Here is a 55,583-nt window from a genome sequence, read left to right on the forward strand (position 1 = left end):
GATAGGACAGTCGCGTGACCGCCTGCCCCAGGGCGTTGAGATCGCCGACGACGATGTCGTCGCCGCCGCGCCCCTCGAACTCGCTCTGACCGGCGGCGACGCCAGGTAGACCGGTCGAGCCGGTAAACCCGGCCGCATTGAACGTGTCGGCATAGTTGCTGCCGAGGATGCCCTCGACATTCGTCAGCAGGTCCGTTCCGACGCCCGCTCCGCTGACCGAGCCTCCCGCGAGATTGGCGGTGATGCCGCCGGTCGTATCGCCGTAATCGGTGCGATCGAAGCCCTGGCCGCCGTCCAGCAGATCGTTGCCGCCAAGGCCTTGCAGGACGTCGTTGCCGCCGAGGCCACTCAGGCTGTCGGCATAGACCGTGCCGACCAGCGTGTTCGGATTGGCGTCGCCGATCAGGTGAACGCCCGGGGCGAAGATGAAGTCGGCAGCCGTGAGGTTCGACAAAGTCACGTTCTGCAGCGTCAGGCTGTCGCCATTGCCGAAATTGATGAACGTGTTCGACCCCTGCTGCGAGGCGATCGCCTGGACGTCGGCGAGGTTGTAGATGCCCGCGCCCGAAAGGTCGATCTTGTCAGCTTGCCCGTGCGAGAAGTCGCCGATGAAATCGGCGCCGCCGCCGCTCACATACACGAACGTGTCGGCACCGGCGTTGCCGAGCAGATTGTCGGCACCGCTGCCTCCCTTCAGCGTATCGTTGAAGCCCGATCCGGACACGCCGTTCACGCCACCGGTGATGGTGTCATGCCCGACCGAGGCATCCCCACTGACGGTGCCGCCGGCAAGATCGACAACAACGCCGCCGGTTGCGTTGGCGAACAGCAGCTGCGTGCTGCCGTTGCCGGTGATGAGGTCGTTGCCGGCAAGACCCTGGAAGGAATTGAAGCCGACGAAGCCGGTCGCGTCGTACGCGTCGGCGAAATTGCTGCCATAGACGCTGTTGACGCCCGTGAAGCTGTCATGCCCGACCGATACGTCACCCGTTGCCGAGCCGGCGTTCAGGCTGACGGTGACGCCGCCGGTGGCATTCGTGAAGAGCAGCCGTGTACTGCTGTTGCCGGTGATCTGGTCATCGCCGCCGAGGCCTTCGAACTGGTTGAAATTGCCGAACGAGCCGGCATTGGCGCTGGCGGCGTTGAAGCCCGTCGCCACATAGGTGTCGGCATAGCCGGTGCCCTGAATGCCCTCGATCGAGCGCAGCGTATCCGTGCCGATCGAAGCGTCGCCGGTTGCCGTGCCCGCGGCCATGTCGACGTTCACACCGCTCGTGACCGTGCTGAGGCTGTTGTAGATGGCAACGTCGAAGCCGCCGCGGCCGTCGATGTAGTCGTCGCCGCCGAGACCGGTGAAGTTGTTGTTGAAGCTGCTGCCCAGCAGCGTGTCGGAGAACGTCGAGCCCTGTACCGCGTTGACGCCGGTGAAGCTGTCGGTGCCTTCGGTCGCGCCCGTGGCGCTGCCGGCCACCGTGACTGCATTGGTCGTCCCGATGACGCTGGTCTCGAGGTCGACGCTGACGCTCGAGGCCGCGATCTGGTAGTTCAGACGGGTGGAGCCGTTGCCGATGATGGTGTCGTCGCCGCCGGCGCCGGCGAAGTCGTTGAAGGTGCCGGAGGAGCCAACATTGGTCGCGCCGATCTGGCCAAACCCGGTCGCATCGAACGTATCGTCGAAATTGGTGCCGCGGGCGGCCTCGACGTTGCGAATCGTATCCGTGCCGACCGTCGCGTCGCCGTTCACAATGCCCGCGGCCAGGTGAACATAGATACCCGACGTGGTCGTCGTGTCCGAATTGTAGGTGACCTGGTCGTAGCCGCCGCGGCCATCGATATAGTCGTCGCCGCCGCGCCCCTCATAAGTCTCGTAGGTGAAGGCGGCATTGTCGCTGCCGTAGAACGTGTCGTTGGAGGCAGAACCCCAGACCGTCGAGACGTTGGAGAAGGTGTCGTGGCCGACGGAGGCGTCGCCATCCGCGGTCCCCGCCCCGATATCGATCGTGACCGCGCTGGTTGCTCCCAGATAGGACAGTCGCGTGACCGCCTGCCCCAGGGCGTTGAGATCGCCGACGACGATGTCGTCGCCGCCGCGCCCCTCGAACTCGCTCTGACCGGCGGCGACGCCAGGTAGACTGGTCGAGCCGGTAAACCCGGCCGCATTGAACGTGTCGGCATAGTTGCTGCCGAGGATGCCCTCGATGTTGACGAGCGTGTCCGTCCCGACGCCGGGTCCCGAGGCGGTGCCGGCCGCGAGGTTTACGGCGATGCCGCCCGTCGCATCCGTGTAGATGGCGCGGTCGAAGCCCAGACCGCCATCCAGGAAATCGCTGCCGCCGAGGCCCTGGAGACGGTCGTTGCCGCCGAGGCCGCTGATGGATTCGGCATTCGCGGTTCCGACGAGATCGTTCGGGTTGTCGTCGCCGACGATCGGCGCCGCCGGCGTGCCGAACAGGAAATCGCTCGCCGTCAGACTGCTCAGATTGACGTTCTGAAGCGTGAGGCCCTCGCCCGAATTGAACGTGACGACGGTATTGGGGCCGATCTGCGCCGCATGCGATTGCAGATCGGCAAGGCTGAAGATGCCGTACACACCGGTCAGATCGATCTTGTCCTGGCCATGGACGAAGTCCTGGATGAAGTCGAATCCGCCACCGGTCGCGTAGACGAAAGTGTCCGTGCCGGCGCCGCCGCTGAGGAAGTCGTTGCCGGCGCGACCATCCAGAGTGTCGTTACCGACGCTGCCGGAGAGGCTGTCGTTGCTGGCGCTGCCGATGATGGTGTCGTTGAAATTCGACCCCAGAACGTTGAACACGGCACCGGTGATGGTGTCGTGGCCGACCGAGCTGTCGCCGTCGGCCGTGCCTGCAGTGAGATTGACATTCACACCGCCAGTCGCGTTGCCAAACTGGATCTGCGTGTTTCCGTTGCCGCTGATGACGTCGTCGCCACCCTGCCCCTGGAATGAGTTGAAGTTCGCGTTGGGGCCGGTGAAGCCCGTTGCGTCATAGACATCGTTGAAATTGCCGCCCATCGCGCTGTTGACACCCGTGAAGGTATCGTGACCGGTCGAGCCGTTGCCGGTGGCAGTGCCGCCCGCGAGGTTGATGGTCACCCCGCTGGTCGCGTTGGCGAAGATGAGGCGCGTATTGCCGTTGCCGGTGATGGCATCGTCACCGCCGAGGCCTTCGAACTGGTTGAACGTGCCGTTGTTGCCGACATTGGCCCCGGTCACGCCGTAACCGGTGGCGTCGTAGGTGTCAGCAAAGTTGGTGCCCTGAATGCCCTCGATCGAACGAAGCGTATCCGTGCCGTTCGACGCATCTCCGGTGACGATACCGGCCGCCATATTGACGGTGATGCTTCCCGTGGTGAAGAAGATGTTGTTGTAGGATGCCACGTCGAAGCCGCCGCGGCCGTCGATATCATCGTTGCCGGCAAGGCCGGTGAAGGTGTCGTTGGTCGCGCCGCCGAGCAGGGTGTCGTCGAACATCGACGCCTGGACGGCGTTGACGCCGGTAAAGTGATCGGTGCCGACGGATGAATCGCCGGCGGCAATGCCGGTGACGAGGTCGACCTGGACTCCGGCCGTCGCGTTGTTGAAACCGAGCCGGGTAAAGCCGTTGCCGGTAATGGTGTCGTCGCCGCCATTGCCGGTGAACTCATTGAAAGTCCCGTTCGAGCCGGCGTTGACGCTGCCCGAGCCGAAACCTGCGGCATTGTAGGTATCGGCGAAGTTGGTGCCGCGGATCGCCTCGATCCCGCGCAGCGTGTCCGTCCCGACGGTTGAATCGCCGGTCACAGATCCGGCGGCGAGATTGACGGTAATGCCCGTCGTGGTGTTGGGATCGATGTTGTAGTCCACCCGGTCGAAGCCGCCGCGACCGTCGATATAGTCGTTGCCCGCAAGACCCGCATACACCTCCGCGGTGAACATCGGATTGTTGCTACCCAGAATCGTATCGTTGTAGGCGGAGCCCCATACGCCGTTGAAGCCGGACCCGACGAGGGTGTCGTGGCCCACCGATGCATCACCCTGCGCATAACCGGCTGCGAGATCCACCGTCACCGCCCCAGTGGCGCTGACATAGGAGACGCGCGTCAGCTCCGCCCCCTGGCTGTTGGTGTTGCTGATGATGGTGTCGTCGCCGCCTTTGCCTTCGAACTCGTTGTAGCCGACGGGGCTCCCCGGAACATGGGCATCGCCGGTGAAGCCGGCTCCGTTGAACGTATCGGCAAAGTCGCTGCCGATAGCCGCTTCGATGTTGACGAGCGTGTCCGTCCCTATGCCTGCGCCGGACGCCGTCCCCATTGCGAGGTTGATCGTGACGCCGCCGGTTGCGTCGGTATAGACGGCGCGGTCGAAGCCCGGGCCGCCGTCGAGGATATCGTCGCCGGAACCGCCGCTGAGATAGTCCTTGCCGGCTCCGCCAAACAGGATGTCGTTTCCGTCACCGCCGCTGAGACGATCGTTGCCGTCCTGGCCATCGATCAGATCGTTGCCGTTTCCGCCCGAAAGCACGTCATCGCCAAGCGAGCCGAACAAGGCGTTACCGACCGGGGTCAGCACGGCATCCTGGACCTGCTGGTCGAGGTTGTCGACGTAGAGCGTCGTGAGCTCAGTCACCGAATCCGGGTCGGAGAAGTCCGTCGCGGCCAATTGGTCGGCGGCCTCGCCCTGGGCGACCTGACCGGCCTGCGCCAATTCAGTGACGTTCGTGGCCGATTGAATGCTGTCGTTCGCGGCAGCAACGACCTCGATAACCGTCGCGGCAGCTGCAGTGCTGACGCCGGAGAGCGTGACAACGCTTAGAACGGTATCGGAAGACGCCAGATTGAAGGTCGGCGCGTTGGGAACGGTCTGAGACGCGGTAATCGCGCCTGCAATGGCTGTAATGACCGCGTCCGGCTCCACGCCGACCGCTGACACCTGCGCGACCGTGCTTTGGACCTGGATGGCCGCGGCAAGCACTGCCGTCGCCGTCGCATTGCCGGTCACGGCAGCGGGCACCGGATCGTACGACAGCAGGTCAATGGGGTTTTGGGGATCAGCGGCGAGATCGACGTTGAAAGCGGCCGCAATGGCGCTGATGGCCTGGTCCACGGTGAGGGGGGTCGCACCGTTTGCCGTGCTGTCGACCAGCGCGACGATCAACGTCGTCAGCGGCGTGATGACGGTCGATCCCTCCGGCGCCCTGAGCACGCCGGCGACCTGCAATCCCGTCGAGATGTCGACACCGCCGATACTCACGAGCGGACCGGACCCGCCCGCCAACGTAAAACTGCCGTCAGCTCGCGTCGTCGTGAACGCCTCGCCTGCGTCGAGTATTCCGTTGTTGTTGGCGTCGGCAAAAACGGTTGCGCCGCCGATATAGCCGTCGATATCAAGCGCGTTGATCTCGTTGGCACCGGGCGTCACGGCCAGCGAGAGCTCGGCCGAGCTCACCGCCTGATGAACGCCGTCGTCGGAAATCGCGGTGATTTTCAGTGTGATCGGATCGGGGCTGCCGACGGCATGGTTCGGAACCAGGACGACGTTCTGAATTGAGTCGCCCGTCACCAGCCAGGTGCCCTCTCCGATCGCCGCGCCATTCTGGACCGTAAAGCTCGACGGCACCCCCTCGATCTTCACCGACAAGGCGCTGCTTTGGTCGATCTTACTCGCCGCGATATGGAGGGTGATGTTTTGATCGGCGGCGCCCGATGAGTCCTGAACGCTCAGATGAGGCGCGTCCTGCGCGCCATGGATGTCAAAGCTGATGTTCTTGGTCGTGCCATCGACGGCCTTGACCGTGAAGGTCTCCGTCTTGACCTCGTTGGCGCCGAGATACTGAATTGCGGTGTTGTCGACCGAATAGCTGTAATGGCCATCGGCCAGCAGCGTCACCGTGCCGAGGTTCCCGGGTGCCGTGATCTGGCCCGCCTGAAACACCGCCTGATTCTGGTCGGCATCGCTGATCGCGAGCTGGCCAGATGCGGTGAGCTGACCATCTTCCGTGACATCGTGCTGGGTGAGACCGCCGATATCGGCGGCATCGTTGACGCCGTGAATCGTGAACGCCACGTCCTTGGTGGTGCCGTCCAGAGCCCTGACGGTGAAGACCTCATCGCGGGTCTCGCCCTGGCCGAGATATTGCACGAGATTGTTGGCGACCGAATAGCTGTAGGCGCCATTGGTGCCGATCGTCAGCGCCCCGAGATTGCCGGCCGCGGGGGTGACGGCGGTTTGGAATGAATTCTGATTCTGGTCGACATCGTTGATTGACAGCGTGCTCGACGCCGTCAGGACGCCGTCCTCGGTGACGTCGTGCTGGGCGGGATTACCGATCACGGCTGCGTCGTTGGTACCCGTGATGTTCACCACGATATCGCGGGTAGCGGTACCGTCGGCCGAGGCAACCGTCAGGGTGTCGGTGACCTGCTGTCCTGCGGCGAGCGGATTCGATTTCACGGGATCTAGCGTATAGGTCCAGGCGCCGGTCGCCGGATTGAATGTGAAATTGCCATAGGTGCCGGCCAGCGAGGCCGGAGCTGCGAAATGGTTTTGGCCATTGTCGACATCGTGCACCGCAAGCTGGCCCGACGCGCTGGGATCGCCGGCCACGGTCCCGGCCTCGGTCACCGAGATATCCTGGCTCCCGGACACCGTAATCGTGGCCGAGTCGTTGCTCCCGGTGATGGCCACGGTGAGCGTCGACGAGCCCGTTCCTCCGTGGTTGTCGGCATTCGTGTAGGTGAACTGCTCCGTCACCTGCTGGCCTGCGGCGAGCGCTTGCACGGACGCGCTGGAATTGTTGAGCGTGTAGGTGTAGGCGCCGGTCGCCTTGGTGACCGCCAGCGTTCCATAGGTGCCGACCACGGTGATCGTGGTGCCGTTGTCCGTGCCTCCCGCCACGGCCGACACGGTGTGGGTGTCGCCGGCATCGGCGTCCGTGTCGTTTGCGAGCAGACTGCCGCTGGCAACGGCCGTCACGTCCTCCTTGAGGGAGGCGATATCCGCGACTGCAACCGGCGCGTGATTGGTCGGGCCCTCGATGACGACCTCGACCTTTTCGATCGAGACGACGGCCAGATCGAAGCTGCTGAACGCGTAGTTTGCGCTGCCATATCGAGCGATAAGTGCCTGGATTGCCGCAAGATCGGACCTGAACGAAGCCGAGTTCGCGAACTCTTGCGTGACGACCAGGCGGAGCGAGTCCTGGCCCTTGCCGCCGTCGTAGATATCGACAGAATCCACGTTCTCCGAAACGCGATAGATCAGGATGTCGTTGCCATTGCCGCCGCTGACGATATCGGTGCCGGCGCCGCCATCGATGATATCGTCGCCGTTTTCGCCGGCGATCAGATCGTTGCCCGCCCCACCGAGCAGCGTATCGTTGCCGTTGCCGCCGAGGATGATGTCGTTGCCCGCACCGGCATTTACGCTGTCGTTGCCATTGCCGCCCTGAATGAGGTCATTGCCTCCCCCGGCGCCGACGGTATCGTTGCCATTCCTTGCATTGATGATGTCAGCCGAGCCGGTGCCGGTGATTTGATCGTTTGCATTGGTGCCGTTAATGATCATGGAAATTCATCTTTCTCGATATGGCAACAGTCATTGCTCGCGAGCGCGCGAAAGCGGCTTGCGTTGTGCGGATGGAGAAATCTTCAATCGTCGAAAGCGGAACGCGATATCGACGCGACGCGTGACGTCGTGCGGTCGCTCATGGTGAGCCCCCTCCCGTAACCTTCCCGATTTTTCAGGTTCGCCGTCAGCCCAACGGCGCGAGTTTGAAATGACGTGGTCTTGTTATTGTGCGACGCCTTGCGCCGTTGCTAGCGTCGCCTGAATTCTCGAAGTCGAAATTTCCGACCGTCGAAAAAACTTTTCTGAGAATTGCAAATTGTTTCCATTGTTGCGCGACTGCGTCAAGACAGCACAGCTGCTAACCTTAAGCCGGGTGTGAACTAAACGGTGCAGCTGCGAAAGCGCATGTCCCCGATCTGCGATCGGGCGCGATTTCAGCAAGCCGGAGGGGCGGTGCTCTGCCGGACTGCAGCACAACAAGAGCTGGAACGAAGCGATCGCCCTTGCCATGAGGCTCGACCCGACGAGATCGCCCAGGCTGCCGAGCAGATGAGCTACCACCGCTGATAGCAGCAGTTCAGGATTTGAGATTCGTCGCGCTGGATTACGTGCGACACTTTGACGCACCCAGATCTCCCCGCGGATCGACCTCGGGAGGAGAAAGCCAACACCGAAACTCATCTGGCTCGTGTAGAGCAACGTCATCTCGATTCCCGGAAGGAAGACTATTCCTCGTCCATGGAATAGCGCCGGCACGTTTTGACGCATGACCCGAATGGGTCATCCGGGCCCAGCTAGCCCCCCTCCCTCCGCCGGGACCATGCCGCTAGACTTTGGTCGAGCGCCATTTTTCAGGAAAAATAGGCAAGGGGGGGGCTTGCGTCGCGCCGCCTGCTCGCGAAGCATCACGGTCAGGGAAACGCGTCGGAAAGCCCCTAATGTCAGGGGGTGTCTACATGGCAATCAGCGCAAAGCGCGTTGGCTTGCAGCGATGACCAGCTCAGCGGAGGGGGACCGCTCGTGAAGGCCAATCAAATCGACGGCGAGGAACTGTCGAAGGTCCTCAATCGACTTGGCGAGGCCGCCGTGAATCCGGAAGCATGGCGCGCCGTCATGGATGACATCTGCAAGGCGGTCGGAGCGTCAGCAGCCCTGCTCCTTCAGAGCGATATCAGGACCCCGGACGTTCCACGCACGGAATCGATCGCCGAAGCGACCGACTTTTACTTCAGGAACAACTGGCAATTGAGGGACCCGCGCGCCAAGGGCTTTCCGCGCATGATGGCTGGTGAAGTCGTGACCGACCTCGATGTGATGACCCCGGAGCAGATCCGCGCCGATCCCATGTACAACGAGGTGCTGTTTCCATTCGGATACCGGTGGTTTGCCGGCATCGGCTTCTGGGCTGACAGCGCAGCGTGGGCATTGACGATCCAACGCACCGGCCGCGAAGGCGCATTCGAGGCGCGCGACAAGCAACTGCTTGCCCAATTGGCGCCCCGCCTGACCGAGACCGCCACGCTCGCGACAGCGATTGGACGGGCCGCGCTGACCTCGATGACCGACGTCCTCGACCGGGTTCGACAACCGGCATTGGTCCTCAATCGGGACGGAATGGTCCTGCGCACGAACGCGGTCGCAGACCGTGGATTCGACGATGAGATTCGCATCAGGGACCGGCGTCTCGTTCTCCGCGACAAGCAGGCGATGACGAAACTCGATCAGCTGATCAGCATGATCCGATCGACCCCCGACGCCGCCGCCATCCCCGCCTCTCCAATCCTTATCCGCCGGACGACAAAGCCACCGGTGGTCTTGCGCACATTGCCGGTGGACGGCGCGGCGCGCTCGGTCTTCCTCGGCGCGCGCGCCATGCTGATCCTGTCCAACCTCGTCCCGCGCGTGGCGCCGGATCCAGTACTGATTGGCCAGGCCTTCGATCTCACCCCGGCGGAATCCCGACTGACCGCGCTGCTGGCAACCGGCGCATCGCTCGCCAGCGCCGCCGAACACCTGCGCATCTCCCGCGAAACCGCCCGCAACCATCTCAAGTCGATCTTCTCGAAGACAGGAGCGCACCGCCAGTCGGAGCTGGTCACGCTGGTTTCGCAGTTGGGGTGAGCATTTGGTTTGTGCTCGCCGGCGGTCCCAAATTTCGCCTGAGCGCGAAAGAACCTCGACGTTTTCGGCCCTTCAGCTGAAGGGTGCGGCCTTAGTGGTTCGCGCTCCACTTTCATTTTCGGCTCCGAGCCGCCACGGACACGTTCATCAGCAAGATAAACAACGCGCTGGTCGCCTCATACCTCGCCACCACGCGTTTCCTCGCTCTTCCTCGCATGATGGCTTTCCGGTCGCGGGAGCCTATGGTCCACTCCCAGCTCCGCGAACGTTTGCGAATCTCGAGCTCGAAGAACGAGAAGTCGTCCAAGCCCACGACATTGTCTCCCAACGAGTTTGACGCCATTTCGGTGCTTAACGACCTGCCGGCACCTTGTCCGACACGGGCGCAAGAACGCCGCCGTGCAATGGATGGTCGCGGAAAGCGATATGCCATCCCCCTTTGGGTGCGCCTCCCCCAAATGGGCTAGGCCAGGAAAAAACAGTGGCAGGGGTCGGATCTGGGGTTAACCAAGGGTGTCAACGACGCCGAGCCTCGGCCAGCCGAGGAGTCACAGGCGCTGCCTCCTCCCATGCCACCGACCCTGACCTTGCGGACGGGCCGTTAACTTCAATTCCCTGGTTACAGGGAATTTTGCAGGGAAAAGTATCTGCCGCAGGGACGCGACCGGGCATGAAATGGCGAAATGAGCGCTGGAATCGTGTGTTTGCAGCGCGATGCATTAGATTCGGAACAGGGAAATTCCGTTGATGATCAGGGAATGTGTTCGCGCCAAGCAGGCAACATAGCACCCAATTTTCTCGCCCACGTCTCCTGCAGTCTCGTAAAACGAAATGTAGTCTTACTCTCCGGTTACAATTTTAAGATGGGACACGGTTCGCGAACGCTCGTCTGGGCCAGGAGCGCTCAGAGACTGCTGGTCCGCCGCATCGACGTCGCCTGCGTGGGCGCCACGCCGCCATCTCCCGTCGAGAGACCCAGCGTCTTAGCACCGAGTCGCCAGACCCGTCCTTGCGGTCCGATCGATCGACCGCGCGATAGCGCCTGTCCAACCTGGGAGCGCTTATAGTCGTCCGTGAATCAGGTTGACGTCTTTGCATTCGACGCTTCCGGGCTCTCTGAGCCTACTACAGGCGTCCACTCATCGAGAGGTTCATCCTGATCTCGCGAAGCCTCAAGCAAATCCGGTGCGAACGTTTTGAGCGATCACGCCCGCTGAAACTAAGTCAGGTTGGTGGCGTTGGCTTGAACCGCCGGTCTCAAGGAATTGTCATGCCTCCGACGTCAGACTCTGTCGTTGCTAGCCGACAGGCGCTCCCTTGGATCGTACTGGCGCTGGTCGCCGTCCTTGCTATTGGTGGGTTCTTTTGGACGCAGCGAAAGGTCGAAGCACTCCAGACGATGGCTGCCGCGCACCAGGACTTCGATGCCCAAGAGGTTAAGCAGGCGCTCACCACACTTCAGCAGACCGTTCAAGAGGTGCAGTCCGATCAGCGGAAGATTAGCGAGCAAGTAGACGGCCTTCGCCGAAAGCTGGCGTCAGAAGGAGGTGAGCACAAGCTTCTGTCCGATCAGCTGGGAGCGTTGAGCGCACGCGCGGACGGGCTGGCCTCCGCGAATGCGAACAGCAGCATCACGGCTGCCCCACAAGCGCCGACGAATAAACATCGGAATGCACGCGATGGCGCAAGATGACGGGGGCACCGCGGCTGATCAAGGATGGCGTGGGCCGGCTTGCCTTGTAGGCTGCTTTACCTCATGAGACCGCTCAGGCCTGTGTGGCGCTGCCCGCCGCCGCTACCAGGCATCGCTCGCACCTCATTCCCACGGGCCGAAGATATTTTTCCTTCGGCTCCTGCGAGGCGGGAACGTGTGGCACCGACATCCGATCAGGTCGGCGAAGCAGAAGTTGGCATGCACCGACGTCGATCTCGACGCTGGCCGATTGACGCTCAAAAGACCCACATTTGGCGCTGGCTTGCTTGCAACGCCAGAAGCCAACCATACCAGCCCACAAGCACGACGATAATCGCGGCGGAGATCACAAGGTATGGCAACTTGCTTTGGTTCATCGGCAGCTCAGCACTCTAATCAGGCTCGTTTAGGTCGAATGCGGCAACGGCATGCACCGATCGGAATCGATACTTTACGGCGAAGACGTCCGCGCCGAGATCACCAAGATCGATCTCTCCGGCGGACTTCTCCCGAAACCTCTGAAAGAGAGGCTGAATAGCCGTTCCAGCCTGAATGGCGACTGAACCGTACGATTTCCGTTGCTGAGACATTCCGCCTCACGCTGCGAAGAAACGCGATCCTTCACCTCCCGGACTTGGACATGCCTATAACAAAAGCGGACTTCTTGCTCTCTCTCAGAGCGGCTCGAGGTCTGCCGGAACTTTTCCGTGCCGATGTGTCAATAGCCATATTCCGCGGCTGGAATGGTCGCGGTTGCATTCCTGGCCGCCATTGCTGCAGGCTTCGGCGACGCCGCGATGACATCCGCCTTCGGCCGTACTAATCCGTCTGCGAGGCCGAACACCTGGTACACCGGGTGGGATTGCCTATCCGCGAACCCGCAATTGATGACGGGATTCCGGCCGCCGGCCCATCCGAGCTCGCGCAGTCCTCGGCGAAACGCCTCCAAGGGGCGCCAGCCAACGGTGCCCCAGGCGTCCGGCTGGACGCCCACGCCCGCAGCCAGAGCAACAGTCGGCTGCAGCCTGGGCGTGATCTTGACCAAGTTCAGCAGCGTCGCTGCCACGATCATCATGAGGATCCCGCCAACGCTGAGCGTGATCTGCATCGCAAGCCCTTCCGATATGTCGAGCAGCGCCAGGAGGCTAGCGAGCGTCAGCAGGACGCCGAGACAGAAGATTGGCAACGAGTGCCTGCCACAGAGGATGGCGCCGCGCATCACCGCTGTCGTCAATGCTTGCCGATTGGACGGCACGAACCATACCGCCACAACCGCTAGAGCCAAGAAATGCAATAGACGCAACGGATCGAGATTGGATTTGTCTGGCGGGTAAGCCAATTTGCTCAGCCCCTGCGGGATGAACGCTTCCAACGGCTTGATTCTCCAGCTCAATGCGATGACGAGGCTGAAGATCAGATAGAGCGCGGCAGGCACGAGCACCGTGCGAGACGTGAGCCAGGGGCGCACTCTTTCGCCCTCGATTATCATCCACGCACCAAGAACCGCCAATAGCTGCCAGGCCAGTGGATTGAAAGCCCAATGGCCGCTCGGCCACGCCGGCATGGACCAGCCGAACATTTGCACCAGCGCATAAAGCGCCAGCGAGGCGCCAAGCGTCACGTTCGGCATTCGGAGCAGCAACCACAGCAACGGCGCGAAAAAGAGGTGGAGAAGCACGAAGATCGGCAATACGTCGGTATTGACCGGACGGTATTGCAGGATCGCTGCGTGGGCGAGCGCCGAGCCCGGCTGGTCCAACAGAATGCGCGTATTGCTCTCATCAGCAAGACGGTCCCCGCCTGCGAGGTGAACCAAGATGGCGCAGGCGAGCGTCAGCAGCAGAAATGCGACATAGATGTCCCAACTTCGCCGCAGGGTCCGGCGGATCACGCTGGTCCACCCCTCGCAACTCCGTACTTTGCCGTAGGCCAGCGCGCAGGTAACTCCCGAGACGAACATGAACACTTCCGCGGCATCGCTGAAGCCGTAGTTCCGTGGCGTCAGCCAGCTTCCAATGTTATTGGGGACATGATCAAGAAAGATGCACCAGAGCGCGATGCCGCGGCAGGCATCAATGCGAAGGTCGCGGCTGTTGATGTTGAGCTCCGGCAGAGCGCCCGCAAATTGCTTCGGGGATGCGGTCCGATCCTGCATTGGCTTGCCTCGTCCAGGGTACGCGCAGGCTTCGAGAGGAACGATCGAGAGGAACCGAATGTCACAAAAAGAACGCTGCGAGATTCTGACAGCGCCGCAGTCCAGAATTGCTTCACACCGCCCCGGCCACGACAGCGATTGCGCCAATGATGGTATGGCCGCGCTGCGCACAACCCTCTGGTGGAGAGGCTGACTGTCGCCATCATCGTGCAAGCGCCGCAGCCTGTAAATCGGCCGGAGGTCGGTCCAGAGAGGTGCCTAGGTCCTATGACCAAGGTACCGTCCTGCCGTGCATTTGGCCTCGGTCAGGTACATGATGAGCAATTCATCGCTCGCATGGACCAAGGGGCCAGCGAGCTCCGCGCTTCACGTAGTCCGCTCCCTTCTTACCTGACGGGGCACCGCTGGCCGGACCCGAGATGGAAGATGGACGATTTCGAAGGTGGGTGTATGATTCTCTATTGATCTCCGGACGGCCAGAAGACGGAGAGCTTTTTTATGAAGGTGCTTGTTGTTGACGATCACACATTGATTCGGGCCGCTCTGCACGCTGTCCTGAAGCAACTGAAGCGAGAAGCCGTCATATTCGAAGCTTCGAGCGGCCGAGAGGCCATGCACATCGTCGAGGAGCATCCCGACATCAGCCTCATTTTGCTTGATATCAATTTGCCTGATCGCGACGGCTTCTCTGTCCTTTGCGAACTGCGCGATCGCTATGCGAGGACTGCTGTCGTCATTCTCTCGTCCTCCGATGATCAAGACACGGTCAGGCGCGCTTTCAAACTCGGCGCGCTTGGTTTCATTCCGAAAACCACGGAACGCGAGGTGATGCTCAACGCCATTGAGTTGGTGTTCTCCGGCGGAGTTTACATCCCGATGGAGATACTGGAGAAGACAGCGGGCCCACGGCGTGCAAACGAGCCAGTGGCGCCCGACTCGCTCAAGGGGCTCGGGTTGACCGATCGGCAGATTGAAGTACTTGCGCTCCTGATGAAGGGAAAGAGCAACAAGGTCATTGCCGGGATGCTCAATATGGCAGTGCCTACAGTGAAAAACCACATCACGGTCGTTCTCAAGGCGCTCGGCGTAGCGACGCGCACCGAGGCCGTCATAAAGGTCGGAAAAATGGGCTGGGAGTGGCCGCCGAAATCTGGATCATGAAACGGCCCCAGCGTCTCTCCCACCATCGTGATCCCTAAACAGCTTGTGCATGACAGCACGGAGCTGCATTGGGTCGACCGGCTTATGCAGCAAAACGTATCCTCTATCCTTGGCGTCCCGCAGTGGTTCAGCTGCTGTATCGCCGCTGATGAGAATGGCAGGAATTGACGAGCCAAACGCCGCGTTGATTTGTTCAATTGCCCTGATTCCGGTCTTCCCGCGTGCGAGATGATAGTCCGAGATTATGAGGTCGGGGCGTTGTTCGCGCTCAGCAAGTCGGATCAGTCCGGCTTCGTCGGATCCGGCGGCAAGAACCGAACATCCCCATTTGCTGAGCAATCCGCCCGTTCCCTCCTGCACGATTGGAGTATCGGCAATAACAAGAATTGCCTTGCCGTCGACTGCAAAAGCACCGGGGTATGGTAAGTCGGCGGGCGCTGCGGCTCTGACGCATTCGTCGACCTTCGGAACCAGGATCGTGAATCGCGAACCGCGACCCACAGTCGAAGCCAGCTCGATTGGATGGTTGAGAAGCAAGCCAAGCCTGTCGACAATGGCAAGGCCAAGCCCCAGGCCGCCGGACCGGTTCTGCTCCGGAGCAGGAACTTGAAAAAACTCGCCAAAGATATTCTGCCTTTGATCCTCGGGAATGCCGGGACCGGTATCGTATACTTCGATGCGCAGCATTTCACCGCGCCGACGGCATCCGACCAGGATCCCGCCCCGCAATGTATAGCGTACAGCATTGGATACCAGATTCCGGAGTATGCGTTCGAGCAGCATGGCGTCGCTTCGGACCCAGGCGTCACTTGGCCTGACGCGTAAGCGCAGGCCTTTTTCACGCGTCGCCTGATCAAACGCCGTCTCGCCTTTTTGCAACAGGCGCCCGATCGGGAATTCGCTAATGTTGGGGTTAAGCATCCCGGCATCGATTCTCGAAATGTCCAACAGCGAATTGAACATTTCATCCATTTCCTTGCGCGTTGCGTCGACCCTCTCGATCGTCCTTGCCCTCTCCCCCGGTTCGAGCGGCGTGCGCAGCTGGGCAACAAACAGCCCTAATGCATGTAACGGTTGTCGCAAATCATGGCTTGCCATGGCAAAAAAGCGTGATTTTGCGGCACTCGCGAGCTCCAGTTCTTGCGTCCGCTCTGCGACCTTCCGCTCGAGTTCGACCCGCGCGCGGCGCAGACGCTCCTCCGCTTTCTTGCGCACCTCGACATCGGCGCTCAGCAACAAGCTTGGAACGGTAATGCTGATCAAGAACATCAACACCAGCAGGAACGATGCGTTAAGGTCCGTAGTTGTGAACGGGCCGCCGCCCGTGAGCGTGCCCCAAATCGTGACGCCCGCGAGCACCAGGGCGACCGTCGCGGTATCGCGTGGCCCGCGGCGCAGCGCCGCCCACAACATTGGCAAGATCGCCAGAAAACCCAGTGGATCTCGGCGGGGCGTTTGCTCGATCAAAGGGCTGAAAGCAATGAGTCCAACAACCGCCGCTGTCGTGAGGACGCCGACCGTCTCCAGAAGCGCATGGCGTTCGAAGTCCTGATAGCGGCTTGATGCCCAAAGCACGATAACGGGAGCAATGACCAGTGCGCCTGTCACATCTCCCAGCCACCAGGTGATCCACGCGTCCGCGAAACTCTTCTGTTCGATGTACCCGAAGATTGTCAGACTGGTCAGTCCAATGCTGGCGCTGATCGGCGTCGCGATGACGACGCAGATCACTGCAAACTTTGCGACAGAATCGGGGGTTGAAAACGTGTTACATCCGCCCGACCACCGATTAATGAGATAAGCGCCTACAACCGCTTCAAGAGCGTTACCGGCCGCAATCGCGATTGCGGTAGCAACCGAGCCCGCCGTCGTCGCATTTGCGATCAACGCTGCCGCAAAAATTGCTGGCCAGGTCCGATATCCCCCCAACAGCACCGCCGCCAGCGCGACACCTGTCGGTGGCCAAATTGGCGTTGAACTGGGATGAATGGACGCGAGAGCAAGCCCACCTTTGGCCAAGACGAGATAGATGGCGCCGATTGCGACCAGACTACCGACGTAGCTTAAGCCTCGGCTGGAATTTGTCTCGGGAGCAAATGGTCGAGGATTGGACATCATCGACGTCCTGAACTAGGCAACTGGTTCGTCTACCGAAACTGACTTTTGATCCCTGGATCTAAGATCGCTAGATGGATCCGGGCAGATGCACTCAGGTCGAACTGATCAGAGCAGTCTGCTGGCGGACTAAGAGACGGCACGTGCGATCGAGCTGGCCGAGGTGCTGTTCAATCCCCGCGGATTGCGTCAGAACCAATGGGACGACCAGGGCACCGTTGCACCCCGAGGAATTCGCGCCGTCTCGTCTTCACCCCGAGCTTGGGGGGACGCATCGTACGACGAAGATAGTCGCTCTGAAAGGCCGGATTTGAACCTGGACTAGGTCGTTGTGTGCGACAAAGGCCTATCTCTCGTTGGAGTCTCGGGAGTGAACCACTTGCACGATAGCTTGCTGCGGCGTGCCGAGGAAGCGGAAGCTTCGCTCAGAAAATAGAAGCGTCTCCATGCCCGATGAGGCGACGAGTCCGTTGCGTCGGCCGTGGCGTTTGCGATGGGCGGTGCAATTCTCCCTTGATCGAACAACCGTAAAGAAGCCTGTGATCGAGTGACATCGTTCGACGACTTGCACGGGGGTCATCATGTCTCGGTCAAGCGGATGGCGTGAGAAATCGGATTACTCCTGAGACAATAAAATGAAGTCTCGAGATTTCACCGATTTAGGCGCAGGCCGCCCTACAGCCCAAAGCCGCGGCCGATCTCCCGCATCAGCCTGAGCGCGGCGTCAGTATGGCGGCCATCGAACAGCGCGCGATCAAGCTGCGAAAAGATGCCCGTTCCAAATAGCGCGATAGCAATGCCTCTAAGCATGGTTGTGGCCCGGGTTTGAGCGATGCTGCGAAAGTTCAAAACGGCCCCAGCCGCAGGATGGGGTCAACAGCCGGGGCCGGCATTCCCATTCCAATGTGCCGCGGCGGTAATCGGCACGCACCCAGCTAGCCACATGAAGGCTAATGAAGCCTTTCGCGGTTCGAGCGGCCCGAGCATTTGCCTGAGAATTTCACGACTGGGCTCCATCCCGTACCCGGCCTAGCATTGGCGAGCGCGACGCCAAACCGCAGCGGTTTGGCAGATCGATGAGGTTCGATGAGCCGCGGCTGCTGCGATGCGCCTTCAAACCCTCACTTTTGACGATTGGCTTGAACATTCTTTTGGCCGCGAGGTTCCGAAAAGCGACGTGGATCACCCCTGTTCCGAAGGCAGACTAAACTGAAACACGGCCCCCCGTGGTTCATTCGCACGGGTCCAAAGTCGTCCTCCGTGCGCCTCGATGATCGATTGGCAGATCGACAAGCCCATGCCGGTCCCGTCCGGCTTAGTGGTGTAGAAAGGTTCGAACAGGCGGTCAACCATTGCCAGGTCAAGTCCGGGACCGCTATCCTGCACGGCGACAACAACGAGACTTGAGGCATCTGCAGCCGTGGTGATCCGCAGCTCCCGTGGCCCAACGTCGAGGCAGTTCATTGCCTCAATCGCGTTGAGGATCAAATTGAGAACAACCTGTTGCAGCTGGACGCGATAGCCCTTCACGAGCGGCAAGTCCGGGGCGAGGTCGGTCTGGATCAAGACATCATGTTTGAGCAACTCGCTCCGGGCTATAGTGATCACGTCCAGGATTGCACCATTAACGTCGATGCTCTCCTTCGGCGCCGGAGCTTTCTTGATCAAGGAACGGATCCAACCGATGATCTCGCCACCTCGCTCGGCTTCTGCGACAATGGATGCGAGCGCCTGCCGTGCCTTTTCGAAATTCGGAGTCTGCGTTCCTAGCCAGTTCAGTGCGGCCTCCGCGTTGCAGAGCATCGCGGTGATTGGTTGGCTTAATTCGTGTGTTACCGAAGCGGTGACCTGGCCGAGCGCCGCCGCGCGATTGGCGTGTGTAAGTTCAGCCTGCATCTCGCGGAGCGTCTCGGCAGTTCGCTTGCGTTCGGTGATGTCGCGACTCAGACAAATGATCCGTGACCGGCCACCCTCGCAGAATTCCCGCATACGGACTTCGACGGGAAACACAGTGCCGTCCTTTCGGCGATAGCGCCTCTCGAGCGTAGCGATTTCGCCAGCCTTGAGGCGCTCGCGGTTGCTACGCCAAGTGGCTTCATCCAATTCCAGATCGAACAAGGCCGCAGCTGCTCCCACCAGTTCGGCCCGGCTGTAGCCGAGACTTTCGCAGGCATTCCGGTTCACATCGCGAACGCGACCGTCTTCACTGTGGAGCATGAACATATCGGTTGCGTGATCCACGAAGGTACGGAAACGGGCCTCGCTCTCGATCAGCGCCTGTTCGGCTCGCTTGCGCTCCGTGATGTGGCGCCCCACACCGCGGTAGCCCATGAAGCGCCCCGTCTGGTCAAAGATGGGCATCCCAGAGACGGAAATATAGCGCTTGCCGCCGTCGGGGGTCGGCCGAGCGAGCTCAAAATCGCGAAACGGGAGGTGAGAATCGAGTGTCTCCCGGTGCTTGCGCCAGCCCTCTGCATCAGGCTCCAGATACGGGACCTCCCATCGTGTCCTGCCGATCTCGGAGACCGGCGGTTCGGGAAGTGTCTCAGCGAACTCCTGGCGGATGAAGCGATGCTGCGCGTCCGTTTCCCAGTACACATCAAAGGAGAATTGTACCAGCGTGCGAAAGCGCTCCTCGCTCTCGCGCAGTGCCTCCTCGGGACGCTTGCGCTCATTCGAATCGAGCGCGACCGACGCCGCTTGAATCGGATGTTGCATTATCACCTCTTGCTCTCGCGCGATGGATCAATCGAGGCGTTCTTCTGCCAGGTTGCGGCCTGTCTCTCGCCCGGTGTGGCAAATAGCGCCCGCGATCACCGACGATGCGCGAAGGGGCGAACCTGGCCTCGCCACGGCCAATAATCGATTAATTTGCCTCATGACGACTATACTCGCGTATACAAGCCGTCTCTATAGCCATGTTGCTGCGACGACCCCGATCCGAATAAACGCGAGCAGCGTCATAAGCTTGCCGTGCGCAGCCGCTTCGTCCCCGTGCATAAGTCGAGAATAACGGGACACGTCGGCCGCCAATATCGCCGTTAACCTGCGCCCGATTCCGATCTGCACCTTGGTCGACAGATCCTCCTTGGCACACTTCTATGCCGGATTAGGATGATACCAACGGGCAGTCGCCAAGAGATGGCCTTTTTACTTGTCAGCATTGAAACGACAGCTGCACTGTCACGGCCTGAGGAGGAGGAGAAATGGATTCCCTAGAGCGTTTGGACGTGGCCCGTGCTGCCCTTCGCTTTGAGGACTGCGATGTCAGCTTTCGGGAGTCGAACCGAACAGCGCAATTCGAGCTGCCGAGGGCAGCCTTCGAGCTATCTGAGACATCGGCAACTGGCTGGCAGAACCGGCCTCACCCATCCTTCGGAGAGATCTCACGACGAAGCCCACCAGCCGTCCGGGAAGGGTTCTAACGGCTCGTGATCATCATTATCGTTCGCAGGCATGCGAAGAAGCACTTCGAAACGTAGGTCGAAAACTCGGCACGTGCTCAACACCGGCCTTTTCGATGGTCCAAAATGGTGCGCAGCAAAGCCATGTAGAAACCTCGGATCGGTTGGCCAGGCGATCGCCCACCTATGAGCAGCAACCTGCCAACCATGATCTCCGTTTTGCTGCATGCGTCCCTATCGGATACCGGTCCCCTACCTAGCTTCGTGAAACTTGGGTTGTTCCCGTAGTCGCACCCTTGTGGAAGCTACGAAAATCGCGGCCTGAGACGATTGCCGCCAATATAAACGCCAGCACGCATGAAGCGGCCAAGGACCAAAGCGCAATTGCGACCTGCTTCTGCATGGCCATTCAATAGTCTGAGCTTGGGCGCTTACGCTCATCCAGATCAAAAGATCAGTGAGCTAATAGCCACAACTTGTTTTGAACCACTTCAACGGCAATCCGAGGAGGTAGCCTCGCTTTTTCAACTCATCTTCGGTTCTGTTCAAAATCTGGGCGATAGAGCTCGGTGATGCTCGCGAATTCACCAGCTTTCGAAAAATCTCGTCCTCGCGTCTTGTCCAGCGAGCAGAGGGCACGCTCACCTCCAATATCCTCACCTTAGCACTCGAAGAAACGGCTCCTGCATGGGGGCGGGCAGGAGATGCCGGAGCCGCCTCATTCGGGATCCTTGTGCGTCCGTCCGGCACAATTGGCCTATTATAACGCGCATTTAATTAGTTTTCTACATTTAATTTATTTAATTATTGAAAGATTCATGGCCGGACGCAGCGAAATGCGAACAGGCAAGACTCAAGCCACCTGCTCGACGGGAGCTGGCAGTACCGATCGGCCGCAAAGAGCAACGCCAGCAGCAGCGCGCCGACGAATACAAAATATCGGAAGATCGGCATGGACGGCCGCTCGCAAGGGAAGTAATGAATTATTGGCGGGCCGGACTGAGGCGGGCCGCTTGCTCGGCGACCCGCACTTCCAAGGGTTTAGTCGATCTCCTGGACGACCGTGCGCGTCGACGGATCGACCAGCATCACGCGTTCGCCCGAGTAGACGTAGCGGTACTTGGTGAGCGCAGGCCCCCAGTCGGCGGGCACTGCCTCGAGTTCGACCTCGCGCGGCAACGATCTTCTCGCGGGCCTGCACGGGGCGCACCTTGTGCTCGGTGACGTAGGTGCGGATCTTCGTGCGGTATTCCGGTTCGATCTGCACGGCGGCGGCATGACCCGTACCGGTGGTCGTGACGACCGTCGACTGCGCCATTGCGCCCGTCGAGATCATCGCCACCATCGCCGTCGTCAGTAGAAGCTTGTTCATGTTGATCTCCTCGCCGCCATATGCGGCATGCGAGAAGCCGCGAATGGTGGCAAGGTTCCGGAACAAAGGCCTTGCGGTTGCCTGTTTTTCCCCCGGGCATGCAGCCGCTCTTTCAACCCGCATCGCGCGCGAGGGAACATTCCCGTTAGGCAACCGGTTCGCCCGGTGGCGGCGCGCACTTGCAGTCCAAGCAGTCGTTTGTTTGTTTAGCGGGGTCAGCTGATGCCACGGACCGGTCCAGTTAGGAGTGCTCCCGATCGACGCCAACGAAGACTGTTGGTCCTGCTCGCGTTGGGGTGTGCCGTCTTTGGCGCCGCTGCGGCCGCCCTCTTCTACGTGCTGCAGCCCGAGGCCCTCCGGATCGCCGTCGGTCCCTCCGGCAGCGACGACCATCAAGTGGTCCAAGCGATAGCCGAAGCCTTCCAGGAGGAAAGTAGGACGGTCAGGCTCTCCCCGATTACGACCGCAGGGGCGGCCGAATCCCTGGGCCTCCTGGGCGCCGGCAAAAGCGACCTGGCAGTCGGTCGCGGCGACCTCGCGATGCCGGTCGACGCGCAGACACTGGCAGTCCTTCGGAAGAACTACGTCGTGCTGTGGTCGACCTCCGGGCGAGCGGGCAAGGACTCCAAGAAAAAGTCCACCGGGAAAATCGGAGAGATCGCCGATCTGGCGGGTCGCAAGGTCGGCATCATCGGAAGGACCGGGGCCAACCTCGCGCTGCTGCGGACCATTCTCGCCGGCTCCGGCCTCGATCCGGACAAGGTAGCGACGGACCAATTCGGCACCGAAGAGATCGAAAAGCTCGCGCAAGACGCCACTCTCGATGCGTATCTCGCCGTCGGTCCGCTGGACAGCAAGATCACGGCCGACGCGATCGCCGCGACTTCGCGAGCGCGTGGAGCTCCGAAGTTTCTTCCGGTCGAAACTTCCGAGGCCATCGCCCTAAAGCACGCCCGCTACGAAGCGGAGGAGATTCCTGGCGGCGTGTTCAACACGAAACCGGCCTGGCCGGAGGACAAGGTCGACACCATCAGCGTCAACCATCTCATCCTGGCCAGAAAAGAACTCTCCGAAGCCAAGGCAGCGGCCTTCTACCGACAGCTCTTCGCCGTCCGAGATACGATCACGCAACGTGTCGCCGGCGCTGCGCACATCACCAAGCCCGAGACGGAGAAGGAAGCGGAGCCCTCAGTGCACCGGGGCGCCGCAGCGGTCATCAACGGGACCGAGCGGACCTTTCTGGACAAGTACAGCGATTACTTCTGGTTCGCCTTGCTTCTTCTTTCCGGTGTCGGTTCGGCCGCCGCCTGGCTGCGTCGCTATCTGAACCGGGACGAACGGGATGATAACACCAGCCACCGCACCCGCATTCTCGCCCTGGTCACGGAGGTTCGAAATGTCGGGTCCGAACAGGACCTGCTGACATCGCAGCGCGAGGTCGATGCAATTATCGGTGAAACCCTAAGGTGCTACGATGATGGAACGATCGAACAAGAGGACTTGGCTGCATTCGGCCTCGTCCTTGAACTGTTCGATCATGCCGTCGCCGAAAGGCGAGCAACGCTGCAGAGCGGGCTCGCAGATCAGGCCGTCAGGCCGCTTTCGCAGGTGGTACCACGAAGGGAATATTGATGTTCCCGGGCCGACCGCCGAGCGATCGACCCGGTGGCGGAAGCGGAATTCTACGCAGAAGTAGTGGACTACGTTCTATTTTGGTTCGAGCCCAGGCCGGGTCTCCAGTCGATCGTGTTCATCGCTTCCGCAATATCGCCGACAGTGTCGAACTGTCGTTCAATATCGAAAAGACCTCCCGAGAGGACAGATGCGCGGCGGCTTCCTCGAAAGTATCGCTCGCGTCGACCTTGGCGCGTCCGACGGCTAGGCTCGCGTCGATCCCGTCGGGCCGCGCAGCGAGCAGGCGGCAGCTGCGCGATGTGGAAGGCTAAAAGCGCGGCGTCTTCGCGCAGCGCCACCAATGCGGGTTTGGTTGCTACATCCGCCGACGCGCTCAATTCGTTCGCCCGATGCAGCACCGCAGGCGGCTCTCGTTCTTCGGGGGTGGCAAACAATTTGCCGGACGCGGGCTTGGCAGTCGGCGCCCCAATGGGAACGGCGAACAGCAGCCCCGCGATGACGGGCGACATCCAGAGCAGAAGGGGCAATGAAACCGCGTACGCGCTTGCGGCCATCACAACGCCGCTCGCGGTCGGGATGCCGTATTTCCGGTAGAGCTCGCGCCGCTCCACAGTGATCGCGCCTTTGCGTCTGCCAGCCCGCATCGCGCCCGGCGAGGATCTCGATGACCGCGATTGACTGGTAAGATCATCATCACGGGAGCCATCAATGCCGATACGACGATCTCGGCGAAAACCCCGGCCGAGGCACGCAACGCGCCGCCGAATTGCCTGCGCTCCGATCGCTGCGTCCAGACGAGGACCATGCTGAGCAGCTTCGGCAACAGCAACAGACCCATGGTGGCGACGAAACCCAGATGGCGAGCACGGGATCCTGGGCCGGCCAGGTCGGAAACAACGAATCGTCGATGGCTTTTGCGAGTCGCATTCTGCGGCCGACCCGCTCCTTTCGGCCTATGCCCAATCGGCCCGGTGCGGACGCGTCCTGTGGCCCTCGTGACCGTTCCAAGGGCAAAGCGGTCTGTTCCGCAATCTCGGGCCGATTGCAGATGGCAGGGTAGAATGCGATGCGTAGCCGTGAGCGAGTCTCGACGCGGGTCGGCGGAGTGGCGCGGGGGTAACATGTGTTTTGGCGAAGTCGGTGCCTGCTTCTCTATGCCAAATGGCTTATGCGCTCGCTTCGCAGCGCCGACGGCTAGCTCGGGGTGCGGTTGTGCAAGCGCTTCATCATGACGCCAGGAGTGTCGGTATTGGTGATGCTGAGCGACTGCACCGGTCAGGTAACGGTTTGGCAGCTAAGGCGAGCTAGGATGTAGCTGTCCTCGCCGACAGGCCAGCCAAGAGACTGCTATGCCTCAACATTGCGATGATGAATTAGCCACTATCGCGCGAGACATCTCAGCGAAGCAACTTCATATTGAAAGCCAAACCCTCTTGATTGAAGTGCTCGAACGGGACGGACACAACATGATTGAGCAAAGAAGAAGCCTTGCCCAGGAACGATCAGACCTAGCAACGCAAATCGCGCGGCAATTCCGGCTGCTAGAGGCAAGGGGCACATCGGGCGACTGAAGGCATTGCGGACAGCATAAAATGATAGACCGTCGAAAGCTCGAGCGCATCGATGTGGACGAGGTGGCCTACATTTCAGGCGACGGCGCCAGCTTACGCTGTCGCGTGGTCAACATGTCGGAACACGGGGCATCCATTGAGCTTCCGTCGAAGCAGTACATGAACTCCACATTCAAGCTAATGCTCGAGAAGGATCGCATCATCCGAAGTTGCCGCCTGGTCTGGTCGAGTGGCAATCAAATTGGAGTCGCGTTCGAGGAACTCTGAGGCTGAGAAGCTCATTTACAACCCGGCCCTAGAACGGATTTTCGCGGTATTTTCCCCGGCATAGATAGTTGATCCGACAATAGGCTTATCCGCTCGTGGTCGCCCGAGGAAGAACCACAACTTCTTGCGCTGTTCGATAGGAGTGTGACCGCAAGCGAGCGGCCACCAGTTAGGCCGCACTCGCCTGGCGGTCTTCGGTCGATTGCAGCGCTTCCGCAAGCAGCAAGGTCGAGTAAGCCGCAACAGGACGTGTCTTCGCGCAAGGGGCGGGTTAGTCGAAGGTCGTGGCGATTAAACTCGCCGCCGTCCCTCCTGAGGGGTGTGAAGGCAAACCCGCTGCACTTGGGCCTCGCCGCCAGCGATCAATTCGAAGGCGTGCTGGTCGCATCTCGATCCGCCGACGGTCTTCATGGCGGGCCTATTGCACGTGCCGGTGTAGCGAAGCCCGCGAGCCGGGCGACTTGTCCCTGATGCCTAGTTGTATCGCCGTCGACGGCAAAGACCGGATCGCTGAGCTGGGAGAGGTCCAGAAGTGAGTCACCCCGTGCAGGTTCGCCGCTCCCACCGCGGCAGCGGCGGCCACCGCAAGGTTTCGGCTTGGCTCGGCATGGGAGAGATCATGCGCGGACAAGCATACACCTAGGCCCCCGGCAAGCGTCCGCAAACCACCCTCTCCTCGGCCTCTGGGCACAACTCAGGATGGCACCCGTAAATTTCCCAATGTCGCCCGCCTCGGACCGGCGCGAAGATGACACCTATGAAAATCTCGAAGCCGAAAGAATGGAGCGACGTCGAACGCAAGAAGCTGTCGGCGATGATCCGCCGGCGGTACGGCGCGGCGGAAATTGCCGCAGCTCTTCGCCGGCATGTCGGCTCAGTCAAGCGGATGGCGCGAGAAATGGGGCTACTTCTAAAAAAATGACTATTGAACGAATTTCGTCGATCTATTGCCAGAGAGAAAGCCTGTCCGCGTTCAACCGATGCCTGGCCTTAGGTGCGGAGCGATCAGGCTCATTCGGTGTAGGAACGGTGGCGCTCGGCCTCGACCGATTCGTTTGACGCCAAGCAACGTCGTGCCCGCTCGATCTGTGCGTCGGTGGCGCCGCGACTTCGGGCATACATCTCGGCCACGGGCGCTGAGTACTTCGCGACATAGTATCTGACGTCCGTACAAGATACGCGCCCGGAGGGGCTGTGATTGCGCGCTGCGAACGCTTCGTAGCTCGGAGCGATCAGCAATACGACAGCAGCGCCGAGAGCACGCACAATCATTCTGGTCATTCCCCCCATCTGAAGACTTCACCGCAGCAGGCCTGAATCGCGTCGAGCGCGCAAATTAACAATCACGCGATGGTGCAAAGTATTCCGACACTGTTGCTTTGATGCGTCGGTCTTCGTCACTAGGCTGAGTTTCGGTCCAGCCGAGCCGCTGCGGCGGTCGATCTATGACGCCGCTGGCTTCCAGACAGAGGCAGACAGGAACAAGGGAACGCTGATCAGCTATCATGAGCTTCTGATCCAACCCATTGAAGAGATGGACCGGGCAAATGTTGCGCCCGACTTCGGACTACGATGTGCTCGCACCACACAGCCGACTGACCTCGCTCTTGGAGATGCCGGTCATGCCGATCGCCTGCACCAGATCGCCCGCCGAGCGGGTGGAGACACCCTGCACATAGGCTTCCTGCACCACGGCGGTGAGCGCCTTCTCGGCCCTGCGGCGCGGCTCCAGAAAGCCAGGGAAGTAAGAGCCCTTGCGCAGCTTGGGAATCCGCAGCTCAACCGCACCGGCGCGGGTCTCCCAGATCCGTTCGCGGTAAACCATTGCGCTGGGCCAGGCGTTCGGAGGTCTTCTCGCCATAGGCGGCCCCGGTCTAGGCCTTCTTCCAGCTCCATCGGCCTGTTGGCGGCAACGCCGATCATCTCACGCAACAGATCGGACGGGTCTTCTCCACGAGCCTGCGCAGGTTCATCATGTCATCGGTGGAATTCCTCGGTTGCGTTGGCGTGTCGCAAGCCGATCCTACCGGAGAACTGCCGGTGCCCCCCGCAAAGCCGCCCGCTAGGGCGCGATTGGCGGCGCGCGTCCGGGCGGCTTTGCTCTACCGAGCTAACACCACCTCCGGGGACACGACCCGCAGCCCACAGCGGTCCCAGCACAACCCTAAATGCCGGGTAAGCTGCTAGCGGTACTTTGTGCGATGGCGAGATCCAAGGGCGGCCTTGTCAGCGGGCGGCAGTCGCCCTGAGCTCTCCATTTTGCCTCCGAAGACCGTGAGGCCCGAGCGGCAAGTGTAGCTGCTTGCCGCCCTCAGCCATCGACGCGCGGCGATCCACCGAGAAAACCATACGGCCAGCGTGCGAAAGCGAACAGAACCGATGGCCCAATTTAACTAGTCTGGGGGTGGTCCCAATCGCGGGCCATGTGTTCTGGGGCAGCATGATAGAGGGGCGTGCAATGGACGCTCGTGCGCGACTTGATGGTTGTCATTTCGCTCTGCGCCAACATTTTGAGGCACTCGCGTCTCAAGTATCGGAACTTGAGGACCTTCGAGACCGAGTAGCCAAGGCCGAGCGCAGAATCGTCGGTGTGGCACGCGAAACTAGAGCCAGGAAGGCGGTTTACGAGGGCAGCGCGGTGGGCCCGGCCATCAACGCGATCATCTGAATCAGCGTGAGAGTCCGGGCTTTGACGACTGAATTAGCTGCTACCCGCCCCAACCGGGGGGCAGGACCTTGGAAATTCGTGATTACCGACCGCAATTTGAGCAGATGTCCGCCGATGAGTTGTGGGCTCTCTACACGGACGTCGATCAGATTTTCGCGGCGAGGATCGTTGCCAAAAAGCAAGAACTCGACAGGCGACTCGAACAACTCCACCATAGCAACGGACCTGGCGGTTCATCAGAGTTCAGCATCAGCATACCATCATTCGGGCGCGACCGGCTCTGAGGAGGGCGTCGCGCTTGCCGCATACCTTGTGGGCGAACGAACCTTCACACAGGTGATCGGGCCATCGGTCAATGTCTGCCGGCGGTCGCTTCGGCTTGTGGCTGCACGTGTCGTCCTGGCAATAGACCAAGACCGCGGCCCAGAACCAGCTAATGTCCATAACCGGGAGCGATGGCAATGCAACACCATAGCATCGCCGACGTTAGCTGCGTGATTCTTCAATGCTTGGATACATATCAAATCGCTATCGTTGAACCGCTCGTGTTGAAGTGTTTCCCAGATATCGACAGGCATACGCTTTGGCAGGCGTACCGCGTCGCCTTGGTGGTATACACGTCAGGCACTGCTTCACCACCAACAACAGCAAGCAGCAGCCGCGCAATAACTGAGTTTGAAAAATGAACGTTGAGACACTGAGGGCGACCGCCCCGGGCGGAGGCTGCGTGTCAGTTCAAATTTGACTGGCCGGCCAGTCTTATTTTGTCGGACAGTCGCGCGGTCGGCCGCATATCCGCCCCGGCGCAAGGTCATCGACTTTCAAGGCTACGACGTCGCAGCCGCGCAGTTTGCTGTCGATGGCGACGTTGACAGCGCCAGATCGCGCATACGGCCTTCGACCCGGGAGCTTGGCTCGGATTGACCAGACGTGCTTCGGACGGAGCGGCGGCTTTGCGCCGATCTTCCCCTTGTTCCAAGGAGCGTCTTTCGAGTGCCACCGACATGGCGATCCCAGTCATCGAACCGGATGGCAGCGAAGAACGACTCATCGATCCCATGCCCCCCGTTGAAAACGGACCCGGTACCACCGCGATCACGTCCAACATTGAGGGCATCCTCATCGTCACAGGACGCTTACTGCGACAATGCTTGCGCCGTTCATAGCCCCATCCTGGGTCCTTTAAGCCGAGCGCCAAGGCCGCGGGCAGCCAATCTGCGTGAAGCGGATGGGAGACACGGCCGACGCCGCGATCGGGATCGATCACGTTCATTCCGGTCGGTAGGACCACGCCGCACCGGATCGGCAGCCAGAATTCAGGACCGCTCCGTTGGTAGTCGAGCTTAGCTCGGCTGGCCACGCCGCTCCATCTGTGGCAAGCTCGATTTTATTCAACGAGCTCAACAGGTATCTCGCCACCCGACATCGGGTGCCGTAGAGGCCAGCAGTTGAACCCAGTCTTTCGGTTCGGCGCGCATGGACAGCGACTTCCAGGTGTTATGGGAGGACGACGACCGCATCTTTTGCCGGGCATCGCGCCAGGGCTCCGATGGTGGCCGCAAAATTGTGCTGGCCGTGCTTCCCGCCGAGCACGCCCCATCAACGAGCCGGGATCGCCTGGCTCACGAATATGCACTAAAGGACGAACTCGACAGCGCGTGGGCCTTGCGGCCGCTCGAACTTGTCAGTGAGGGCGGCCGGCCCGTGCTGCTGCTCGAGGAGCCCTGCGGCGAGCCGCTGGAGCGCCAGCTCCAAGCGCCCATGCAAGTGGGAACATTCTTGCATCTCGCCGTCCACATCACGGCGGCTCTTGGCAAGGTCCATCAGCGTGGGCTCGTGCACAAAGACATCAAGCCGCACAACATCATCGTGAATCGCGCGACCGGCGAAGTCAGACTCACGGGTTTCGGCATTGCCTCGCGACTCCCGCGCGAGCGCCAATCACCCGAACCGCCTGAGACCATCGCCGGCACCCTGGCCTATATGGCACCCGAGCAGACCGGACGAATGAACCGCTCGATCGACGCACGCAGTGATCTATACGCGCTGGGCGTCACCTTCTATCAGATGCTCGCCGGCGCGCCCCCGTTTACCGCAGCCGATCCGATGGAATGGGTGCACTGCCATATCGCCAGGAGGCCTGTGCCACCCGCCGAGCGTCGGAAGCAAGTGCCCAATTTCCTTTCGGCCATCATCATGAAGCTGCTCGCCAAGACCGCCGAGGAGCGCTATCAGACCGCGGCCGGTCTGGAGAGCGATCTCCGGCGCTGCCTCGCCGCCTGGGAGGCTCGGCAGGGGATCGACGACTTCCCCCTGGGTGAGCGCGACATCCCGGACCGGCTGCTCATCCCCGAGACGCTCTATGGGCGCGCGCGAGACATCGAAGTCTTGCTCGCGGCCTTCGACCGTATGGTCCAGAGCGGCACGCCTGCGCTGGTGTTGGTCTCGGGATACGCCGGCATCGGCAAGTCAGCTGTCGTCAACGAGCTGCACAAGGTGCTGGTGCCCTCGCGCGGCCTGTTCGCCGACGGCAAATTCGACCAATACAAGCGCGACATTCCCTATGCCACACTGGCGCAGGCGTTCCGCAGCCTGCTCCGGGGCCTTCTGGCGAAGAGTGAGATCGAGCTGGCGCCCTGGCGCGATGCCCTGCACAAGGCGTTAGGCCCGAACGGCGGGCTATTGGTGGACCTCGTCCCCGAGCTGAGGCTCATCATCGGCGAGCCGCCGCAGGTACCCGACCTGGCTCTGCAGGATGCGCAAAGGCGCTTCCACCAAGTGGTGCGGCACTTCATCGGCGTGTTCGCGCGACCGGAGCATCCACTGGCGCTATTCCTCGACGACCTGCAATGGCTAGACTCGGCGACGCTGGACCTGCTCGAGGATCTGCTGACTCAGGCGGATGTGAGCCATCTGCTGATGATCGGCGCTTACCGCGATAACGAGGTCGACGCCGCGCATCCTCTGCGGCGCAAGATCGCCGCCATCAAGAATTGCAGCGGCATCGTTGAGGAGATCGCGCTAGCGCCGCTTGCCACCGAGCATGTCGGGCAGCTGATCGCCGACTCGTTGCGTTGCGAGCCGAGTTATGCCGCGTCCCTGGTGCAGTTAGTGCAGGAGAAAGCGGGCGGCAATCCGTTCTTCGCCATCCAGTTTCTTTACGAGCTCGTCGAGGAGCGTTTGCTTGCGTTCGATCATACGTCGTCGTGCTGGACGTGGGATCTCGATCTCATTCGCGCCAAGGGCTATACCGACAATGTGGTGGACCTCATGGTCGGCAAACTCGCGCGCCTTCCGGCCGACACGCAGGCAGCGTTGCAGCAGCTCGCCTGTCTCGGTAACACCGCCACGATCACGCTGTTGGCCCTTGTTCTGGGAAGATCGGCGGCTGAAGTCGACGCAGCGCTGTGGGAAGCCGCGCACGAGGAGCTGGTCGAGCGACGGCAAGGCTATTACAGATTCACCCACGACCGAGTGCAGGAAGCCGCCTATTCAAGCAAACCGGAAGCCGAGCGTGCGGAAGCCCATCTCGCCATCGGCCGGCTGCTCGTGGCGAATACTCCCACAGAACAGCACGGGGACGTGATCTTCGACATTGTCAATCAGCTCAACCGCGGCGTTGCGTTGATCACCTCACGAGACGAACAAGCGAATCTGACCGAGCTCAACCTGCTCGCAGCCAAGCGCGCCAAAGCGTCCACCGCTTATGAATCGGCACTGACTTATCTCAATGCCGGCGCGGCACTGTTGCTGGAGGATTGCTGGGAGAGCAGGCATGAACTTGCCTTCTCGCTGGAGATCAACCGGGCAGAATGCGAGTTTCTGACCGGCGCGCTGGCGGAAGCGGAGCGACGCCTGATGGTTCTCTCAGCCCGTGCGGCCGGCCCTGTCGAGTTAGCCACGGTCTCATGCCTGCGTATCGATCTGTACACGAGGCTCGATCGGAGTAGCGATGCAATTGCTGTTGCTCTTGATTACCTCCGCCACCTGACCATCGACTGGCCCGCCCATCCGACGGAGGAGGAGGCGCGAGGTGAATACGACCGCGTCCGGTCCCAACTTGGCGGACGCCGTATCGAAGCTCTGATCGAACTGCCCTTGATGAGTGATCCGGTGCCTCTCGCGACTCTGGGCGTGCTGACCAGGCTGCTGCCGCCTGCACTATTCACGGATTTGAACCTCTTTTCCTTGACCGTTTGTCGAGCGGTTAATCTCAGCCTTGAGCACGGAAACTGCGATGCCTCGTGCGTTGCCTATATGAGGCTTGGGATGATTGCCGGTCCTCGCTTCGGCGACTACGAGGCGGGATCTCGGTTTGGTCTGCTCGGATATGAATTGGTCGAACGGCGCGGATTGACGCGATTTCATGCGCAGACCTACATGCTCTTCGGAGCGCACCTCGCGCCATGGACGCGACATGTCCGGACTGCGCGTGATTCGCTGCTTCGGGCTTTCGATGTCGCAAACAAAACCGGCGACCTCACGTTCGCCGCGTACGCCCGCGTCAATCTGAATTCGAATCTGCTCGCGGCAGGTGACCCGCTCGCCGAGGTGCAACGCGAAGTCGAGAGTGGCCTCGCGTTTGCGAAAGCGGCACAGTTCGGGCTGGTCGTTGACGTTGTCGTCAGCCAACTGCAGCTCGTCCGAACCCTGCGGGGGCTGACGTCGAAATTCGGCTCCTTCGACGATGAGCAGTTTGAAGAGCTTCAGACGGAGCGCCGGTTCGCCGAGAATGCCAACCTCATGCGGGCGGACTGCTGGTACTGGATCCGAAAGCAGCAGGCGCGCTTTTTTGCAGGCGACTACGCGGCTGCGATTGAGGCGTCACAAAGGGCGCAGCGGCTGCTGTGGACGTCCATATCGCAGCTCGAAACCGCCGAATACGAATTCTATGGTGCATTGTCGCTCGCGATGGCCTGCGCTTCCGCCGCGCCTGCCCAGCACCGGGAGTACCTCGCGGCACTGGCGGCGCACCGGAGACACATCCAAATCTGGGCAAAGAATTGTCCGGAGAATTTCGAGAATCGCGCAGCGCTTGTCGAGGCGGAGGTCGCCCGCTTGGAGGGCCGCGAGCTCGATGCCGAGCGCCTCTATGAACACGCTATCCGCTCGGCCCGCGCCAATGGCTTTGTTCAAAACGACGCGCTTGCCAACGAACTCGCCGCACGCTTCTACGCGGCGCGCGGGTTTGAGAGAATCGCTCGTGCGTACTTGGCCGACGCTCGGCGTGCTTATTCGCGGTGGGGAGCTGATGGCAAGGTGCGGCAGCTCGACCGCGTCTATGCCCACCTGGCAGAGGAAACACCGGCGCCCGGCCCGACGAGCACGATCGGGGCCCCCCTGGAGCAGCTCGACCTCGCTACAGTCATCAAGTTGTCGCAAGCGGTCTCGGGCGCAATCGTCCGGGAGAAGCTGCTCAGCACCGTCATGCGCGCCGCTATCGAGCACGCGGGCGCCGAGCGAGGCCTGTTGGTTCTGTCGCACGGGGCTGAGTTGCGAATTGCCGCCGAAGCGACCACCGACGGCGACACGGTCGTCGTGCGGCTGCACGACGAGCCAGTGACTGCAGCGCTCCTGCCGGAGGCGATCCTCCACTACATCTTGCGTACGCGGGAGAGCATCATCCTCGATGATGCCGCAGCCCAGAAACCGTTTTCAGCGGATCCCTACATCATTCAGCGTCAAGCGCGCTCTGTTCTCGGCCTGCCGGTGATCGCTCATGCCAATTTCATCGGCGTGCTGTACCTGGAAAACAATCTGGCTGCGCATGTCTTCGCGCCGGGTCGGATCGCGGTGCTAAAGCTGCTCGCCTCGCAGGCGGCAATCGCGCTGGAGAATGCTCACTTGTACCAGGATCTCGCAGATCGCGAGGCTAGGATTCGGCGCCTGGTCGAGGCCAACATCATCGGGATTATCATCTGGGAGCTTGGAGGTCGGATTCTGGAGGCGAATGATGCGTTTCTCCGCATCGTAGGATACGATCGCGAGGATCTCATTTCGGGCCGCCTGCGCTGGACTGACCTTACACCGCCGGAGTGGCTCGACCGCCACATGCAATTGTGGATTCCGGAGCTGAAGATGATGGGGAGCGTGCAGCCGTTCGAGAAGGAATATTTTCGCAAGGACGGCAGCCGCGTGCCCGTGTTGATCGGCATGGCTGCATTCGACGAGCGACGAGATTACGGCGTCTCTTTTGTCGTCGACCTGACGGAGCGCAAGCGGTCGGAAGAGGCTCTGCGGCAGAGCGAGGAGCGCTTTCGTACCCTTGTACAATTCTCCTTCGACGTCTACTGGGAATCCGATGCGCAGCATCGCTTCACCCGCCAGGAGTTCGGCCAAGGTCTTGCCGACGCGCCGGCGCCTGGCTCTGAAATTGGGAAGACGTGGTGGGAAGTGCCCTATTTGGAGCCTGACGCGGAGGCCTGGCGCAAGCACCGGGAGACGCTCGATGCCCACCTGCCGTTCCGTGATTTCGAGCTGGCGCGGCCTACGCCTGACGGCGGCAAACGCTACGTGTCCATCTCGGGACTGCCGGTCCTCGACAATGCAGGGCGCTTCATCGGTTACCGCGGCGTCGGACGGGACACCACCGCGCGCAAGCAGGCCGAAGAGACCTTGCGGGAGGTGCAAAGGGAATTGGCGCATGCGAACCGCCTCGCCACCATGGGTGAGCTCACGGCCTCGATCGCCCATGAAGTAAGCCAGCCGATCGCTGGCGCATCGATGAATGCCGATGCCGCCCTGCGTTACTTGAACAGAAACCCGCCGGATGTTGGGAGAGCCAGGGACATGCTCGGTTATGTTGTGAACGACAATGATCGAGCCCGCGACATCATCGGGCGGATACGTGATCTCATCAAAAAAGCACCGCCCCTGAAGGATCGCCTGGATATCAACGAGGCGATCCGGGACGTGATCGAGCTCGCCCGCAGCGAAGCGCTGAAGAACGACGTCGCGATGCAGACGGAACTCGGAGACGGTTTGCCACTCGTCGAAGGTGATCGCGTCCAATTGCAGCAGGTGATCCTCAACCTGATGGTCAATGCCATCCAAGCCATGGGCACCGTCGCGAGGGGATCGCGAAACGTGCTCATTACGACCGCTCGGGCGGAATCTGACGGCATTATCGTCGCGGTGAAGGATTCGGGACCAGGATTGGCCCCAGACGCTCTCAAGCGCATATTCGACCCCTTCTACACGACGAAGCCTGACGGTCTGGGGATGGGACTGTCGATCTGCCGCTCGATCATCGAAGCGCATGCCGGGCGCTTGTGGGTGACCTCCAATGCGCCCCATGGCGCGACTTTCCACCTCACGGTGCCAGCCCATCCGGGCAGCGCGTCGTGACGATCCCGCATGGTTGCTTTTGAAACCCCGCTCCGGCGTTCACGCCAGTTCCGATGTGTCAATCTGGAGTGGGCCTGGGGCCGGACAGGGGCGAATTCAAGATTTGGCGGCATTCGTCCTTCGAAAGCCCGGCATAGCTCGCCCGCAACCATCTCAAGTCGATCTTCTCGAAGACGGGAGCGCACCGCCAGTCGGAGCTGGTCACGCTGGTTTCGCAGTTGGGGTGAGCATTTGATTTGTGCGCGCCGGCGGTCCCAAATTTCGCCTGAGCGCGAAAGAACCTCGACCTTCGGCCCTTCAGCTGAGGGGTGGCGGCCTTAGCGGTTCGCGCTCCACTTTCATTTTCGGCTCCGAGCGCCACGGACACGTTCATCAGCAAGAGAAGCAACGCGCTGCTCGCCTCGTACCTCGCCACCACGCGTTTCCTCGCTCTTCCTCGCATGATGGCTTTGCTGTCGCGGGAGCCAATACTCCACTCCCAGCCCCGCGAACGTTTGCGCATCTCGAGCTCGAAGAACGAGAAGTCGTCCAAGCCCACGACATTGTCTCCCAACGAGTTTGACGCCATTCCGCGACTTAACGACCTGCCGGCACCTTGTCCCACACGGGGGCAAGAACGCCGCCGTGCAATGGGGGGCCGCGGGAAGCGATATGCCATCCCCCTTTGGGTGCGCCTCCCCCAAATGGGCTACGCCAGGAAAAACAATGGCGGGTCGGCTCTGGGGTTAACCAAGGGCGTCAATGACGCCGAGCCTCGGCCAGCCGAGGACGTCACAGGCGCTGCCTCCTCCCATGCCACCGACCCTGACCTTGCTGAAAGGCCGCTAACTTCAATTCCCTGGTTACTGGAGTTCTGCAGGGAAAACGCGGCTAAAGCGCCACCCTGGACGAGGGGCCGGGTGAAACGCCTTGAAAATTCGAGCCTTTGGTAGCCAAAGCATGCCATCTCGGAACAGGGAAATTTCGATCGCGAACTGGGACCTGCGGCAGCGTTAGCAGGCAACCGGCAAGTGTTCATCGCGCCACCTGCCTGTGGTGTCGCAAGCACCGCGAAAGTGGCTTGCCTTGCGTGTTCAATACGCAGCAAAGACCACAAGGACCGGCTCGAACTCCGCTATGAGATCCGTTGAGAGTTATTCACGGAACGTCCCCTCGGCGCGACTCGCACCTGGAAGCCGGCCATCCTTCAGAAAGAGTACGTTAGATGTGGAGGAGAAAATCCTGACTGGTCAGTGTATTCGCAGTTACATTGGTCAAGACAATTTCCATATCCGCCGCCCCTTCGCTCTGCGCAGTGGCCGAGCTGTTGACGTAGACAATCGTATTCGCGCCGCTCTCAATCCACCCGATACTGTGCGCGGCGACTTGGGCGCTCCCGCTTAGCAAGCCTTGGACACTCGTCACCCCCGCGATCGCCGAGGTGTCGATGATGTCTGTACCATGAACGAAATCACTGATCGTGTCGTGGCTTGCAACCGTGGAATCGGAAACCGCAGCGAATACGAATTGGTCGCTTCCCGCTCCTCCTATTAACGTGTCGGCACCTCCTCGGCCCTGGATCACGTCGTCTCCTGCTTGCCCATCCAGCGTGTTGCTGCCGGCATCGCCAAAAATGAAGTCAGCGAAGGATGACCCACGGACGGCATTCACGCCGGTGAAGGTATCTGTCCCAATGCCTGCGAGGTCACCGGAGGCCGTCCCGCGAGAGTTGCCAGCGGCGAGGTCGACTGTCACCCCATCCAGCGCATTGTAGAACGCAATCCGGGTATTGCCGTTTCCTGTGATGGCATCATTGCCGTCCATTCCCTCGAACTCGTTGAGGGTGCCGAAATCGCCGGCGTTTGCACCTGAAGTGCCAAAGCTGGTTGCGACATAAGTATCGTCGAAATTGGTCCCACGGATCGCTTCAATAGATCGGAGGGTATCCGTTCCGATGGAAGCGTCGCCGGCCACCACGCCTGACGCCATATCGACTTGAATACCTGAAACCGAACCGTCGTTGTTGTAGAACGCCCTGTCGAAGCCAGTTTTACCGTCGATGAAGTCATTGCCGCCGCGACCGGCAAAGTCTTCCGCTGTACCATTCGGATTGTTGGAGCCGGTGATGGTATCGGCGAAGGACGACCCTGACACCGAGCTAACGCCCGAGAAGCTGTCGGTGCCTACCGACGCATCGCCGGTTGCGGTACCCGACGCGCCGCTGGTGGTGCTGGTCCAGCTATTGAGGCCAAACGTGATCGTCACGGGACCGGTTGCATTGGTGTAGATCAGCCGCGTGTTGCCGTTGCCGGTAATGGCATCGTCACCACCAAGTCCCTCGAACTGGTTGAAGCTGCCGTTGTTGCCGACGTTAAGAGCGCCTGCGAGGCCGTATCCCGTTGCCACATAGGTGTCGGCAAGGACGGTTCCCTGGATGGCCTCGATCGAACGCAGCGTGTCCGTACCGATCGAGGAGTCGCCCGTGGCCGTGCCGGACGCCATGTCAATGGTGACACTGCCGGTCGATAGATAGATGTTGTTGTAGCTGGCGGTATCGAATCCGCCGCGACCGTCAATCGCGTCGTTGCCGCCAAGCCCGGTAAATATCTCGTTGATGCCGCTTCCCGACAAGGAATCGGCGAACATCGTGCCCATGACGGCATTGACGCCCGTGAACGTATCGCTTCCGACCGAGACGTCCCCGGTAGCCGTGCCGGCTGCTATATCCACCACGACGCCTGCGGTCGCATTGTTGAATCCGAGGCGCGTGTTACCGTTGCCGGTGATGACGTCGTTGCCGCCCTCGCCGGTGAACTCATTGAAGGTGCCGAGGGAGCCGGAGTTCGTGCTGGTGTTGCCAAATCCAACGGCGTTGTAGGTATCGGCAAAATTGGTGCCGCGGACAGCTTCGATCGACACAAGAGTATCGGTGCCGACAGTGGCATCTCCGGTCAGGGTGCCAGCCGCGAGATTGACAGTGATACCTGACGTGGTGGTCGGATCGTTATTGTAGTCGACGCGGTCGAAGCCGCCGCGCCCGTCGATCACGTCGTTGCCAACGAACCCCGCAAACACCTCGATCGTACCGAATCCATTGTTGCTTCCGAAAAGAGTATCGGCGAACGAAGAGCCCCAAACGGCAAGAATCCCCGAGCCAACAAACGTGTCGTGACCAACGGAGCCATCGCCATCCGCCGCTCCGGCTGCGATGTCGACAGTCACACCGGCGGTGGCGCTCACATAGGAGACCCGCGTCAGAGCCGCGCCTAAAGGATTCACGTCACTCAGAATGGTGTCGTTGCCACCGCGGCCCTCGAACTCGTTGAACCCGATCGGCGTACCGGGCGTACCGGTGCCCCCGGCGAAACCGGTCGCATTGAAGGTGTCCGCAAAATCACTGCCAACCACGGCTTCGATCGCGACCAGCGTATCGGTACCCGCTCCCGGTCCGGATACCGTTCCCGCCGCAAGGTTCACGGAGATCCCGCCCGTGGCATCGGTGTAGACAGCGCGGTCAAAATCGGCCCCGCCATCGAGCAGATCGTTGCCGCCGAATCCCTGAAGCCGATCATTTCCGGCGAGGCCGGAAATTGCATCCGCTTGACTCGTTCCGAGCAGCATATCCGAGCCCGAGGTGCCGTTGGTGGCGTTGGGAAAGATGAAGTCGCTCTGCTGGAGGCTTGTTACACCTATCAGCGTCAGGGTATTCCCGCTTCCGACATCGATGATGGTGTTGCCGCCGCTCACCGTTGCCTTCGATTGAACATCTGCGAGCGTGAAGAAGCCTGACAACCCTGTCAGATCGATCGTGTCGCCTTGGGTACGGTTAAAGTCCGTGATGGTGTCTGCTCCGTCACCATCGGCGTAGACAAAGGTGTCGGCGCCGTTCCCGCCGGTCAAGGTATCGGCGCCACCGCGGCCGTCGATCCGATCATTGCCGTCCCTGCCGTCGAGGGCATTGGCATTGGCATCGCCCAGAATGACGTCAGCGAAAGCTGAACCGCGGACGGCATTCACGCCGGTGAACGTGTCTGTCCCGACACCTGCGAGGTCATCGGAGGCCGTCCCGTGGGAATTGCCGGCGGCGAGGTCGACGGTCACCCCATCGAGAGCATTGTAATATGCGATGCGGGTATTGCCGTTGCCGGTGATGGTGTCATTGCCGGCCATTCCCTCAAACTCGTTGAGGGTACCGAAATCGCCGACATTTGCGCCGGAGACGCCGAAACTGGTCGCGACATAAGTGTCGGCGAAGCCGGTTCCGCGGATCGCTTCGATGGATCGGAGGGTGTCCGTTCCGATCGAAGCGTCGCCGGTCACGACGCCCGAAGCCATATCGACTTGAATACCCGACGCCGAACCATCGTTGTTGTAGAACGCCCTGTCGAAGCCAGTTTTACCGTCGATGAAGTCATTGCCGCCGCGACCGGCAAATTCCTCCGAGGTGTTGTTTGGATTGTTCGAGCCGGTGATGGTGTCGGCAAATGACGACCCCGACACCGAGCCGACACCGGAGAAGGTGTCGGTGCCTACGGACCCATCACCGGTTACGGTACCCGACGCGCCGCTGGTGGTGCTGGTCCAGCCGTTGAGAGCGAAAGTGATCGTCACGGGGCCGGTTGCATTGGTGTAGATCAGACGAGTGTTGCCGTTGCCGGTGATGATGTCGTTACCGCCCATTCCCTCGAATTGATTGAAGGTGCCATTGTTGCCGACATTGGCATAAGGAAGGCCGGTCGCGGGATCGATAGCGCCGGTGACGCCGAAATTAGTCGCGTCATAAGTGTCGGTAAAATGAGTGCCCTGAATGCCTTCGATTGAACGCAAGGTGTCGGTGCCGCTCGAGGCATCTCCGGTCAGCGTTCCAGCTGCAAGGTGAACGCTGATCCCCCCCGTCGTGAAGGTCAGGTTGGCATATTGCGCCGTGTCGAAGCCGCCTTTTCCGTCGATGAAATCATCGCCGGCAAGGCCCATGAAGTTCTCATTGGCGCCGCTTCCAGCAAAGGTGTCGGCAAACATCGAGCCCATGACGGCGTTGACGCCGGTGAATGTATCGGTACCCACGGAGGCATCGCCGGTTGCAGTGCCCGCGAGGAAATCGACAGTCACGCCGGCGGTTGATTGCGTATACTGGAGTCGGGTGTTGCCGTTGCCGATGATGCCATCGTTGCCGCCCATGCCTTCGAAATTGTTGAAGGTGCCGCTCGATCCAGCATTGGTGCTGGTGCCGCTGAAACCAGCGGCATCGTAAGTATCGGCGAAGTTGGTGCCGCGGACGGCTTCCACTGAACGCAGCGTATCGGTCCCGATTGTCGCGTCGCCAGTGACGGTACCGGCCGCAAGATTGACAATTAAGCCCGTGGTGGTGGTGGCGTCGTTGTTGTAGACGGCAAAATCGTAGCCGCCGCGGCCATCGATCAGATCGTTGCCGGCACGAGCGTCATATTGCTCGAAAGTGCCGTTCGGATTGTCGCTGCCCCGCAGCGTGTCTGCAAATGCTGACCCAATGACCGAATTGACATTGGTGAAGGTGTCGTTGCCGACTGATGCATCGCCGTTCGCTGTTCCCGCGGCGAAATCAACGACCACTGCCGCTGTCGCGCTGACATAGGAAATGCGGGTCAGAATCTCTCCGGAAGGATTGACCGTGCCGGCGATGATGTCATCTCCCCCCATGCCTTCGAAGCTGTTGAAGCCAATTGGCGTGCCAGGTACCCCGGAATTGCCGCTGAAACCGACCGCCGAGTAGTGATCGGCAAAGTTGCTGCCCTGGATGGCTTCGACACCGACCAGAGTGTCGGTGCCGACACCCGGACCCGTCACGGTTCCTGCCGTCAGATCGGCGGTGATGCCCCCGGTCGCGTCGACATAGACCGCTCGATCAACGCCCGACAAACCGTTGAATGTGTCATTACCGCCGAAGCCTTGGAAGGCATCGTTCCCGGCGGTCCCTGTCAGGGTGTTGTCGCCAGCATCGCCGAGAATGGCGCCGGGCACGCCGACAGAATAGACCACCGCGCCGCTGGTTGCGGTGTTGCCAGCCGCATCGCTCACCCGGGCGGTCAGCGCGTTCGGGCCGCTGTTGAGCGTGACCGTGGTGCTCCAGGTCCCGTTGCCCTGCACGATGGCGGTGCCGATTGCGGTGGTGCCGTCCAGGATGGTGACGGTGGCGCCGGCATCGGCGACGCCGACCGTGCCGGTGATGGTCTGGCTGGCCTGGTTGACGGGTCCGCCGGTGCTGGTGATGGCGACCGTCGGTGCCGTGGTGTCGAGCGTGAAGCTCAGCGCTGCGCTCGTCGAACCGTTGCCGGCGACATCGCTGAACTGCGCCGTGATCTGTTTGGTGCCATCGGCTCCGAGATCGCCGTCGGATACGGTCAGGCTGACGCTGCCTGCCGTCACGTCGGCGGCTGTGATCACATGCGTGACCGGGTGCGCCAGCGGCGAGCCGCCCAGCAACAGCCGCACGGTATCGCCGATGGCATCGGTCGGGTTCAGCGCCACCGTGAAGCTCGGCGAGGTCGCCGAGGTAATGTTGTCCGTGCTCGAGGTACCAGTATCCAAACCCGACGTCAGATCTGGGGTGCCACCGGTCGGTGCCGTCGTGTCGAGGGTGAAGTTTAGCGAGGCCGAGCCAATATTGCCAAAAGTGTCGGTTTGGCTCGCGACGATGGTGTGCGGTCCGTCGGCCAGCCCGCTCGGCGTAAACGACCAGGCGCCTTGCGCATCAGTGGTCACTGTCGCCGCGATCAAGCTGCCGTCGATGGTGAAGTGCACCACCGTGTTGGCGAGGCCGGTGCCGCTCAGCGCCGGGTTGGCGGTGACATGGTCGGTGGCCGAAGTGCCGGTGTCGGCAACCAGGGCCTCGGTCACGGTCGGGCCGGTGGTGCTGAGCGTGTAGACCACCGCGCCGCTGGTCGCGGTATTACCGGCCGCGTCGCTCACCCGAGCCGTCAGCGAGTTCGGGCCACTGCTGAGCGTGACCGTGGTGCTCCAGGTCCCGTTGCCCTGCACGATGGCGGAGCCAATCGTCGTGCTGCCGTCCAGGATGGTGACGGTGGCGCCGGCATCGGCGACGCCCACCGTGCCGGTGATGGTCTGGCTGGCCTGGTTGACCGGTCCGCCGGTGCTGGTGATGGCGACCGTCGGTGCCGTCGTGTCCAGGGTGAAGCTCAGCGATGCGCTCGTCGAGCTGTTGCCGGCGGCATCGCTGAACTGGGCCGTGACCTGTTTGGTGCCATCGGCTCCGAGATCGCCAGCGGATACCGTCAGGCTGACGTTGCCTGCCGTCACGTCGGCGGCCGTGATCACATGCCCGACCGGATGCGCCAGCGGCGCGCCGCCGAGCACCAGCTGCACGGTATCGCCGATGGCAGCCGCAGGGGTCAGCGCCACTGTGAAGCTCGGCGACGTCGTCGAGGTGATGTTGTCGGTAGCCGAGGTACCGCTGTCCGAGCCGGCTGTCAGGTCCGGTGCACCGCCGGTCGGTGCCGTAGTGTCGAGGGTGAAGCTCAGCGAGGCCGAGCCGGGGTTGCCAAAAGTGTCGGTCTGGCTTGCGACGATGGTGTGCGGTCCGTCGGCCAGCCCGCTCGGCGTAAACGACCAGGCGCCTTGCGCATCAGTGGTCACTGTCGCCGCGATCGGACTGCCGTCGATGGTGAAGTGCACCACGGTGTTGGCAAGGCCGGTGCCGCTCAGCGCCGGATTGGCGGTGACATGATCGGTGACTGAAGTGCCGGTGTCGGCAACCAGAGCCTCGGTCACGGTCGGGCCGGTGGTGCTCAGCGTGTAGACCACCGCGCCGCTGGTCGCGGTGTTGCCGGCCGCGTCGCTCACCCGCGCCGTCAGGGAGTTGCCACCCTGGTTCAGCGTGGCCGTGGTGGTCCAGCTGCCGTTGCCCTGCACGATGGCGGTGCCAATCGTCGTGGCGCCATCCAGGATGGTGACGGTGGCGCCGGCATCGGCGACGCCCACCGTGCCGGTGATGGTCTGGCTGGCTTGGTTGACCGGTCCCCCCGCGCTGGTGATCGCGACCGCGGGTGCCGTGGTGTCCAGGGTGAAGCTCAGCGATGCGCTGCCGGTGTTGCCAAAAGCGTCAGTCTGGCTCGCCACGATGGTGTGCGGTCCGTCGGCCAGCCCGCTCGGCGTAAACGACCAGGCGCCTTGCGCATCGGTGGTCACTGTCGTCGCGATCGGGCTGCCGTCGATGGTGAAGTGCACCACGGTGTTGGCAAGGCCGGTGCCGTTCAGCGCCGGATTGGTGGTGACGTGGTCGGTGACCGACGTGCCGGTGTCGGCAACCAGGGCCTCGGTCACGGTCGGGCCGGTGGTGCTGAGCGTATAGACCACCGCGCCGCTGGTCGCGGTGTTGCCAGCCGCGTCGCTCACCCGCGCCGTCAGCGAGTTGCCACCCTGGTTCAGCGTGACCGTGGTGCTCCAGCTGCCGTTGCCCTGCACGATGGCGGTGCCGATCGTCGTGGCGCCATCCAGGATGGTGACGGTGGCGCCGGCATCGGCAACGCTCACCGTGCCGGTAATGGTCTGGCTGGCCTGGTTGACGGGTCCGCCCGCGCTGATAATGGCGACCGTCGGTGCCGTGGTGTCGAGCGTGAAGCTCAGCGAGGCCGAGCCGGTGTTGCCAAAAGTGTCGATCTGGCTTGCGACGATGGTGTGTGATCCGTCGGCCAGCCCGCTCGGCGTAAACGACCAGGCGCCTTGTGCATCCGTGGTCACTGTCGTCGCGATCGGGCTGCCGTCGATGGTGAAGTGCACCACGGTGTTGGCAAGGCCGCTGCCGTTCACCGTCGGATTTGCGGTGACATGGTCGGTGGCGGAGGTACCGGTGTCGGAGACCAGGGCCTCGGTCACGGTCGGGCCGGTGGTGCTCAGCGTGTAGACCACCGCGCCGCTGGTTGCGATGTTGCCGGCCGCGTCGCTCACCCGAGCCGTCAGGGAGTTGCCACCCTGGTTCAGCGTGACCGTGGTGCTCCAGCTGCCGTTGGCCTGCACGATCGCGGTACCGATCGTCGTGGCGCCATCCAGGATGGTGACGGTGGCGCCGGCATCGGCAACGCTCACCGTGCCGGTGATGGTCTGGCTGGCCTGGTTGACGGGTCCGCCCGCGCTGGTAATGGCGACCGTCGGTGCCGTGGTGTCGAGCGTGAAGCTCAGCGCTGCGCTCGTCGAACTGTTGCCGGCGGCATCGCTGAACTGCGCCGTGATTTGTTTGGTGCCATCGGCTCCAAGATCGCCGGCGGATACCGTCAGGCTGACGCTGCCTGCCGTCACGTCGGCAGCCGTGATCACATGCGTGACCGGGTGCGCCAGCGGCGAGCCGCCCAGCAGCAGCTGCACCGTATCGCCGATGGCAACCGTCGGGGTCAGCGACACCGTGAAGCTTGGCGACGTCGCCGAGGTGATGTTGTCCGTGCTCGAGGTACCGGTATCCAAACCCGCCGTCAGATCTGGGGTACCACCGGTCGGCGCCGTTGTGTCGAAGGTGAAGCTCAGCGACGCCGAGCCGGTGTTGCCAAAGGTATCGGTCTGGCTTGCCACAATGGTGTGTAATCCGTCGGCCAGCCCGCTCGGCGTAAACGACCAGCCCCCTTGCGCATCCGTGGTCGCCGTGGAGGTGCTGAGAACACCATCGATCGTCAGATGCACCACCGTGTTGGCAAGGCCGGTGCCGCTCAGCGCCGGGTTGGCGGTGACATGGTCGGTGGCCGAAGTGCCGGTGTCGGAAACGAGACTCTCGGTCACCGTCGGACCGGTGGTGCTCAGCGTGTAGACCACTGCGCTGCTGGTCGCGGTATTGCCGGCGGCATCGCTTACCCGAGCCGTCAGGGAGTTGCCGCCCTGGTTCAGCGTGACCGTGGTGCTCCAGCTGCCGTTGCCCTGCACGATGGCGGTGCCAATCGTCGTGCTGCCGTCCAGGATGGTGACGGTGGTGCCGGCATCGGCGACGCCCACCGTGCCGGTGATGGTCTGGCTGGCCTGGTTGACCGGTCCGCCCGCGCTGGTGATGGCGACGGTCGGCGCCGTCGTGTCCAGGGTGAAGTTCAGCGATGCGCTGCCGGTGTTGCCAAAAGTATCGGTTTGGCTTGCCACGATGGTGTGTAATCCGTCGGCCAGCCCGCTCGGCGTAAACGACCAGGCGCCTTGCGCATCCGTGGTCGCCGTAGCGGTGCTGAGAACACCATCGATCGTCAGATGCACCACCGTGTTGGCGAGGCCGGTGCCGCTCAGCGCCGGGTTGGCGGTGACATGGTCGGTGACTGAGGTGCCGGTGTCGGAGACGAGACTCTCGGTCACCGTCGGGCCGGTGGTGCTGAGCGTATAGACCACCGCGCCGCTGGTTGCGATGTTGCCGGCGGCGTCGCTCATCCGGGCCGTCAGGGAGTTCGGGCCGTTGCTGAGCGTGACCGTTGTGCTCCAGCTGCCGTTGCCCTGCACGATGGCGGTGCCGATCGTCGTGGCGCCATCCAGGATGGTGACGGTGGTGCCGGCATCGGCGACGCCCACCGTGCCGGTGATGGTCTGGCTGGCCTGGTTGACCGGTCCGCCGGTGCTGGTAATCGCAACCGTCGGTGCCGTCGTGTCGAGGGTGAAGTTCAGCGATGCGCTGCCGGTGTTGCCAAAAGTGTCGGTCTGGCTCGCCACGATGGTGTGCGGTCCGTCGGCCAGCCCGGTCGGCGTAAACGACCAGGCGCCTTGCGCATCCGTGGTCGCCGTGGAGGTGCTGAGAACACCATCGATCGTCAGATGCACCACCGTGTTGACAAGGCCGGTGCCGCTCAGCGCCGGACTGGCGGTGACGTGGTCGGTGGCCGAAGTGCCGGTGTCGGAGACGAGACTCTCGGTCACCGTCGGACCGGTGGTGCTGAGCGTATAGACGACCGCGCCGCTGGTCGCGGTGTTGCCAGCCGCGTCGCTCACCCGAGCGGTCAGGGAGTTGCCACCCTGGTTCAGCGTGACAGTGGTGCTCCAGCTGCCGTTGCCCTGCACGATGGCGGTACCGATCGCGGTGGTGCCATCCAGGATGGTGACGGTGGCGCCGGCATCGGCGACGCCGACCGTGCCGGTGATGGTCTGGCTGGCCTGGTTGACCGGTCCGCCCGCGCTGGTGATGGCGACGGTCGGCGCCGTCGTGTCGAGCGTGAAAACAACGGGCACGCTCGTTGTAACGTTGGCGCTAGGGTCCAAAGCCACGATGCTGTGGTCGCCATCACCTGCCAGGGTGACCGCCAGGCTCCAAACGCCTCCGGAGCCAACGGTAACCGTTCCAATCTGCGTCGTAACACCATTGTATGTGTCGTACAGCGTCACCGCGCTTCCAACGAAGGACGGATCAACTGTTCCACTGATTGTTTGATTTCCTTGGTTGGTTGGACCGCCTGCGCTGCTGATAAGGACAGGTCCGAATGAAGCTATAACAACAGCTTGCGATGGGTCCAAAGTGGGGACGAGCGGTTTCGAGGCGAAGGCATAAGTCCCCGCGATGGAAGCGAGGGTCACAACAACTGGAGTGATCGATCCCCCACCAGCTTGGCCTTTTATGTCGTCCCCTATAACCGTGGTTGGAGGTTCAGTGGGTAATGGTGGGGGGCTCCCAGCGAACTTCTGCAGCGACTTTGTGTCGACGTCTCCTCGCTTGCCGTCGCTAGGTGCCGGAGTATCTGGAGCGATCTGCTTCCCGATATCGTAGGTCGTTAACACCTGTTGAAAAGCGTTGAACTCCTGCGCAACTTGCCCTGGGGTCTTGCTGACGGCTTGGGTGATCACCTCGAAATTCGCGGTTGGCGTGATGGTTAGCGATGGACCGTCGCTGGTAACTATCCCGATCGGATCCCCAGCAGTACAAACGCCTTGAAGCAAGTTCGTCGCTGGAAGGCATTTGAAGACTTGTACGGAATGAACTCGGCCGTCTTGCTGATCAGCGACAGAGACCGAGACTTTCCCATCCACAGCATCGACGCTGAGAAGGACGGCAGTACCGCGAATTCCAATCGCGGCAGTAGGCGTCACGACCTGCATGTCGCCGGTTTTCGCGACCTGGCCAGCGACGAAACTGGCAGCACCCTGGATGAGAGTGAACATCGAATGGTTCGTGCCACTCGTCAGACTGACTAAGGTGCCACTCGCACTACTCTGCCCCTCATACCCCAATTCGTTCAACATGAATCGAGCATTGGCGCTCAGGTTGAACGTGGTGCCGTCGATAAGGACGAGACCAATGGCAGAGCCGCTTCCAGTTTGCACGACATCGTTCTGATAAACGACATCCCCATTATTCGCCTCGATCGTAACGCCGTTGCGGACGATGCTGGCGCTTCCCGTTACGGTCGCGACACGGCCAATCACCTTTGCGGCAGCGGCATTACCTCCGGCTTGCGCAAAGGTTTGATAACCGGTGAGGGCTTCGACCACTCTCGCATCGAGCAGCGCGCCGTCCGACGAGCTGAGCGGCAAACGCTTCTCACTGAGAAAGTAATTGGGGATCGTGATCCGATGGTCAGAATCGGAAATGATGAGATCATGACCTGAACGTGCATAGTCCCCTGAGACCAGGAGATGCGCGTCCGAAATGATGAGTGCGTGAGCTGGGGCAGGCTTGGGGAAATTAAAGGACGCCCCAGCCATCTCAGACGTTTGGTTCAATGGGGTATTCAAACCAGCGCCCCGCCAATAGATTTGCAAATTAAATAATTAACTGTTAATAACACCTCGTAGATTAAATTAAAATATATTTTTGATCTGGGCTAGAACGCTGGAAGCCTGCGGTGGTTTGGCCCGTCATAATCACGTTGGACCGAGTATCTGTGGCTGACGATCCAAGACGACACGCGCTGGGTCCATTCGCATGGTGCAATCAAGAGGGCTTCATCGCCTGGACCTGTTGGAAGTGCGCCGTCAGCTGGTGCGCGCGCGCAATCGGCACTCCAATAACAGGCGCATTGTGAGGCGCATCAACGGTCTGTTATGTCGAATTTATCACTTGGATGCGATCGACCCCAAAGGAGGTCGGCGAATCCGCGAAGCCATTCAAATTGCGCTGCGAGATACATCCAAGGATAGTTGACCAAAGTCCCGCGCCCCGCTCCCTTATTATCCGCGATTGCGAGGTGCGTTCACTCGCCAAGCGTATCCTGCCACATCTCGGCCAGTGGACAATTGCGACAGACCGCGGGTTGACCGCTGCTTGCGGTTACCGTTTGCCGCTGGGCGGGTGATTGCACATCTTATGGAAAGCGTTCGCCGCCCCGGCCATCTGAAGCGATAGCTGGTCCATGGCCGATCCTTCTTCAGCCAGGCGCTTCTCAATGTACTGCTGCTCAACGTCGGTCAACGCAGTTTCCAGCAGGCGCAAATACCGCTCAACATTCTTCCTATGGGTCTGCAAACGGACAATCGTTTCGTCGCTCATGTTCTATCCAAATAGGCAGCGGCGCAATGTTGCAAAACAGCTCTGAAAAGCCGCTTCAAAAAAACCAAAAATTAAATAGCAGATTTAAAATGGCGGAAAAAATGAAGCAGGTCAAGACTCCGTCTCGCGGTGAATTGCTTATGCTCCACACGCCGGATTTTTGAATTTACTAAAATCCAAGCTTGCTATGCGAAATTTGATTGTGGGGCAGCTTATGTCGAGTGCGGCAGCTTATGTCGAGTGCGATTGAGTTGATTGTTGGCGGCTTTCACTCGGCTGAAATCCGTTCGTGTCGCCCGAGGAAGAAGCACAACTTCTTGCGCTGTTCGATGGGGGTGTGAGCGAGACCGGCAAACAACCCTTTGGGCCGCACCCGCCTAGCGGTCTCCGGTCGATTGCAGCGCGAGTAAGCCCCATTTGCGGACGTGTTTGTCGAGCAAGCGGCGGGTTCGTCGAAGCTCGTGGCGATCAAACGCCCCGCGGTCGCTCCTGAAGGGTTTGAAGGCGAACCCGCTGCGGTTGGGCCATGGCGTTGCGGCCACCAGCGAGGCCTGCTCGCCAGCCAGCGCCACGCAGGCCTTGCGGCGAAGCAGCCCCCGGATGGCACCGGTGACCTTCAGCACGACACGAGTCCCAGCCCCCAAAGCTCTCCTCGGCCTCTGGGCACAACTCAGGATGGCACCCGTAAATTTCCCAATGTCGCCCGCCTTGGGCCGGCGGGAAGATGGCACCATGAAATTCTCGAAGCCAAAGGAATGGAGCGACCTCGAACGCAGGAAACTTTCAGCGATGATCCGCCGGCGGTACGGCGCGGCGGAAATTGCCGCGGCTCTTCGCCGGCATGTCGGCTCAGTCAAGCGGATGGCGCGAGAAATGGGGCTACTTCTGAAAAAATGACTATCGGACGAACTTCATCGATCTCTTGCAAGAGCGATCGCCTGTCCGCGTTCGACCGATGCCGGGCCTTTGCAGCGGCGCGAGCGATCTACCGGTCTCAACCGGACCGTAAAGCTACGGGTTGAAGGTTAAGGGCTTGTGCCCAATGTTAGCAACCTGGGGGCTCCAACTTCTTTCATGGAGACCACATGCCCCGATTGGAATGGCTGCAACAGGAGGAATCCGAGAACCGGCGCTCGATTGCGGACGTCGTCAATGTTCTCCACGAACATGCCATCTTCGACCGTGTGCGTACCGTCGAAATCAGCGTCGGTCGCTTACGGCTGTCGTCCAAACAGATTGTCGGCCTCGTCGGCATCTTTGTCGAGAACGCGGCGGCGCAGACCATTTCCCTCGTCGCGCTGCCGAGCGCCAAGCAATTTCGCGCCCGGCCCGAGGGCAGCCAAGAACTCGAAACATTCGATATCCTCCGTCTAGAAGGAGCGACCGTCGATGGGCGCGGCAATGTCGAGCTTGTCGACGGCACACGGCTTCGCGCGGTCGAGGTCGTCCCCGCCTTGCTGCCCTATAACGTGACCGATCTCGACTGGCGTATTCTGCATCATATCATTGCGATGATGAAGGCTGAACAGGAGTGCTACACGTACCCGATCCGCTTTGCCCAGCCCTCCGATGCGCTCGATTGCAGCAAGCTGCCGGCCCTCAGAGGGAAGGTCCCGCCGCGAAAAGAGATACTGCGGTACATTGCGACGCAAGACCCTGCGCTTAAACGCCTGTCCAGGCAAAAGATAGACGACACGTTGCACAAGTTCGGTATGCTGTAGCCCAGACGTCGCGTCGAACGCGGCGCCTCGGACCAGCGGCAGGAGTTGGAGGCGCCTTATTGCCACAATTCGATTGGCATCACACTTGATGCAAACGTCCGGAGAATGCTGAATATCGCTAGCTCCTTCAACAACAAGGAGCTTCGACATGACGCCCGGTCGAACAGAGGCCGTCCGCAGATTGCGGTCTAACACACCCACCGCGCTTTCCAAGTCCCGCAAGCGAACTAAGCACCTCCAACGTTCCATTGAGGATCAATTGGAGGTTGGCAAGACAAGCACTCGCTTGCCACAGGTTGACCAACCGGAAGTGCGATTGCTGCCGCTACGAGCGCTCAAACGAGCTACCAAGAACGCGCGAACGCACTCCAAGAAGCAGATCAAACAAGTCGCAAACTTGATCCTCCGCTTTGGCTGGACCTACCCGATTTTGGCCGACGAGGATCGGCGGATCATCGCCGGGCACGCCCGCTGGGAGGCGGCCAAGCAGCTTTCCCTCAAGGAGGTCCCCGTTCTGGTGATGCGCGGCCTCAGCGACGCGGAAAAGCGCGCCCTGGCGCTCGCCGACAACAAGATTCCCGCAAACGCTGGTTGGGATCGCAAGTTGCTTGCCGAAGAACTCGGTGAGCTCGCCTCGCTTCTCCCAGACTTCAATCTCACCCTCGACATCACCGGGTTTGAGCCGGCCGAAATCGACGGGCTGCTGCTCGATTTCGGCAGCTCAGAGCACGATTCAGCAGACGCGTCCTGCACGATCGGCGAGCGGCCCATCAGCCGCAGGGGCGAGCTGTGGCAGCTTGGGGCGCACCGCGTGCTGTGTGGCGATGCCTGCGATCAGAGCGATTGGGCGCGGCTGATGGGATCCGAGCGGGCCAGCATGCTGATCGCGGATGGACCTTACAACGTGCAAATTTCCAAAACGCTCGGCCGCGGCAAGATCAAGCACCGCGAATTTGCGGTGGCGTCAGGTGAAATGTCGCCGGCCGAATTTACCGATTTTCTCACGGGCTGGATGCGCTTGGCTGTCCAATTCTCGCACGATGGCTCACTGCACTTTGCGTTCGCGGACTGGCGCCACATTGGCGAAATGCACAATGCGGGCCACGCCGTCTTCGGTCCGCTGCAAAATCTAGTGATCTGGAACAAAACCAACGCCGGCCAAGGCAGCTTCTACCGCTCCCAACACGAGCTGATCTTTCTCTACAAGAACGGCGATGCGCCGCACCTCAACAACGTTGAGCTCGGCCGCCATGGCCGCAACCGCTCCAACGTGTGGACGTATGCCGGCGTCAACACCTTCCGCCAAGGCCGCCGCGACGATCTCACCGTGCATCCCACGGTGAAGCCGGTCGCCTTGATCGCGGACGCGATCAAGGACTGCACGCGGCGCGGCGACCTCGTCGTTGATCCCTTCCTGGGATCGGGCACCACCCTGCTGGCGGCGGAGCGCGTCGGCCGCAAAGCCTTTGGGCTGGAGATCGATCCGCTCTACGTCGATGCCGCAATCCGCCGGTGGCAGGACGTCACCAAACGCGATGCGATCCTTGCCGCCACCGGACAGGCCTTCGACGAGGTCGCGGCTGCGCGTTCCGCACCGGAGCGCAGCACATGAGCCGGCGTGAGCGATCAGGCCGGCGCCGGGCCGGCACGGCTGGAGGAAAACGTGACGATGTTGGTTATGGCCGTCCACCCCGCGAGCACCAATTCAAGCCGGGGCAATCCGGCAACAAGAAGGGTCGACCAAAGGGATCCAAGAACGAGGCGACCATCATCAACAAGCTTCTCAACCGCAAAATCGACATCCGTGAAAACGGACGAGTGCGCAAGATCACCGTGCTCGAAGGCATCCTGACCAGATTTGCGGACGACGCCCTGAAGGGCAAGGACAAATCGGCCGCCTTCCTTCTCAACCGCCAACAGTTGCTCGAAACATCATCCGAGCAGCCCGCCAACGACGTCCTCGATATGGACGATCGCAAGATCTTGGAATCTTACGCCCAACAGCTTTACGCGCAATCCAAGAAACAAGGAGACTCCGAATGACCAACCACGATCATGCATTGTTGTGCGCCATCCTGCGCAATGACTTCGTCAGCTTTGTCTATCGCTGCTTTCTCCACCTCAACCCCGGTGCTCAATTCCTGCCCAATTGGCACATCCATGCAATTGCCTATCAGCTCGAGCGCGTCCGCCGCGGCGAAATCACCCGGCTGATCATCAACATGCCGCCGCGTTACCTCAAATCGATCACGGTTTCTGTGGCCTTTTCGGCCTTTCTGCTTGGGCTGTCGCCAGGCCGCCGCATCATTTCCATCAGCTACGGCGATGAGCTCTCGGCCAAACATGCCAGCGACTTCCGATCCATCGTGCATGCCGAGTGGTACCGGCGCGCGTTTCCGGACATGCGCATCGTGCGGAGCACCGAATCCGAGCTGATCACGACCCGACGCGGGTCGCGCAGAACGACATCGGTTTCGGGGACGTTGACAGGGCTCGGCGGCGACGTGATCCTGATTGATGATCCGCAGAAGCCGATCGATGCGCAATCGGAGTCGCGTAGAACCGGCACCAACCAATGGGTAACGAATACGCTGATGTCGCGTCTGGACAACAAGCAGACCAGCGCGGTGATCGTGGTGATGCAGCGCGTTCACCTGGACGATCTGTCGGGGTTTTTGACCAGCTCATCCGATGATTGGGAGGTGCTCAGCCTGCCCGCGATCGCGGAGACCGACGGCGCGATCCCGATCGGTCCCAACCAATTCCATTTCAGGAAGTCAGGAGAGGCGCTGCATCCGGCCCATGAATCGATCGAGACGCTGCGCAAGCTGCGGCACACGCTCGGGCCGGACGTGTTTGCGGCGCAGTACCAGCAGGCGCCGGTGCCGGCCGGCGGCGCCATGATCAAGCGCGATTGGCTGCGATATTACGACGAGGCTCCCTCAAGAGACGTGCTGGGCTGCCGCATCATCCAGAGTTGGGATACGGCCGCTAAAAATGGCGCGCAGAACGACTGGTCGGTGTGTACGACGTGGCTGGTCATTGACGGGACGTACTACCTGCTGGATCTGGTGCGCGGTCGGTTCGAATATCCCGCCCTCCGCGACACCGCGCTCCAGCTCGCCAAGCGTTTCAAGCCGCACGAGATCCTGGTCGAAGAGGCCTCGACCGGAATTGCGCTGGCGCAGGAGCTCCGCGACAAGCGCGACTGCTTCGTCAACCCTGTCAAGATCAATCATGATAAGGTTGGTCGGCTCTACGTCCAGCAGAGCAAATTTGCCGCCGGACGCGTGCTGTTTCCGAGAAACGCGCCGTTCCTGGCTGAGCTCGAAATGGAGCTGTTGACCTTCCCGCAAGGCCGTCACGACGACCAGGTCGACAGCATCAGCCAGGCGCTGGCCTATGAAGACACCGGCTACGATTACACGCTGAGCTGGCTCTGATCGGACGCCTTGCCGCTAGGCGAGCCTCTCCATCACCCAATCGTGCAAGCCTAGCCGCAGGCCGGTCGAGCCGAGCTCGCGATCGGTCCAGGCGTGAATATCTGCGATCGACGGGGGGGCGCTCAGCGCCCCCTTCGGCGATGCGTCGACGTGGTGGAATTTGTCGCGCCCAAGCGCTGGGCGGTAATGCCGTGAAGCTGTTGGAAGAATTATTGTGGGCACCAGCGCGTGGTTCGGCACCCAAGCAGCAATGCGGCCAGTTTCCAGAACGAAGCCAAGTGACCGCACCAAAGTCACTTGAGCCCGAGCGAGCGGACCGTCCGCCGCTGCTGCACCAACGCGGCCCGTTCGTAGCGCTCGAGGCCCTTGAGGCGTTTGAGGCCTGCCGGAGTTGGGGCGGCCAAAAGCCCGGCCAGCATCATCTGCCGCAAACGTCGCAGCCGCAGCAGCGCGAGCTTGGACTGTGCCAGGGCCATCGCTGAGGCCGGGGTGATTTGATGCCCGAGTCCACAAGCAATCGCGACGGCAAAAGTCGCGACCTCGGCCGGATCGCCGATCGTGGTCCGCGCCAAGCCATGGCGCAGCGCATTTTGGCTGGACCTTGCCTTTCCGCCCGCCGTTTTCGGGCCCCTGCTGCGTGTGGCGTTGGCGCGATTGGCTTCGATTTGGCGAATTGACGTCATGTCCGAGCTTCTCGACTGGGGCAGGTTTCGGCTCCGGAAAGCTCGCTCCAAGGCTTTGAGACATCAAGCATTTTCGGCCCCAAAGAACCGCAAAATTGCTGCAGAAAGGACTGGCATTCCCGCGCAAAAGGAGCGTTAATCATTTGACCGGCCTGCGGGCCCTTGGCCCCGGTCTCTCCCCTCGCAGTGGCGGGGGTTTTGGTGGTGCGGCGGCAAGCCGCGTCAACCCAGGAGAGACCGGTGACCACGATTTCAGCTGACGGCGCCGCGGCGCCCCGTTCCGTCATCACATTCAACCGCCCCGACCGGCGCGCCTTCATCGGCGGCTCGGACGCCCGCATCATCATGGGCCGGGACCAGGACGAACTGCTGCGCCTGTGGCAGGAAAAACGCGGCGAGATCGCGCCGCAAGATTTGTCGCGCAACCTGATCGTTCAGCTCGGCATCGCCACCGAAGACCTTAACCGCAGCTGGTACCAGAGCGCCACCGGTCACGCGATCACCGACATTCAGAAGCGGGTGCGGCACCCCGTCCATGCCTGGATGGCCGCCACCCTGGACGGCATGGTCGCGCCGACCGGCGCGGTGTTCGAGGCCAAGTTCATGCTGCCCTGGGCTTTTAGCGAAGAGGCGGCGGCCGACAAGCACATGGCGCAGCTGCAGCACAACATGTGGGTGGTCGCGGCGCGCGCGGCCGTGCTCTCGATCATCACCGGCGGCGGCAAATGGGTGGAGATCACCGTGCATGCCGATCCGCTCTACCAACACCTGCTGCTGACCGCGGAGAAAAAGTTCTGGCGCTGCGTGCAGAGCGGCGAGCCGCCGCTGCTGTTCGGGATCGAGACCCCGCGGCCGCGGCTCGCCGCCGTCAAGGTGGTCGACATGACCGCCTCCAATCTGTGGGCCGCATGCGCGGCGACCTATTTGCGCACCCGCGCCGCCCATGACGAGCACGAGCTGGCCAAGACCGAGCTCAAGAAGCTGCTGCCTGAGGATGCCAAGGAAGCGTTCGGGCACGGCATTCGCGCCAAGCGCTCCAAGGCTGGCGCCGTCAGCTTTGATCCGGTGGAGATGGAGGCCGTCCATGCACCAGGCCAGTGACCATATCGGGGCGATCGCGGCGGCCTTGGCTCGCGCGCAAGCCGAACTGACCAATCCGGAAAAGACCCTGACCGCTCAGATCCGCTCCCCGTTCCTGCGCGATGACGACCGCACCTTTCGCTACGCCTCGCTGGCGAGCGGCCTCGACATCGTGCGCAAG

At 61.4% G+C, this 55,583-nt stretch carries 27 protein-coding genes and 2 pseudogenes; 13 read left to right on the forward strand and 16 right to left on the reverse strand.

The window, feature by feature from the left end; genetic code table 11:
- The coding region (locus MOV74_RS02210; RefSeq protein ID WP_246917306.1) for an S-layer family protein at window positions 1–7,561 on the reverse strand (7,561 nt) is incomplete at its 3' end.
- Between the two features lie 225 nt (window positions 7,562–7,786).
- The gene (locus MOV74_RS02215) at window positions 7,787–8,269 is read right to left on the reverse strand and encodes a hypothetical protein (protein WP_246917309.1); all 483 of its coding nucleotides are present in this window, start codon (window positions 8,267–8,269) and stop codon (window positions 7,787–7,789) included.
- Between the two features lie 315 nt (window positions 8,270–8,584).
- On the opposite strand from MOV74_RS02215, the gene MOV74_RS02220 reads away from it, so the two are divergent.
- Complete coding sequence (locus MOV74_RS02220; protein WP_246917312.1) at window positions 8,585–9,685, forward strand: helix-turn-helix transcriptional regulator; 1,101 nt, start codon at window positions 8,585–8,587, stop codon at window positions 9,683–9,685.
- A gap of 1,282 nt (window positions 9,686–10,967) precedes the next feature.
- Here MOV74_RS02220 and MOV74_RS02225 read toward each other — a convergent pair.
- Window positions 10,968–11,159 (reverse strand): hypothetical protein, encoded by a 192-nt coding sequence (locus MOV74_RS02225; protein WP_246917315.1) that lies wholly within the window; start codon window positions 11,157–11,159, stop codon window positions 10,968–10,970.
- A 937-nt stretch (window positions 11,160–12,096) separates the two neighbouring features.
- On the reverse strand, window positions 12,097–13,533 hold the full coding sequence (opgC, locus tag MOV74_RS02230) for an OpgC domain-containing protein (protein ID WP_246917319.1): 1,437 nt from the start codon (window positions 13,531–13,533) through the stop codon (window positions 12,097–12,099).
- A 498-nt stretch (window positions 13,534–14,031) separates the two neighbouring features.
- Here opgC and MOV74_RS02235 point away from each other — a divergent pair, with 498 nt between their 5' ends.
- Window positions 14,032–14,694, forward strand: coding sequence for a response regulator transcription factor (locus MOV74_RS02235; protein WP_246917322.1), 663 nt, complete (start codon window positions 14,032–14,034; stop codon window positions 14,692–14,694).
- Here MOV74_RS02235 and MOV74_RS02240 read toward each other — a convergent pair.
- The 3 genes from MOV74_RS02240 to MOV74_RS02250 all read right to left on the reverse strand — a co-directional run bounded on the left by MOV74_RS02240 (window position 14,689) and on the right by MOV74_RS02250 (window position 21,392).
- Window positions 14,689–16,809: an MASE1 domain-containing protein gene (locus MOV74_RS02240; protein ID WP_246917325.1), complete on the reverse strand. Its 2,121-nt coding sequence runs from the start codon at window positions 16,807–16,809 to the stop codon at window positions 14,689–14,691. The two genes, MOV74_RS02235 and MOV74_RS02240, sit on opposite strands and share 6 nt — an antisense overlap.
- Window positions 16,810–17,991: 1,182 nt before the next feature.
- Window positions 17,992–19,527: a PAS domain S-box protein gene (locus MOV74_RS02245; RefSeq protein WP_246917327.1), complete on the reverse strand. Its 1,536-nt coding sequence runs from the start codon at window positions 19,525–19,527 to the stop codon at window positions 17,992–17,994.
- A gap of 1,727 nt (window positions 19,528–21,254) precedes the next feature.
- A complete protein-coding gene (locus tag MOV74_RS02250; RefSeq protein WP_246917330.1) occupies window positions 21,255–21,392 on the reverse strand; it encodes a DUF1236 domain-containing protein in 138 nt (45 codons plus the stop codon).
- A gap of 415 nt (window positions 21,393–21,807) precedes the next feature.
- Here MOV74_RS02250 and MOV74_RS02255 point away from each other — a divergent pair, with 415 nt between their 5' ends.
- Window positions 21,808–23,217 (forward strand): TAXI family TRAP transporter solute-binding subunit, encoded by a 1,410-nt coding sequence (locus tag MOV74_RS02255; RefSeq protein WP_246917333.1) that lies wholly within the window; start codon window positions 21,808–21,810, stop codon window positions 23,215–23,217.
- A 68-nt stretch (window positions 23,218–23,285) separates the two neighbouring features.
- Here the strand turns inward: MOV74_RS02255 and MOV74_RS02260 are convergent, their stop codons facing one another.
- The gene (locus MOV74_RS02260; protein ID WP_246917335.1) at window positions 23,286–23,831 is read right to left on the reverse strand and encodes a hypothetical protein; all 546 of its coding nucleotides are present in this window, start codon (window positions 23,829–23,831) and stop codon (window positions 23,286–23,288) included.
- 981 nt (window positions 23,832–24,812) lie between these two features.
- Between MOV74_RS02260 and MOV74_RS02265 the strand changes: the two genes are divergently transcribed.
- Both MOV74_RS02265 and MOV74_RS02270 read left to right on the forward strand, forming a co-directional pair.
- Window positions 24,813–25,058 (forward strand): PilZ domain-containing protein, encoded by a 246-nt coding sequence (locus MOV74_RS02265; RefSeq protein ID WP_246917338.1) that lies wholly within the window; start codon window positions 24,813–24,815, stop codon window positions 25,056–25,058.
- 757 nt (window positions 25,059–25,815) lie between these two features.
- Window positions 25,816–25,980 (forward strand): hypothetical protein, encoded by a 165-nt coding sequence (locus tag MOV74_RS02270; RefSeq protein WP_246917341.1) that lies wholly within the window; start codon window positions 25,816–25,818, stop codon window positions 25,978–25,980.
- A gap of 89 nt (window positions 25,981–26,069) precedes the next feature.
- Here MOV74_RS02270 and MOV74_RS02275 read toward each other — a convergent pair whose 3' ends face one another.
- The 3 genes and pseudogenes from MOV74_RS02275 to MOV74_RS02285 form a co-directional block, all read right to left on the reverse strand.
- Window positions 26,070–26,330 (reverse strand): hypothetical protein, encoded by a 261-nt coding sequence (locus MOV74_RS02275; RefSeq protein ID WP_246917385.1) that lies wholly within the window; start codon window positions 26,328–26,330, stop codon window positions 26,070–26,072.
- Window positions 26,331–26,643: 313 nt separating this feature from the next.
- Window positions 26,644–27,034 (reverse strand): annotated as a pseudogene (locus MOV74_RS02280) (transposase); the annotation flags it as partial.
- A 646-nt stretch (window positions 27,035–27,680) separates the two neighbouring features.
- Window positions 27,681–27,941: a hypothetical protein gene (locus tag MOV74_RS02285; RefSeq protein ID WP_246917344.1), complete on the reverse strand. Its 261-nt coding sequence runs from the start codon at window positions 27,939–27,941 to the stop codon at window positions 27,681–27,683.
- Between the two features lie 1,261 nt (window positions 27,942–29,202).
- Here MOV74_RS02285 and MOV74_RS02290 point away from each other — a divergent pair.
- Window positions 29,203–35,073, forward strand: a complete 5,871-nt coding sequence (locus MOV74_RS02290; RefSeq protein ID WP_246917347.1) for an AAA family ATPase — start codon at window positions 29,203–29,205, stop codon at window positions 35,071–35,073.
- Between the two features lie 58 nt (window positions 35,074–35,131).
- Here the strand turns inward: MOV74_RS02290 and MOV74_RS02295 are convergent, their stop codons facing one another.
- From MOV74_RS02295 to MOV74_RS02310, 4 genes are all read right to left on the reverse strand, one after another.
- Window positions 35,132–35,611, reverse strand: coding sequence for a hypothetical protein (locus tag MOV74_RS02295; protein ID WP_246917349.1), 480 nt, complete (start codon window positions 35,609–35,611; stop codon window positions 35,132–35,134).
- A gap of 662 nt (window positions 35,612–36,273) precedes the next feature.
- Window positions 36,274–47,520: an Ig-like domain-containing protein gene (locus MOV74_RS02300; RefSeq protein ID WP_246917353.1), complete on the reverse strand. Its 11,247-nt coding sequence runs from the start codon at window positions 47,518–47,520 to the stop codon at window positions 36,274–36,276.
- Window positions 47,521–48,256: 736 nt separating this feature from the next.
- Window positions 48,257–48,475, reverse strand: a complete 219-nt coding sequence (locus MOV74_RS02305) for a hypothetical protein (RefSeq protein ID WP_104464108.1) — start codon at window positions 48,473–48,475, stop codon at window positions 48,257–48,259.
- 377 nt (window positions 48,476–48,852) lie between these two features.
- Window positions 48,853–49,098, reverse strand: a complete 246-nt coding sequence (locus MOV74_RS02310; protein ID WP_246917356.1) for a hypothetical protein — start codon at window positions 49,096–49,098, stop codon at window positions 48,853–48,855.
- Window positions 49,099–49,207: 109 nt separating this feature from the next.
- Between MOV74_RS02310 and MOV74_RS02315 the strand changes: the two genes are divergently transcribed.
- The 5 genes from MOV74_RS02315 to terL all read left to right on the forward strand — a co-directional run bounded on the left by MOV74_RS02315 (window position 49,208) and on the right by terL (window position 53,639).
- Window positions 49,208–49,372, forward strand: coding sequence for a hypothetical protein (locus MOV74_RS02315; protein WP_246917360.1), 165 nt, complete (start codon window positions 49,208–49,210; stop codon window positions 49,370–49,372).
- Between the two features lie 188 nt (window positions 49,373–49,560).
- Window positions 49,561–50,196, forward strand: a complete 636-nt coding sequence (locus MOV74_RS02320) for a hypothetical protein (RefSeq protein ID WP_246917364.1) — start codon at window positions 49,561–49,563, stop codon at window positions 50,194–50,196.
- A 148-nt stretch (window positions 50,197–50,344) separates the two neighbouring features.
- A complete protein-coding gene (locus tag MOV74_RS02325) occupies window positions 50,345–51,808 on the forward strand; it encodes a DNA methyltransferase (RefSeq protein WP_246917368.1) in 1,464 nt (487 codons plus the stop codon).
- A complete protein-coding gene (locus tag MOV74_RS02330; RefSeq protein ID WP_246917372.1) occupies window positions 51,805–52,239 on the forward strand; it encodes a DUF5681 domain-containing protein in 435 nt (144 codons plus the stop codon). The genes MOV74_RS02325 and MOV74_RS02330 overlap by 4 nt, the downstream gene beginning before the upstream one ends.
- Window positions 52,236–53,639, forward strand: coding sequence for a phage terminase large subunit (gene terL, locus MOV74_RS02335; RefSeq protein ID WP_246917375.1), 1,404 nt, complete (start codon window positions 52,236–52,238; stop codon window positions 53,637–53,639). The genes MOV74_RS02330 and terL overlap by 4 nt, the downstream gene beginning before the upstream one ends.
- Window positions 53,640–53,932: 293 nt before the next feature.
- Here the strand turns inward: terL and MOV74_RS02340 are convergent, their stop codons facing one another.
- Window positions 53,933–54,211 carry a hypothetical protein gene (locus MOV74_RS02340; RefSeq protein ID WP_246917378.1) on the reverse strand — a complete coding sequence of 93 codons (279 nt, stop codon included), beginning with the start codon at window positions 54,209–54,211 and terminating at the stop codon, window positions 53,933–53,935.
- 360 nt (window positions 54,212–54,571) lie between these two features.
- Here MOV74_RS02340 and MOV74_RS02345 point away from each other — a divergent pair, with 360 nt between their 5' ends.
- Together MOV74_RS02345 and MOV74_RS02350 are read left to right on the forward strand one after the other, a co-directional pair.
- Window positions 54,572–55,423 carry a YqaJ viral recombinase family protein gene (locus MOV74_RS02345; protein ID WP_404979102.1) on the forward strand — a complete coding sequence of 284 codons (852 nt, stop codon included), beginning with the start codon at window positions 54,572–54,574 and terminating at the stop codon, window positions 55,421–55,423.
- A pseudogene (locus tag MOV74_RS02350) lies at window positions 55,407–55,583 on the forward strand (single-stranded DNA-binding protein); the annotation flags it as partial. The gene MOV74_RS02345 and the pseudogene MOV74_RS02350, both read left to right, overlap by 17 nt.

Source organism: Bradyrhizobium sp. SHOUNA76 (assembly GCF_023006445.1).
Taxonomy (GTDB): domain Bacteria; phylum Pseudomonadota; class Alphaproteobacteria; order Rhizobiales; family Xanthobacteraceae; genus Bradyrhizobium.

Excerpts from the sequence above, each read along its gene's own strand:
- MOV74_RS02215 (WP_246917309.1), bottom strand. The coding sequence starts at position 8,269 with ATGACGTTGCTCTACACGAGCCAGATGAGTTTCGGTGTTGGCTTTCTC.
- opgC (WP_246917319.1), bottom strand. The coding sequence starts at position 13,533 with ATGCAGGATCGGACCGCATCCCCGAAGCAATTTGCGGGCGCTCTGCCG.
- MOV74_RS02235 (WP_246917322.1), top strand. The coding sequence starts at position 14,032 with ATGAAGGTGCTTGTTGTTGACGATCACACATTGATTCGGGCCGCTCTG.
- MOV74_RS02240 (WP_246917325.1), bottom strand. The coding sequence starts at position 16,809 with ATGTCCAATCCTCGACCATTTGCTCCCGAGACAAATTCCAGCCGAGGC.
- MOV74_RS02245 (WP_246917327.1), bottom strand. The coding sequence starts at position 19,527 with ATGCAACATCCGATTCAAGCGGCGTCGGTCGCGCTCGATTCGAATGAG.
- MOV74_RS02255 (WP_246917333.1), top strand. The coding sequence starts at position 21,808 with ATGCCACGGACCGGTCCAGTTAGGAGTGCTCCCGATCGACGCCAACGA.
- MOV74_RS02265 (WP_246917338.1), top strand. The coding sequence starts at position 24,813 with ATGATAGACCGTCGAAAGCTCGAGCGCATCGATGTGGACGAGGTGGCC.
- MOV74_RS02270 (WP_246917341.1), top strand. The coding sequence starts at position 25,816 with ATGAAAATCTCGAAGCCGAAAGAATGGAGCGACGTCGAACGCAAGAAG.
- MOV74_RS02275 (WP_246917385.1), bottom strand. The coding sequence starts at position 26,330 with ATGATTGTGCGTGCTCTCGGCGCTGCTGTCGTATTGCTGATCGCTCCG.
- MOV74_RS02285 (WP_246917344.1), bottom strand. The coding sequence starts at position 27,941 with ATGGTGGAGTTGTTCGAGTCGCCTGTCGAGTTCTTGCTTTTTGGCAAC.
- MOV74_RS02290 (WP_246917347.1), top strand. The coding sequence starts at position 29,203 with ATGGACAGCGACTTCCAGGTGTTATGGGAGGACGACGACCGCATCTTT.
- MOV74_RS02305 (WP_104464108.1), bottom strand. The coding sequence starts at position 48,475 with ATGAGCGACGAAACGATTGTCCGTTTGCAGACCCATAGGAAGAATGTT.
- MOV74_RS02315 (WP_246917360.1), top strand. The coding sequence starts at position 49,208 with ATGAAATTCTCGAAGCCAAAGGAATGGAGCGACCTCGAACGCAGGAAA.
- MOV74_RS02320 (WP_246917364.1), top strand. The coding sequence starts at position 49,561 with ATGCCCCGATTGGAATGGCTGCAACAGGAGGAATCCGAGAACCGGCGC.
- MOV74_RS02325 (WP_246917368.1), top strand. The coding sequence starts at position 50,345 with ATGACGCCCGGTCGAACAGAGGCCGTCCGCAGATTGCGGTCTAACACA.
- MOV74_RS02330 (WP_246917372.1), top strand. The coding sequence starts at position 51,805 with ATGAGCCGGCGTGAGCGATCAGGCCGGCGCCGGGCCGGCACGGCTGGA.
- terL (WP_246917375.1), top strand. The coding sequence starts at position 52,236 with ATGACCAACCACGATCATGCATTGTTGTGCGCCATCCTGCGCAATGAC.